The sequence below is a fragment of the Methylobacterium sp. Leaf469 genome, assembly GCF_001424745.1.
Taxonomy (GTDB): Bacteria; Pseudomonadota; Alphaproteobacteria; order Rhizobiales; family Beijerinckiaceae; genus Methylobacterium.
Map to the genome: position 1 here is coordinate 446,270 of NZ_LMRE01000023.1, position 53,954 is coordinate 500,223.

The following is a 53,954-nucleotide window of genomic DNA, read 5'->3' on the forward strand; positions in this document are numbered from 1 at the left end:
CCACGGTCTCGGACAGGACGGCGGCCCCGCCCCCGGCCTCGACGGCGGCGCGCACCGCCTCGTTAGAGGGCAGTTCGAGCGTGACCCGAAGCTGGGCGGCTGCGAGGCCGGCCGCACCCAGGGCCGCCTCGAAGGCCGAGCGGGTTCCCGATCCCGCCTCGCGCAGCACCCAGTCGGCCCCGGCGAGATTTTCGGGTTCGAGGTCGGTCGCCCCGGCGAAGGCATGGCCAGGGGCGACCACGAGGACCAGTTGGTCCTGCGCGATGGTGGTGCTCGCAAGCGTCGGGTCGTCGAGCGCCCCCTCGACGAAGCCGAGTTCGGCCTGCCCGGCGCGCACCGCGTCGGCGGCGTCGGTGGTGTTGCCCACCGCCAACCGGATAGCGATCTCAGGGTAGGCCCGGCGGAAGGCGACGAGGTGGCGAGGCAGCCAGTCGCTGGCGATGGTCTGGCTGGCGTAGAGCGCCAGCGTCCCGCGCCGCAGGCCGCTGAGGTCGGCGAGCACCAGTTCGGCGGCCTCGGCCCGGGCGAGCACGGCGCGGGCCTCGACGAGAAATATGCGCCCCGCCTCAGTCAGCTCGATCCCGCGGCCGACCCGGTGAAAGAGCTTGGTGGCGTGTCGCCCCTCGATGTTGGCGATCGCCGTGCTGACCGCCGACTGGACGAGGTTCAGCGCTTCGGCGGCCCGCGTCACGTGCTGTCGCTCGGCCACCGCCACAAAGATGCGGAGTTGGTCGAGGGTCATGGTTGCCGCTGCGGAACCGGCAGTCCACGGACTTGCGCGTCGACCGACTGCGCGACGATCAACAGCCGCGCCTCGTCGGTGCGACCCGTGACGACGTAGGACATGCCGCCATCGACCCAGGAGAAGGCGGCGATGTCGCCCTCGCGGGCGAAGCGGAACACCGTGCGGCCATCCGCATCGCCTACGCGGCTGTAGAGTGTCAGCCGGGTGCCGTGGTCGTCATCGTACATCAGCATCGCGGCGGATTCGGAACCCGCCGGCAGCAGCCGGCCGCCCATCAGGCGGAAGCCGTACGCCGTAAGGTCGGGGGTGGTCACCGCCCGGCCGAGGCGCTTCGAGAGCCACGTAACAAGGTGCGGCTTCTCGTCGGCGCGCACCTCCACCGGATGCACCGCCTCGACCACGTAGGTGCGGAAGGCCGCCACCGCGTCGTCGGTCGCTGGCTCGGTTCGCGCGAGCGTGACCGTGGGTACCTGCCGCGCGGCATGGCCGAACCAGCCGGCGGCGCCGCCGACCGCGAGGCAGAGCACGGCCGCAGCCGCGACCGGAAGCCAGCGGTAGGTTATCGGGCGATGTCGCGAGCGGATGTTGGCCACCCGGAGCCGCGCCGGAATCGCCTCCTCGGCGATCGGCGCGAGGCGGGCACGCAAGCGCTCGCGTAGGGCGCGATCCGCCGAGACCTCCGCCGCCCGCGCGGGGTTTCCCCTGAGCCATGCCTCGACCAGCGCCTGCCGCTCCGGTTCGAGACGACCGTCGATCAGGCCGTGGAGGTCGTCCTCGCCGACCGGGCGCGGATCCCCGCTCATTTCACCCTCCTCAAGAGTCCGGTCCGGCCAGTTTCCAGAAAACCGCGCATCCGCGTCCGGGCCCGGCTCAACCGCGACATCACCGTGCCGAGCGGTACCCCGAGCACCTGGGCCGCCTCGGCATAAGACAGATCCTCGACCGCGACGAGGAGCAGCACCGAGCGCTGCTCCTCGGGCAGGGTGTCGAGCCCGGTGAGCACGTCGCGTGCCCCCATAGCGGCCTCGGGGTCGGCACCCGGATCGGGCACCTGCTCCAAAGCCTCAGCGCCGACATCGATGCCGCGCCGGCCCCGGCGTCGAACAGTGCCAAGGAACAGGTTGCGCTCGATCGTGAACAGCCAGGCTCGCAGGTCGCCGTCGCGGCGACGTCCGGACCAGGCGGACAACGCCCGCTCCAAAGTGTCCTGGACGAGGTCGTCCGCCGCTTCGCGGTCCCGCAACAGTGCGACTGCGTAGCGCCGCAACGCTGGGATCTGCGGTTCGATGAGGGCGGCGATCTCGTCCACGAGGCTTTACCGATTAGGGCTTGGCGATGTGCCATGCACCGTTGAGGAATCCGTCGCCGGTGATGTCGCCGGGCTTCGTATCCTTGGCGAAGGTGTAGAGCGGCTTGCCCTTGTGGGCCCACTGCATCGTGCCGTCGTCCCGCGTCACCATCGTCCAGTCGCCACTAGCAGCCGAGCCGGAGGCGGCCATCAGTGCCGGCCAGTTGGCGGCGCAGGGGCCGTTGCACATCGACTTGCCGCCCATGTCCTTGTCGAAGGTGTAGAGGGTCATGCTCTTGGAATCGACGAGCGCCGGCCCCTTGGCAGTCTCGGCCGTTATCGCAGGCGCAGCGGCCTGGGCGGCGACGGCGGAGAAGGCGAAGGCCGCAAAGGCGGCGCGGATCAGCATGGTGCGCATGAGTGAGGTCTCCGGCGGTCTACCATGACCGCATCGGGAGAGATGCCGAACGGGCGCGTCTATTCCACTGACATTTGGAAAAGATCGATCACATCGGCAGGGCCACCAATTCGTCCCCGGCCAGGGAATAAAGCCGTTTCCCCGGCATCTCTCCCATCGACAACGAACGAGGAGGACGGCCCATGCGCGGAGCACTGGGATTTGCGCTCACGGCCGCCGTGATGGCCGGCGGCCTCGTCGGCGGCCGGATGATGATGCCCCCGACGCTGGCCGCCGCCGAGCCGCCGGCCATCGTCTCCGCGTCCTTCGACGCGATGATGGCGCAGTCGATGACGCGGATGCATGCCGACATGATGGTCCCGCCCTCGGGCGATCCGGACCGCGACTTCGCTGCGATGATGATCCCGCACCACGCGGGCGCGATCGCGATGGCCCAGGCAGAGCTGCTCTACGGCAAGGATCCGGTCCTGCGCCGCCTCGCGCAGGGGATCATCGTCGAACAGGGCCAGGAGATCGCGGTGATGCGCCGGGCGCTCGCCGATCTCCCTCCCGCGCCGGATTCGTCTGCCGCAGCTACCCACCTTCACCACCATGGCACGGCCCCTGCCGCCGAGATGCCTTCGGAGATCTGCCGATGAAGACCGCCCTCACCCTCCTCGCGCTCGCGATGCTCTCCGGCTCGGCTCTCGCCGGGCAGGCCCCGGGTGCAGCCTTTGCACCGGACGTGCCGGTCAGCGGCAGGGACCGGTTCTATACGTCGGACCAGTTCTCCAACACGGTCTCGGTGGTCGATCCCGCCGCCAACGTCCTGCTCGGCGTGATCCGGCTCGGCGACCCGACGCCGATGAACCTGAGCCCGCTCTATCGCGGCCAGCTCCTCGTCCACGGCATGGGCTTCTCGCCCGACCACAGGACGCTGCTCGCGGTCTCGATCGGCTCGAACTCCGTGAGCTTCATCGACACGGCGACCAACACGGTCCGCCACACCGCCTATGTCGGCCGCGCGCCGCACGAGGCCTTCTTCACGCCGGACGGCCGAGAGGTCTGGGTGAGCGTGCGCGGCGAGGACTACATCGCCGTGCTCGATGCCGCGACCGCCAAGGAGACGCGCCGGATCACCGTGCCGAACGGGCCCGGCATGACGATCTTCTCGCCGGACGGCGCCTACGGCTATGTCTGCTCCAGCTTCAGCCCCGAGACGGTGGTGATCGACACGAAGACCCACTCCATCGTCGGGCGCGTGAAGCAGGAGAGCCCGTTCTGCCCCGACATCGCCGCGACACCGGACGGCAAGCAGGTGTGGTTCACCCTCAAGGATGTCGGCCGGACCCAGGTGTTCTCTGCGACGCCGCCATTCGCGCCGCTGAAGACGATCGAGACCGGGCCGATCACCAACCACGTCAACATCGTCTCGACCAAGGCCGGCCAGTTCGCCTACGTGACGATCGGCGGCCTGAACCAGGTCAAGGTGTTTCGCACCGACGACTTCACCCAGGTCGCCACCATTCCGACCGGCGCCCTACCGCACGGGCTCTGGCCCTCGGGCGACGGCAGCCGCGTCTATGTCGGCCTGGAGAACGCCGACAAGGCGGCGGTGATCGACACCGCGTCGAACACGGTGATCGCCGAGGTGCCGATCGGGCAGGGTCCGCAGGGCGTCGCCTACGTCCCGAACGCCGTGCCGGAGGGCGACCGAATGCAAAACCTCCAAGCGCTGGGCGCAGCCGGCAAGACCAGCGCGCTGACGCTCGCGGGTACCGATGGCAAGCCGGCGACGCAGGTCACCCTGTTCGACCAGGGCGTGTTGCAGACGCTGCAGGCCGCGGTAACGGGACTGCCCTCGAAGATGCCGTTCGTGCTGGCGCTGGCCGCCGATCCGAAGGGGGCCGCAGGCCTGGAGCCGCTCGCCGCCTTCATGACCAACCCGGCCGGCGCGGCCATCGTCAACGCGATCGGCCCGATCCGCCAGATCACCCGCACGGATGCCGGCGCGAGCCGGCGCTACCTCGTGGTGGTCTCGGGCAAGCCCGGTGAACTCGGCGGCGTCGTCCAGATGCAGACTGTGGATTGAACGGGCGGCCTCACGAGCGCGGGAAGCGGGAATCCGAGAGCATGCGTTCGCAGCGCGCGTCCAGCTGCAACGTCTGCTTTCAAGGCCTCCATTGGCTTGCTTCTATGACCGAGTAGGGTCGGGGGCCGTCCGTCAGCTCTACGAAATGGAAAAGCGGACGCTGGCTCCAAGGGCGGCGTCAGGCAGTCTCGCGCCTTTAACGAACCTTTACTTTCGATCTCACGAAGGCCGCCTCGTTCGGGGACGTCAAACCAGCGAAGGCCCAGCGGTTACAGCACACTCAAGCTAGAAACACCGTGCGTACGTAGAGCTAGAATCGTGCCCGTCCGCCTCTCGATTCGCATCGGCACGGCTATGGGCTCGAACCAAAGCTCCGGCTTAGCCCGGGACGACCTCGATGATCGAATGAGCGTGAGCACTGTGCGCAGCACATCGTAGACTGTCTCTGACACAGCGGCTCCATCCCAGTCGCTCAGAACATTCCGTTCGCGTTGGCGGAGGTCTCTGGCAGGATCTGCAGCACGTCCCAGTGCTCGATGATCCTGCCATCGGTGTCGAGCCGGAAGATGTCGATGGCCGCGTAATCGTGGTTGCCTGGCCAGTGCTGGAGACAGTGAAGAACGACGAGATCGCCTTCGGCGACGACCCGCCTCACCTCGACCCGCTTGCCCGGCCACTCATGTGCCATCCGTTCGAAATAGTTGATGAAGCCATCCTTGCCGGATGCCACATGCGGGTTGTGCTGGATATAGTCGGCGCCGGCATACTGCTCGATCGCCTCACGCGGCCGGCAATCGTTGAACATCAGCTCGTAGAAGGCGATTACGTTCGCCTTGTTCTTTGCAAGATCGGTCATGCGCTCCCCCGTGAGCATGGGCTTGGACGCCGTAAAGACATCGTCGTAGGCCGAGCTGCAGCCGCTTGCACCAGCCAAGCCTGGTACTCAGTTCCGCCCGGCTTTCGCCAAGTTGGACCGGACGACGAGTACGTGTCCGGGCGTGACGGCCGCTGGGTAGGCGCGACCGCGCAGGTTGCGGCATAGCGCGACCGCGCAGGTTGCGGCATAGCGCGACCGTGGTGGTACCGAAGTTTCCCCTCGTACAGGTACCGCCTCAGGAGAGGGAGAGGCGGACTTGTCGTCTTTGGCTCCGACTACAAGGACCTTGCGACCTACTCAGGTCCGAGGCTCCGATAGGAATTTTGCCGCGTCATGATCTGACCCGAAGCACGATCTTGCCCTTGATCCGGCCCTTCTCCGAGCGCGCGTGAGCGAGTGCGACTTCGTCGAGGGGAAACTCCAAGCCGACCTGCGGCACCACCAAGCCTCGCTCGATGAGGCGCGTGAGGGCGTCGAGCTTGCTGCTGCTCTGGCGCGAGAAGACGAAGTGGTAGGTCGCGTTCCGGCCCCAGGCGTCGATGAGGTTCTGGGGCGTCGCGGTGTCAACCAAAGTGACGACGCGCCCATCCTCGCGTAGGATGCGTGGGGAACGCGAAAGCGTATCGCGCCCAAGGGTATCCAGGACGACGTCGACGCCCCTGCCGTCGGTCAGGCGATTGACGGCGTCCACGTAGTCCTCGCGCTCGAAATCGATGACCGCCGAGGCACCGAGCCGTTCGACGAGGGCCGCGTCGCTGCCGCGCGCTGTCGCGAGGACCCGCGCGCCGATGGCCTTGGCGACCTGAATGGCGATGGCTCCAACGCCACCGGCGCCGCCATGGATCAGGACGGTCTCGGTCACCTGCAATCGGGCGCGCTCGACCAGCCCTTCCCAGACGGTCACGCCGACGAGGCTGACGCTCGCGGCCTCGGCATGAGAAATGTTGACGGGCTTCCGCGCCACGATGTCGACGTCCGCCACGTGGTATTCCACGTACGATCCCGGCCCGCCGAAGATCCGTGCCGTGTAATAGACCTCGTCCCCGACACGGAACTCCGTCACCTCTGATCCAATCTGGTCGACGACCCCGGAGACGTCGTGCCCGATGATGGCCGGCAGTTCGACCTGGTCGGCATAGTCACCGCGGCGGATCTGGTAGTCGAGCGGGTTGATCGAGGTCGCATGCACCGCCACGCGGATCTGCCGCGATCCCGGACGGGGGTCGGGAAGGTCTCGGAGTTCGAAGCTGTCGGGCCCGCCAAACCGCGTCAACACCATCGCTTTCATGTCGGCCTCCTGCTGTGGCAGGTGCCCTTGTGTCAGCCGAGGTGCCGGATGACGAACGCGTTCTCCTCACGCGACAGATGAGCTACGTTCAGCCATGACGATGCGGAGATCGCTTCCCCCGCTCGCCGCGCTGCGGGCCTTCGAGGCCGCCGGGCGCCGCCTGAGCTTCCGCGGTGCCGCCGACGAGCTTGGCGTCACGGCGACCGCCATTAGCCATCAGATCCGGCTCCTCGAAGAGACCCTGGGGCTTCGCCTCTTCCACCGCGAGACGCGCAGGGTCCGGCTCACCGCAGAGGGGTCCGTGCTGCTGCCCGTGCTACGCGATGGCTTCGACGCCTTCGCCGAGGCCATCGACCAGATCCGCGGCCGACCACCGGCCGGCGTTCTTACGATCTCGGCGCCGACCGCCTTCGTCGCCAAGTGGCTCGTGCCTCGGCTGGCCGACTTTCGCGCCGCCCATCCGGGCTACGATCTGCGTCTGCACGCGTCCGACAGCCTGGTGGACTTCGCTTGCGACGGGGTCGACGTTGCTGTCCGATACGGGCCGGGGCCCTATCCGGGCCTCGACGTCCACAGACTGGTAGTCGACCGGGTCGCGCCCGCTTGCAATCCTCGCCTCGCTGTTCGATCCGAGCGCGATCTGCCAAGCCACCCGCTGCTGCATTTCGAGTGGGCTCACGTAACCGACGAGACGCCGACTTGGGCCGCTTGGCTGCGGCAGGCCGGGATCGGCGACGTCGACGGTGGCGCGGGTATTCGTTTCAGCGACGAAGGTCACGTCATCCAGGCCGCGATCGCGGGTCAGGGAATCGCGCTCCTGTCCCTCGTGCTTGCCGCTGACGACTTGGCAAGTGGCGCGCTGGTTCAACCCTTCGGGCCGGTGCTCGACGCCCATCCCTACTGGGTCGTCCACGCACGACATCCGGCCCGGGCAGAGGATGTCGGGAAGCTGGTCGACTGGCTACGATCCACCGCCGTTTGATCAGGCAATCCTACTACCCATGGTCTGTTTTGGGTGACACTCGCAGCAACCTGTACGACTAAGTTGGTCCGTTACCGGTCCATCCACCATAGCATCGGGTGAATTTGAAATGGTTCGCTTCTGATCAGAATGCGAAAGCGATCTCGGCCGTGAATTATAAGAGCTCACCTCGAACGCGAACGAACTCCTTCGAGCACCTCGATCGCCCCGTTACAGAGCCTGCGTTGCCGCCCCCTTCGCGCGGCCGATGAACAGGATCCGGCCCGTCGGGCGACCGATGGGCGAGCCCGCCTCGGGCTCCAGGGTGATCTCGAAAAGCTGCCCGTCGCCGATGGCTTCCAGCCTTTCCGGCGGCAGACGGATCGCTCCGCCCGGGGGCAGCACGCCGAGGGAGACCGGACCGCGCGCCTGATCCCACAGGGTCCAAAGCTGCAACGCGCGCCCGCTTCCCGGCTGCACGTCAGCCAGCGGCAGGGACCGCACGGTGCCGTTCTGGGCAACTTGGATGAGCCATCCCGGTCCGCTCTCCTGCCCGGAGGCGTCGCGGCTCTGCAGGATCGCGTAGAACCGCGTCGGGCTCTCGGCCGGCGCCGGGACGCGGCTCGGCAGGATCGCCAGAACGATCGCAGCGGCCGTGGCGAGCCCCGTGGTGGCCCGCCACAGCGCAGGGCTCCGCCACGCCGCCCGCAACATCCCGCCTCGCGGCGGTGTGAGGGCGAGCGCCGCGGTCGGGCCGAGCGCCTGCCGGCGCGTCGCGAGGGCCTGCTCGATCCGCGCCCATTGCGCCGGGTCGACATCGGCCTTCCCGACGGCCGCGGAGGCCGGCAGCAGCCGCTCTTCCCAGAAGGCGATGCGGCGGGCTAGATCTTCATCCGAACCGAGGGCCCGCTCGACCTCCGCCATGGCTGCGGAATCAAGCAGGCCGAGGACGTATTCGCCCGCCAGGACGTCGCGGTCTTCCGGCCGGCTCGGGATCATGACAGGCAATCCTTCAAGGCGATGAGGCTGCGGCGGACCCATGCCTTCACGGTCCCGAGCGGTGCCCCCAGTCGCTCGGCGATCTCGGACTGCGACAGTCCATCGACATAGGCGAGCAGGATCACCGCCCGCCTGTCTGCGCCAAGCTGCGCGAGGCAACCCTGGAGGCGTCTCCCGTCCTGCGATGTCGCCAGAATGGCGAACGGATCGGGCGCGTCGTCCGCGATCTCCGTCGCCGCGGCCGCGTCGAGGTCCGTCTCCCGGCTGACGGCCCGGATGTGCTTGAGCGCGCGGTGTCGCACGATGCTGGTGATCCAGGCACGGCCCGCGCCGCGGCTGCGGTCGAAGGTGCCGGCGCGCTCCCAGATGTCCATCATGGCATCGTGCAGGACGTCGGCCGCAGCATCACGCCGCCGCACGATCCTGAGCGCGACGGCGAGCAGGAACCCGGCCTCCCGGTCGTAGAGACGCCGCAGAGACGTCGGATCCCCACGGGCGCAGCCTTCCAACGCGGAGGCGTGATCGAACGGCTCCATGACCCTCCCGGCGATTGGAAGGACCGGCCGCCGGGCCGGTCCTGCAGTGGCGGAGCGATGCTACATCTTGGGCAGAATGGCGATGTCACGGACCTTGCCGGACACACCCGTGATCTTTGCGGCCATCTCGCCCTTACCGGTGGCGAGATCCACCTTGTAGAGCGTGTCGCCGGCCATCGCCCAGGCCTGGTTGCCGCCCTGGCCATCGGACAGGATGTCGAAGGCCACGGCCTCGCCCGACATGCCGAGCATGCCGACGGTGTTCAGGATGCCGTCATTCGGCGGAGCCTGCTTCAGCAGCGCGCCGGCAGCGTCGATGTCGAACAGGGCCGTCTCCTTCGTGCCCTTGAAGGCATTGGTGTAGGCGCCAGCCGTCACCTTCGGGGTCTTACCCTTCATGCTGTCGGCTTCGGCGAACTTGAGCTGGCCGTCCTTCGTCACCTTGCCGTCATCGACATTGGCGCGAAGGTTGGTGCCGTCCGAACCGATGATGCGCAGGCGGTCGGCGACGGGATTGAAGTCGACCGTTGCCGCGGTGCCGGCGGCCAGCATCGTGTCGAGCTTCGACTTGGCCGTGGCCTTGCCGGACATCGGATCGATCGTGACGACGCTGCCATCCGAGATCACCGCGTAGAGCATGCCGTCGGCCGGCCGCACGTCGATGCCGAGGACGCTGCCGCCGATCCCGGTGATCGTCACCGTCTTCGTGACCGTCTTCGCGGCCGTGTCGACATGCGCCAGCGTGGCATCGCCGACGAGGGCCGCGACGGTCTCGGCACGCGCGGCAGTTCCAAGGCAGGTGCCAGCCATCAGGGTAACGGCGATGAGGCTCAGTCGCATGGCGTTCTCCATCTGCCGCGAAGGCGGCATCAAGAGCGCTAGCCATGAGCCGGAGGATCGGATGCAGCCCAACTCAAGTATTTTCGCCCACCAGCAACCGTCCGCTTTCGAGAGCCACTCAGGCCGTCGGCTACGACGCGGTTGGGTCGACTGCCGCTGGTCCGCTCTATGACCGGGTCGGGTGGATTTTTGTCTGTCCGCTTTCGGGAGGCAATTCGCTGAAGCGGACGTTTGATTGAATCTCGAAGCGCGACGGTTCAAGGCGTGAAGACGCTCGACAGACGTGTCTTCGGATCAGTCGACCGCTTCGATGTCTTCCAGCTGAACGATACATGCCCTTCCCGCGAGCCTATTAGTTTCAAAACCATGGGTACCCAAGTAAAACAGAAAAGCGCCAGCAGATCCGGCGATGGCCCGGACGCTTTCGGCCCAGGTAGCGCACTGTCTAGGTCCGACGAGAGACACAGGCTTTCACCGCTCAGTTGCGCCTCTGTAGGGTGCTAAATCATCTGTATGGTGCCGGGATGCATATTAAACCTCATTGCAATCCCACCAAGGACAAAGACGAACCGTGAAGCGTCCCTAGCACGAACGCCACTTTTGCTTTCAAAACATAAGACTCAGATCACGCCACTCATATCTTCGTAGGAGGGGAAAGATGTGGCGCCACCTCTTTCATTGGGGAAGGCAGACCAAGCAGGGCGGCAATCTCGATCCCGTCATTTCCACCCAGCAGATCGGCCAGGGTATAGCGGTCAAGAACCGCGAGAAACGCCGCCAAGGCTTCACCGAGCGCACGCCGAAGGCGACATGGAGCCGTGATCACGCAGGCCCCGCCGGCGAAACACTCGACTAGCGCAAGATCTTCCTCTGTCTGTCGCACAACGGTGCCTACGACGATTTCCGCGGGAAGCTTGGCGAGCTGTAGCCCACCACCTCGACCCCGGGTGGTGCGTATGAACCCTAGGCGTCCGAGTTGGTGCACCACCTTCGTGAGGTGGCTCTCTGAGATGCCGTAGGCCCGCGCGATCTCGGCAATCGAGCTTTGCCGTGGCTCATGCAAGCCGACGTAGATCAGAGTTCGGAGGGCGTAATCGGTGTAGCGCGTCAGGCGCATGGCAGCTCCTATGAGAGCCTAAGGTACATATTCGTTGCACCTTTACAATCTGCAGGCCATAAGGTTCATCGACAATGAATCTTATGGGAGATGCAGATGCCGACCCCTCTCGCACCAGCCACCATCGCCCTGATCAAGGCCACCGTACCCGCCCTGGAGGGGCACGGGCTCACCATCACCCAGCGCATGTACGAGCGGCTGTTCGTCGATGCCGAGATGCGCGCTCTCTTCAATCAGTCCCACCATGGCGAGACCGGATCGCAGCCCAAGGCGCTTGCGCAGGCGGTGCTCGCCTACGCCCGCAACATCGACAACCTCGGTGTCCTCGCGGGCGCCGTCGAGCGGATCGCCCAGAAACACGTCGCCCTGAACATCCTGCCCGAGCACTACCCCCATGTGGCGGAGGCCCTGCTCGGCGCGATCCAGGACGTGCTCGGCGACGCCGCTACGCCCGAGATCCGCGCCGCATGGGGGGAGGCATACTGGTTCCTTGCCGAACTGCTGATCGGACGCGAGGCCACGATCTATCGCGACCTCGCCACGAAGCCCGGCGGCTGGAACGGCTGGCGCGGGTTCGTCGTCGAGAGCGTCACCCAGGAGAGCGAGACAATCCGCTCCTTCGTGCTGGTCCCGTCCGACGGGAAGCCGGTCCTGCGTCATGAACCGGGACAGTATCTTGGCTTTCAGTTCGACCTCCCCGACCGGGGGGCGCTCAAGCGCAACTACTCCATCTCCTGCGCCCCGAACGACCGCGCCTATCGCATCACCGTGAAGCGGGAGGCCTCGCCGGGCGTGCCGGCCGGCGTCGTCTCGAACTGGTTGCATGACCATGCCGGACCGGGCACCTTGGTCAGGGTTGCCCCGCCGGCCGGGGAATTCTTCCTCGATCGAAGCACGAACGAACCTGTGGTTTTGGTCAGCGGCGGCGTCGGGCTGACTCCCATGATCAGCATGCTGGAGACGATCTCCGCCACTTCGCCGGAGCGTCCGACCTGGTTTGTCCACGGTGCCCTGAACGGACGGGTTCACGCCATGGGCGCACATGCGCGGGCCCTGACGAACGGCCACGAGAATCTGCATTCCCGGTTCTTTTATGCGCATCTGGAAGAGCAGGGTGCTAGCGACCGGCAGATTGCTGAGACGGGCCTGGTCACTGCGGAGTGGCTGGCGGCGAACACCCCGCGGGAGCAGGCGACCTACTACCTGTGCGGCCCCAAACCCTTCCTGGCCGCGCTTGTGAACGGGCTTGGCCGTCTAGGTATCCCAATCGAGCGGATCCGCTTCGAGTTCTTCGGGCCGGCCGATGAACTGGTCGAGGCGCCGAGACAAGCGGCCTGAGCACCGCCGCGCCACCCAAAATACGGGCTGTCCGCGACATCTTAAGGGACCTCGCCGAAATCCGGAGAGGTCCATTGGTTGAGAAGTCCATGAGCACCCAATCGGCTTCATCCCCGGTGCTCGACCGGTCCGCTTGGCTGGTCATCGCCCTTGCCGTCGCAATGGGCATCGGTCGTTTGGCCTTTACGCCGTTGATGCCTTTGATGATACGCGACGGTAGTCTGGACGCATGGGCCGAGCAGAAAGGTCTCAGCCGCCGGACCCTGACGCGAGAGTTTCGCCGAGAGACAGGCCTTAGCTTCGGGCAACGGCGCGCTCGGGCCAGGGTCGTGCGTGCCCTGGCGCTCGCCGCCGACGGCAAGAAACCACATCAGATCGCGGCGTCGGTCAGCTACCGCAGCATTCAGGCACTGCGAGGCAAGACGGAAGCCTTAGAGGCTGTTTCTTACCTCGCCACGTGGGCAAAACACTGTCGGGTGAGTCTTCGCGGTCGTCGAGCTTTCGCGTCATGATCGGAAAAATTCTAAGGCCAGGTTGAGTCGGGCCCCGTCCGTCCACGCATGACCGAGAGGGGTGGATAAGGAGACCGTGCTCTTGAGGGCTTTTCGACATGTGGATCATCCACGGGCGTGGGCCTCGATCCCTGACCGCACATGTCACATTCACACACCTGCTCTCGTCTCTGTGTTTAGGCGCGCGTTTCTAATCCTGGTGAGCCGGATGTCCGCGCGTCCCGATCAAGGGGCAATCATGAGCACTTCAATGACCGGCCAAACCGATACGAGAGATTCTTGCCGAGCGCGTCCAAGTTCGGAGGAATTGGTGCCGTCACGATACGCGGTGCGCATCGGCGAGATCGACGTGCTGGTCGTCAGCGACGGGGTATTGCCTCTTCCGACTGCCATGCTCGCTCACAATGCCGACCCGGCGGTTCGGGCGGCATGGTTGGACGACATGTTCTTGGCGCCGGACGCATTCGACTGGCCGCTGAATGCCGTCCTGGTTCGGAGTGGCGAGCAGACAATCCTCATCGATGCCGGGCTCGGGCTGGACCCGAACCTGGCTCTGCCGCGAGCCGGCCAGCTGGTCAAACGACTGGAAGCGGGCGGCATCGATCTGGCGTCCGTGACCGACGTGGTGCTGACGCACATGCACATGGACCATATCGGCGGGCTGCTCATCGACGGGGTGAAGGAACGGTTGCGGCCCGACCTGCGGATCCACGTGGCGGCCGCCGAGGTCGCGTTCTGGGAAGCACCCGATTTCTCCCGCACCTCCATGCCGACGGGCTTCCCGGATGCGCTGCGATCCACGGCTAAACGGTTCTCGGAGGCGTATCGCAGCCATCTGCGAACCTTCGAAGATGCGCATGAGGTCGCGCCGGGGGTGGTCGTCCATCGCACCGGGGGCCACACCCCCGGGCACAGCGTGGTCCGGCTGGCATCCGGCGGCGAGCGCCTCACGTTCGCCGGCGACGCCATCTTTCCCGTGGGTTTCGACCAGCCCGACTGGCACAACGGTTTCGAGCACGACCCCGAGGAGGCAGCTCGCGTTCGGATCCGTCTTCTCCGGGAATTGGCCGGGACCAGGGAACAGTTGGTGGCCACGCACCTGCCGTTCCCGTCCGTCGGCAGGGTCGCGGTCGATGGCGACGCCTTCCGCTGGGTGCCGGTGTTCTGGGATTACTGACCACGCGTCGGGCAAGAGCCAAGGCGGCGGCGTCGCTGGAGAAGGTCCCCCAGAATCGCCGACGGGAAAGCCGTCATCCCCGATCTAAGTTCGGGGATGACGTTTCCGCGATCCGCACCGAAGGGACTTCCCACACGTGATGCGGGAGGCGCCGCAGCGAACCGTTCGATGATGATCGTCGTGCCTGGAGTGACGGGACTACGACGATGCCGGTCGACCCGGTCCGCCATCGATCACGCGTCGAGCGGTTCCGATGCATGATCGAGCACGCTGCGGACCTTGTTCGCCAGTTGCTGCAGGGTGAAGGGTTTCGGCAGGAAATGCGTGCCGGGATCGAGCACGCCATTATGCACCACGGCATTGCGCGTGAACCCCGTCGTGTAGAGCACCTTGAGTTCCGGACGCCGCCGGATCGCCTCCTCGGCCAGTCGACGCCCGTTCATGTCGGGCATGACGATGTCGGTGAACAACAACGCGATGTCGGGCTGGGCGTCCAGAATACGCAATGCGGCGACACCGCTCTTGGCATGGCGCACGCTGTAGCCGAGTTCGCGCAATGTCTCGACGCTGAGAAGGCGCAGGGCCTCCTCGTCCTCGACCACGAGGACGATCTCGCGTCGGCATCCGAGGGGCAGGACAGCCGTGAGCCGAACATCCCGAGGCGATCCGGCAACTTCGCCCTCGCCATAGAAGCGCGGCAGATAGAGCTTCACGCTCGTGCCCTGCCCGGGCTCCGAATAGATCCGTGCGTGTCCCTTCGATTGCCGCACGAAACCGTAGACCTGCGACAGGCCTAACCCTGTTCCCTTCCCCACCGGCTTGGTGGTGAAGAACGGATCGAACACCTTGGCCAGGACCTCCGGCGACATGCCGGTTCCGGAGTCGGTCACGGCAACCAGGACGTACTGACCGGGTGAAATCTCCACGGTCCTGGCATAGGCCTCGTCGAGGTGGGCGTTGGCCGTCTCGATGGTCAGGCGACCGCTGCAGTTATCGGTCTCCGGCATGGCGTCCCGCGCGTTGACGGCCAGGTTGAGGATGGCGTTCTCCAATTGGCTCACGTCGGCATGGGTGCGCCACAGGCCGCCAGCGAGCACGGTCTCCAATTTGATATCGCCGCCGAGCGTTCGGCGCAGGATCTCGGACATCCCGGATACGAGCTTGTTGGCATCGATGGGCTCCGGCGCGAGCGGCTGTTGGCGCGAGAAAGCCAGCAGCCGTTGGGTCAGCGAGGCCGCGCGGTTCGCACCATCCGTGGCGACATCGATGAAGCGCTCGATGTCGCTCTCGCCGCGCGCCAGGCGTTTTCGGATCAGATTGAGGCTGCCGATCACGATGGCGAGCATGTTGTTGAAGTCGTGCGCAATGCCGCCGGTGAGCTGGCCGACGGCCTCCATCTTCTGCAACTGCCGCAGATGAGCCTCGGCCGTCTCGCGGCTCTGCATCTCGCCGATGAGCGCGCGGTTCGCATCGTCGAGTTCTTGCGTGCGCGCGGCGACACGGTCTTCCAGCGCCACGTTGAGGTCGCGTAAAGCCATCTCCGCGACCTCGCGCTCGCGTGTCCGCGCCTGCAACTGAAGCGCCGCCGTCGCAAGCGCCGCACCGATCAGGTTCACCTCCCTGATAGGGGTGGCGATGGCGCCGACCGGCTCCCCTCGGCCGATCGCCGCGGCGCCTTCGCCGAGGCGACGCATCGCACGCTCAACCCGTCGACCGACCCCCAAGGCGATGCCCACGATGAGCGATCCAAGCACGAGACCTAACCCGACGAGGATCGTGATCGAACGCTGCAGCGGTGCCTCGGCGAGCTTCTTATCCACCACGACCGCCGCGGTCCAACCGGTCAGCTTGGACCGGCCATAGCCCACCAGGACATCCTCGCCGACCCTGTTGCGGCCATAATATCGTCCGGCATCATCGATCGCATGAGAGCGGAAGTCGGTTGAAGTCAGCTTGCCGACGAAGTCTTCTTGCCGCTCGGTCCGGACAGCGACGATCCCGTTTCGATCCACCAGGGACCCGATCCAACCGGACGGGAGATCCTCGCGGCGCGTCGTCGCCACGAGGTAACCGAGATCGAGGCTCGCGGCGAGGAGATAAGTCGGCGTTTCGCCGATACGGACAGGGGCGCTGACGATCTGAAAAACCGGCTTTTGGGTCACGGAGGTCACGAAGACGTTGCTGACCACTGCGACGCCGGTGCGCAGAACCTCCCTGTCGATCTCCGCAAGGGCCGGGGGCGCGGGTGCGGCGGTTCCGAACGGCGCCCGGGTCGTCAACGCAGCGGTCCCATCGATATGCCGAAGGTTGATGTTGATTCCCTGCAGGCGACTGATCTCCTGCATCTGGGCGTAGAAGGCCGGAAGGTCGTGGGTCGCCAGGCTCGGCGAGGTCGCGAGCGCCTGGAGCGTCGTGAGGACGCCATGGATCTCGCGGTCGAACGCCACGGACAAGCCGTGGGCTCTGGTCTGCACGTCCTGTTCGACCCGCGTGCGTTCGGACGCGGCGAAGCGCCAGAGCAGGACTCCGACGAACAGCAGGGTCGGGATCAGCAGGCCGACGAAGAGGGTCAGGAACTGCCATCTGAGCGGACGGGGCGGCGTCAACCGTTCGTTCCTCGCCCAGGGGGCACATGGGATATGTCTCTTGTCAGCCTCTCGATGTCGGGCGCCATGATCGTCGTTCCTCGCGATGCTCCCTGCATGACGAGGAAGCAGGTGCGCACGTGACATGACCGGAGGTTTTGTATGACCGCCGGAGCGGCTGGCTCGCGACCGGACAAATTTCGCAGAGCCAATGTCACAACGGGTGGGACCGCTTTCGTCTTGGTTTCGAACGTCCCCACCGGGACCGGACACAGGACGGAGCATCACATGAAAATCGTCGTCATCGGCGGTACGGGGCTGATCGGCTCGCAGGTCGTCACCACCCTGAAGGCCGCCGGCCACGAGGTCCTCGCGGCCTCGCCGAACACCGGCGTCAACGCCGTGACGGGCGAGGGGCTCGCGGAAGCATTGAAGGGCGCCAGCGTCGTGGTCGACGTCGCCAACTCGCCATCGTTCGCCGACGACGCGGCCATGGACTTCTTCGTCCGCGCCGGACGGAACCTCGCCGCGGCCGAGAAGGATGCCGGCGTCTCCCACCACGTCGCGCTCTCGGTGGTCGGCACCGAGCTCCTGCTCGACAGCGGCTATTTCCGCGCCAAGCTCGCTCAGGAGGAGTTGATCGCCTCGGCGGGCGTGCCGTGGACCCTAGTCCGCGCCACGCAGTTCTTCGAGTTCGTCGCCGCGATCGCGGGAGCCGCAATCGTCGACGGCGTCGCGCGCGTGACGTCCGCGTCGATCCAGCCGATCGCGTCGGCCGACGTTGCGGCGAAAGTCGCGGAGGCCGCGCTGGCGCCACCGCGAAACGGCATGGTCGAGATCGCCGGCCCGGAGCGCCTGCCGATGGTCGATCTGGTGAAGCGTCACTTCGACGGCCTTGGCGAAACGCGTGAGGTTGTCACCGACGACACCGCACCGTATTTCGGGGTGGTCCTCGAAGGCCCCTGGCTGACGCCCACCGGTGACGCGTGGCTCTCGCAGCGGCGCTACGACGACTGGCTGGCGGCACAGCCAAAGCGCGTGGCCTGAGGCCTCCCGCCGATGGATGCTACCTACATCCCGGCGCTGTCGGCGCTGGCCGGGTCGGCCATCGGCGCGATGGCCTCCTTCGCGACCACTTGGCTGACGCAACACAGCCAGGAGCGTGCGACGCTCCTGGTGCAGGACCGAGCGCGACGGGAAGCGCTCTACGGCGAGTTCATCCGGGAGGCGTCGACCTTGTTCGGCGACGCTTTCCGGCACGACCTCGACGACCCGGCCAAGCTGGTGAACCTCTATGCCATCGTGAACAAGATCCGGCTCTTCGGAGAGCCGGAGACGCTGGAGGAGGCCGAGCGCGTCATGCGGCTCATCGGTGAGACCTACTTCGCCCCGAACAAGGATCTCGCCTCCTTCGCGGACATTCGGCACGCCAGCCACCTCGACCCGCTCTGCGCGTTCTCGACGGTCTGTCGCAGGGAGCTGGCGATAGCCCGCCGGTGAGGCTCAGTGAGGCGTCGGCGTTTCCACCGCCCCTCCGAACGACCTTGCCATTCGCTGGAGCTTGTCCGGGTTACGGGTGAAGTAGATGCCGACGATCAATCCGCCCTGGATATCCAGGGCGACGGTCTGGAGCATCCCGCCCGGCTCCAGGCTGAAGTAGCCCGGCAGGCCATCGATCCAAAGGTCCTGCAGCTTCTGGGCATGCTGGATCCACGATTTGCGCGCGATCCCCTCGAACATGCGCGTGACCTTGTCGATGCCGATGATCGGCCTCGGGAAGGCGAGCACCTTTCCGCCTCCGTCGGAGTGCACAACGACGGAATCGGCGAGCATGCTGCGCAGCGCCGCGACGTCGCCGGTCGCCGACGCCTCGAAGAAGGCCTTGGCGATGCGCGCCCCCTCCTCCCGCTCGACGGGGAAGCGCGGGCGGGCGGACTGCACGTGTTTCCTAGCCCTCGCGGCGAGCTGACGGACTGCCGGTGGTTCACGCTGGAGCGTGGTCGCGATCTCGGCGAGTGGGACCGCGAAGACGTCGTGCAGGAGGAACGCGGCCCGCTCCAGCGGCGAAAGCCTCTCCAGGGCGAGCATCAGCGTGAGCGTGAGGTCATCGCCGGGGGCTTCGTCCGGGACCAGGGCGACGGGCTCGGGTAGCCATGTGCCAAAATAGGTCTCACGCCGTACCCGAGCGGACTTCATCACGTCCAGGCAGAGCCGCGTCACCGTCCGCGATAGGAAGGCACCGGCTGAGGCGACCTCGGCATGGTCGACGTGCCGCCAGCGCAGCCAAGCGTCCTGTACGACGTCCTCGGCTTCGCCCAGGGACCCGAGCATGCGGTAGGCGAGCCGGACGAGCCGCGCCCGCTCCTGCTCGAAGACGCGGGTCGGATCATCGATGGTCGGCATGGCGGAACGACCAGACGCTGAGGGCGACAGCAATAAGCGCAGGAAGTGTCACAGCGGGGAAGTCTCGGGGTAGAACCTCCGGCCCGCAGATGCCCACCGCAACCTCCCAGAAGTGGAAAAGCGCGTGGCCCGAGAGCCAGATCGCACCCATGCTCCAGAGCAGCGAACGCGGTCCCGGTCGGGCCGCGCCGTACGCGAACCCCGACCCGATCAGCACGAAGATCAGGCCGATATCGCGCAGGAAGTGCTGATTGAAGGGCCCGGTCGTCGTCACGCCCGGCACGGTGAAATACCATGCCTCGGGCGCGACGAGCATGAAGACGCCGTTCCCGGCCAGTCCTGCGCCGAGGATGCCGGCGAGTACCGGAATGGCTTTGGTCATCGAGCGATCTCCACGTGATTGGTTCACGCGAGTGACGATGCGCTGTCGTCCGATGTGACATGGGATGCGAGTTTCCGCAGGGCTCCCTTCGGAACGTCGGTCTTGCACGGCTCATCTCACTGAACACGAGCTGCCTGACCCGATGGCCGAGCGTCGCTACTAGCACTCGATCAAGCCATGACACGGAACCCTAGGACACTGTGACGATATCCATCGATGAACGACCGCTTTCGAGATGCCCACGTGTGGGCATCAACGGCATCGTCGGGTCGTTTTGCGATGGTCCATTATCGGTCGGGAAACCGGCAAAGCGGACGTCCTCCGGCACCGGCTCCGCTCAGGGTTTGACCACGGCGAGAACGGCTATGGCGATCACTGCGGGGACGATGAGAACGGCCCCTCGCAGCGGCTTGGCGCCATACCCTATCGCTAGCCGTCGGATCTGGCCTGATTGCAGTCCGTGGACTGCGGACAGCATGACGACGAGGACCAGCTTGGCCTGCAGCCAACCGTAGGGGAACCAACCGCCCGAGACCGCAAGTCCGCTGCCGAAGGCCCATGCGCCGAGCATGGCAGGCGTCGTGACCACCCGATCCCATCGTCTCAGGGCCTGCGTCAGCGGAACGATCCAATCCGTCGTCGCACGTCCCGCGAGGAGAATCAGGTTGTTCGCGACGACTCCGCCGACGAACAACAACGCGCAGGCAACATGCGCTGCCTTCAGCCATGGATAGGCATCCGCCAGCGTCATGCGCGTGCGTCTCGGCCAAGCGCATCCGAGCCGCGACGGGTGAGGAAACGAGCCATGAAGTAGCCAGCCGCCGGGAGGTGGGCTCCTAGGAACAACCTGACCGCTCCGCGGCTCGACAACACGCCTGCGCCAAGTGACTGGAGGATCAGCCAGAGGTAGGCGACGTAGGCGAAACCGTGGATCGGACCGAGGATGCGGACCGCCATGGGCAGGTCGCCCAGATGCTTCAATGGAACCGCAACGCCGATGAGGAGGAGCAGCGTCGTCGCCTCAGCCAACGCGGCGATCTTGAGCCATCGCAATGGCTCCTGGTCGATGGGTGCATTCCCGCCGGACGCATGGGATCGTCCCGCGTCCTTGGGTTCCTGAAGCCAATCGTTTCGCTGCCCAACCGTGCCCATGCATCACCTCCATGTCTGCTGCCCAGGCGGCGTAGCGGACAATGTCGGAACGGCGTGAGTGGCGGAAAAGACGTTCACCGATCAGTTTCCGCCAATCGCCAAACGATGTAGGAACGGCCTGCTTCAGGGGGCGAAGTTCGCATGGCTCATGTCGTTGGCGTATTGGCGTTGGACGGGGTCGTGCCTTTCGATCTTTCGATCCCCTGCGAGGTCTTCGGTCGTGCGCGAGGGGTTGATGGTGCGCCCTTCTATGAGGTTCGGGTCTGCGGCGAGGCGCCGGAGGTCAGCGCTCGCCCGTTCGGATTGCGTGTGCCCTATGGACTGGGCACCCTTCAGTCGGCCGACACCCTCGTTATTCCGGGCATCGATGATCCCGACGTGCCGGTCGCACCGACCGTCGTGGCCGCGATCCGACAGGCCTGGGCGGCCGGTGCGCGGATCGCATCGATCTGCTCGGGGGCCTTCGTGCTCGCGGCCACCGGCCTGTTGGATGGACGACGCGCCACCACCCACTGGCTCGGCGCCGGCCACCTGGCGGAACGCTACCCGGCCATTGAGGTCGATCCCAACACCCTCTTCGTCGACGAGGGGCGCATCATTACGTCCGCAGGAGCCTCGGCGGGGCTGGATATGTGCCTGCACCTCGTGCGGCGCGATCTCGGACAGGCGGCTGCCGCGCATTCCGCCCGGCTTGCGGTCGCCCCCCTCGACCGCGATGGCGGTCAGGCCCAATTCATTCGCCACGAACCGCCTCGGACGAATGCGAGCCTCGCACCTTTGCTCGAATGGATGATCGGGAATGTCGACCGGCCGCTCAGTATCGCGGCCATGGCGGCCCGTGCAGGCATGAGCGAGCGCACCTTCACGCGACGTTTCCAGGAACAGACCGGTACGTCGCCGATGCAATGGTTTCACTTGGCCCGGATCCGACGTGGCCAGGAACTGCTGGAGAGCGGTGACGCGTCGGTCGACCAAGTGGCGTTGGCCAGTGGCTTCGCGTCACCGGTCACGTTCAGGTCGAGCTTCCGAAAGGTGACGGGGGTCAGCCCGGCGGCCTATCGAGCAAGCTTCAACGCAGCGTCTCGACTAAGGCAATGAGCATCATGAGCCGAGCCGATTCATGCTGTCGTTCGCGCCGGTTCAATGGATGCTCGAAACGCCACGACGGCCAGATCCGACATTGTACGAACGACTGCTTGAGCGTCCGGCATGAACGCGTCCCTGGGATGGGGTCGGGTGGTTTCCTGCCCGCCCGCTTTCGGGTGACTAGGGCAAGAGGAGAACGGCCATCTGAGATAAGCAATTATCGGAGAACAAAATGCTCTCAGGCAGTCGACATGCTACCATCTAGTAGGTTAGCCTGGCTGTATTTATGCAGCGAAAGACTGCAGGCCGAGGCACCATTGGGAGGATTTGCGATATGCCTGAAGACAGCGATGTGTCCGTTTCGGCCCCACCCTCAGGCAAGGACAGCGAGCGTGAGGATTGCCCATGCCGTGAAGGCATGTACGTCACTCATAACAACCGACGTCGCTTCCTGTTTGCGGCCGGCTCGACGATCGGTGCCGCCGCCGCCTTCGCAGCTGGTACGGCGCAGGCCGAGGACAAGACTCCTGCCGGCGCCAAGCGGTTTGACGTACCTGAAGATCCAACGAAGGAACAAGGCCGACCGGTGGCTGCCGATGGCGGCTACGGCTCTCGCTCGCAATTCGAGACGGAGGTGCGCGTCCGTCATCCTACCCCGAATGAGAACACGTCCTGGTCGCTGACGCCTTTGGCCGCGCTTGTCGGCAACGTCACTCCCTCCGGGCTCCACTTCGAGCGGCATCACGGGGGTATCCCGACCATCGATCCGGCTCGCCACGGACTGGTCCTGCACGGCATGGTCGACGCGCCGAAGCGGTTCACCATGGACGACATCAAGCGCATGCCGTCGATAACCCGAAAACACTTCATCGAGTGCTCCGGCAACGGTTTGACGGAATGGAAGAAGCCGACCCTGAAGACGGTGCAGCAGACCCATGGGCTACTGAGTACCTCGGAGTGGACCGGGGTGCTGTTCTCGACATTCGCCCGTGAGGTTGGGCTCAAACCAGGCAGCGCCTGGGTGCTGGCCGAGGGCGCGGACGCCGCGGTGATGACGCGCTCGATCCCGATGGAGAAGATGCTCAAGGACGCGATGATCGCGTACGGGCAGAACGGTGAGGCGATCCGCCCGGAGCAAGGCTACCCCATCCGTCTGCTCCTGCCCGGCTACGAGGGCAATACGCACATCAAGTGGCTTCGCCGCATGGAAGTCAGCGACAAGCCGTTCATGACACGCGAGGAAACGTCAAAGTACAGCGACCTGATGGCGGATGGCCGGGCCCGCCTGTTCACGCTCGACATGGACGCGAAATCGGTCATCACGTTCCCCTCGGGAGACATGCGCCTGCCGGGACCAGGTTCCTACACCATTTCCGGCTTCGCCTGGTCCGGCCGGGGCCGGGTCCAATCCGTCGATGTCTCCTGCGACAGTGGAAGGACCTGGTACCCCGCCCGACTCGACTCGACGCCGGAACCGATGTGCACGGTACGGTTCTCGTTCCCGTGGCGCTGGGACGGCTCACCGGTCGTGCTGCAAAGCCGCTGCACCGACGAGACCGGCTACATTCAGCCGACGCTGGCCGAGTTGATCGCGATCCGCGGGGATCATGGTCCCTCGGCTTCCATCTATCATCTGAATGCCATCCAAAGCTGGGGCGTTTCGCAGAATGGAGGGGTCAGCAATGTCCATGCTTAAGCTGAGTTGCCTGCTCACGGGCGTGATGCTGACCGCCGTTCCCGGCGTCGCCATGGCACAGATGGCCTCCGAGACCCGGCTCGGCGTAGGACATCCCGTGACCGAATCCGATCTCGGCGCTTACTTCTCGATACCGCCGAGCGGGAAGGGATTACCCTTGGGTTCCGGAACGGCCAAGCAGGGCGAGGCGGTCTTCGCGGAGAACTGTGCCGCCTGCCACGGCGAACAACTCCAAGGCAACATGTCGCCCGGGATCGGTGGAGATAAACTGATTGGCGGCCGCGGTAGCCTTGCCACGAACAATCCGGTCAAGACGACGGAAAGCTACTGGCCGTATGCAACGACACTGTTCGATTATGTCAAACGCGCGATGCCGTTCAATGCACCCGGTTCGCTGACCGATGATCAGGTCTACAGCGTCGTTGCGTACATCCTCGCACAGGGCAAGGTCATCAAGCCAGATGACCCCATGACCGCATCCACGCTGCCAAAGGTGCAGATGCCCAATCGCGACGGCTTCATTGCCGATCCGAGGCCGGAATTGAGCCTCTACCGATGAAGGGTAGGCTGTGATGGTGACTGCCGGTTCGAGGGTTGCACCGAGGATGGCAGGTTAAGGGAGGACGGTGCTTCGCGCGATCTCGGCCTCGTCGCATCGGGGAAGGGACGAGGCCCGGCGGAGCCCGTACCCAAGGCCGATCAGCACCGCGATCCGCACCAGGGCGGGGAGGACCGCGCCGATCACGATGCCCCCCCGCACTCCGGGGCGCCGGAAAGCCATCCGGCGCCGAACGGTATCGCCACACCATCGGGCCCCGCCCGCCGTTGCCTATGCAATGCAACGCCGAGACGCAGCCCCTACTGCCAGGGGCATCGGCAAAGCGCACTTTTCAACCGCTCAGGTACGCCCAACCTGACGGCTTCGCCCGCTTTTCGAGGATCTGCATCCTGCATTAAGATCGCGGCGTCCCCGGAATTGAGTCCCGACGTCCGCGTCCGGCTTTCCGGAAAACGAGCTCGACTTCCCCCCGTCGTGCGCGATCATCGGCGCGTCGGCGACGCGACGTCCCATGTTGGTAAGCGGATCGTTTCTTGCGGGTGGGACGGCGGTGTTTCTCGTGACTGGAAGCGAAGCGGCGGCATCGATATTCAAGCCTATCCGGTTCCACGTTCCGATCAGGTCCGAAAGCGCTTGCGATACTCGGCCGGGGTCAAGCCGACGATCTTGGCGAACACCTTCCGGAATGCGCCGGGATCGGTGTAGCCGACCTCCCATGCCACCTGATCTCCGGTCAGCGTTCCCTCCTGGAGCAACGTCCTCGACCTGCCGACCCGCAGCCTCTGCACGTATTCCGTCGTGGCGAGGCCCGTCGCCTTCTGGAAGCGTCGGAGGAACGTGCGTTCCTCAAGCCCCGACCGCTCGACGAGGGCCTGCAGGGCGAGGCTCCGCGCACCCGTCTCCTGCAACCATAGCTGGACCCTGAGGATCGGCGCGTCGCCGTGGTTCAGGCGGGGGGAGAACGCGCTGTAGTAGCTCTGCTCGCGACCGGGAGGATCGATCAAGAACGCCCTGGCTGTGTCGAGCATGACCGCCGCCCCCAGGAAGCGGTCAACCAGACGCAGAGCCATGTCGGTCCAGGCCATCACGCCCCCAGCGGTGAGGATATCGCCATCGTCGATGAGCAGTCGGTCGACATCGACACGGGTTTCCGGAAACCGGGCCTGGAACTCTTCCTCGTAGGTCCAATGGGTCGTCACTGTCCTTCCCGATAGGAGTCCCGTCTCGCCAAGGAGAAACGCACCCTTGCAGACGGAACCGAGGGCGGTTCCGCACGCATGTCGCTCGCGAAGCCATCCGGCGAACGGTGCCGCATCCTCCCGGGTGACGGGGGCACCCAGCCCCGGCGGGAGCACGAGGACGTCGGGTGATCCCACCGTATCCGCGACAGTGTCGAAGACCCGCACGGGCGAAGCCTCCCCGGACTTCCACTCCCAATGGCTGATACGGAGAAGGGAGCCCGCTTGCCCCTTTTCCGTTCGTCCGGCGAGTTGCCCGGCGGTCGCGAGGAGGTCGGTCATTCCCAACACCGCCGCGAGCTGGGCTCCCGGGAAGTTCACGATCCCGATCTCAGCCAGGCCATCCGTCATGTCGGTATCGCCCCTAAGTCTGTCGATTGCGCCACTCCTTAAGTCGGCCCGCTCCGCGTATCTAGAGGCCTACCAATCACCGAATACCGGGATCCGTCACATGGCCAATCGCGCGATCATCGTCGTCGACCTGCAGAACGAGTACCTTCCCTCCGGCAAGCTGCCCCTCGTCGGGATCGAGGGCGCGGTCTCCAACGCCGCCCGCATCATCGACGCGGCGCGTTCGGGCAACGACATCCTCATCCACGTGCGCCACGAAAGCCCGACGGCGGACGCCCCCGTTTTTGCGATGGGTTCGGACAACGTGAAGACCATCGCGGCCGTCGCAGCCCGGGACGGCGAGACGGTCATCGTGAAGCAGTACCCGAACGCGTTCCGCGAGACGGCGCTCAAGGCGATGCTCGACGAGAAGGCCGTGGACGAGGTCGTCGTCATCGGTGCCATGAGCCATATGTGCATCGATGCGACGAGCCGGGCAGCCGCGGACTTCGGCTATTCCGTGACCGTCGTCCACGATGCCTGCGCGACCCGCGACGTCGAATTCGGCGATAGGATCGTCCAGGCCGCCGACGTCCACGCCGCCTACATGTCAGCGCTCCGCTGGGCCTATGGGAAGGTCGTGTCGTCCGACGAGTTCCTGGCGCGCTGAGGGACGGGCTCATGACGAAGACCATCGATACCGGTGCCCGGCTCGACCGGCGTCGGGCCCTCGCCCTCGCCCTCGGTGCGGGGGCGCTGGCCGCTTCCTTCGGAGCGTCCCTTGGCCTTTCCACCCGCCGCTCCCTTGCGGCCGGCGCCGAGAATACGCTGACCCAGGTGCGCAATGCGACGCTCCGGATCGACTATGGCGGCGTTCGCTTCCTCGTCGACCCGCTCCTCGCCGACACGGGAGCCTACCCAGGCTTCGAGGGCACGGCCAACAGCCATTTGCGCAATCCTCTGGTCCCACTCCCGATGCCCGTCGAGAAACTGATCGATGTCGACGCGGTGATCGTGACGCATCTGCACGCCGACCATTGGGACGAGGCGGCGAAGGCGACCCTGAGGAAGGACCTGCCGATCTTCGCGCAGGACGAGGAGGATGCGGCCCAGATCCGCGGCGCGGGATTCACCGACGTGCGGGTCCTGACGGGAACGGCGGAGTTCAAGGGCGTCCGGCTGGCGGGAACCCAAGGGCGGCATGGCACCGACGAGGCGCTGAAGGCGCTGCCGATCCTGGGACACGTCTGCGGCGTGGTCTTCAGCCATCCCTCGGCCAAGCCCCTCTACGTGGCCGGCGACACGATCTGGAACCGTCATGTCGAAAGCGCCATCGCCGAGCACAGGCCCGGGGTCATCGTGCTGAACGCAGGCAAGGCCGTCGTACCCGGCTTCGCACCCATCATCATGGGCGAGGCGGACGTCCTGGCCGTCCACAAGGCAGCTCCCGAGGCCGTCCTGGTCGCGAGCCACATGGAGGCGATCAACCACTGCATCCTCAGCCGGGCGGAACTGCGTGCCTTCTCCGAGCGCGAGGGGTTCGCGTCGAGCCTCGTCATCCCTGCGGATGGCGAGAGCCTGAGGATCTGAGCAGGACCTTTTTCGAGGGATCTATGTCCTTTGAGCCATCCCCCGGCAGCGGTAGGTGTTCCCCACCGATGCCAAAGGTCTTCCATGACGACGATATCCGAGACCAACGATATTCCTTCCTACGCACCCTTCCGCGCAAATATGGCACAGGCTGGAAAGCCCGTGTTCAGGGTCGGCATCCTTACCGGACCAGGCTTCGTCCCGATGGACATGGTGGGTGTCCAGACCGTCTTCAGTCTCGCACCCGGTGCGGAATTGCATTTTCTCTGGAAGAATCAGGAGCTCGTCGAGGGCTTCCCCGGCTGGTGGACCAAGCCTTCCACGACATTCTCGGACTGCCCGGAGAGCCTCGACGTGCTCGCCGTCGGCATGCATCCGCCGGAGGTGCAGAACGATCTGGAGGTGATCGACTTCATACGCGACCTGGCACGCCGGTCGCGATACGTCGTCGGCGTCTGCAACGGCGTCGCCCTGCTCGGTGCAGCAGGATTGATCCATGGCAAGACGGTCGCGAGCAATTTTGCGGCGGAAGCACTCCTGCACGATCTCGGTGCAAGCGCGGTGCTGCCGTCGGGCGGCGGCGTCGCGGTAGACGGCAACCTGTTTACTGCCGGGCCCGGCATCGGAAGCTTCGAGGTTTCGCTTCGGGTGATAGAGGCCGCGTTCGGCCGGGAGATGGCGGAGTTCGCTGAGTTCGCCATCGAGTACGATCCCCATCCTCCCTACGGAAAGGCCACTGTCGACAAGGCCGACCAAGCTGTCGTGGGGCAGTGCCGGGAACTGCTCTCGTCCATCGTCGAACTGTATCGAAGGACACCCGTCGACGGGGCCGTCCCGTCGAAGTGACATCGGACAGGCCCAACCCGGAGCCCGCCTTGGCCCACACCGTCGGTTTCTTTGTCTGCCCTGGCCACCAGATCCTGGATCTGGCAGGCCCGCTCGGTACCTTCGATGTCGCTCGGTTCTCGGCCGGGCAGGACATCTACGAGACATTGGTCCTGTCCCTGAACGGTGGGTCGGTCAGGGGTAGCGCAGGCGTATCCATCGAAACCCTTCCGGTCGACGCCGCCACCCTCGACACGCTCGTCGTCGTTGGCGGTGATATCGTCCCGATGTCAGCCCGTGCGGAAGTCGAAGCGGTCCGTCGAGCGGCTTCCCGTACGCCTCGCGTGGCGAGCGTCTGCACGGGGGCGTTTCTGTTGGCCGAAGCGGGGCTCCTCGATTCGAGGCGCGCCACCACCCACTGGCAGTTCGCCGGAGAGTTCCAGCGCCGCTATCCCCGCGTCAAGTTGGATGCCGACCGCATCTTCGTCGCCGACGGCCATATCTGGACATCCGCGGGCATCACGGCGGGGATCGACTTGGCACTCGCCCTCATCGAGGCCGACCATGGCGCGGACCTGCCGCGAGCGGTGGCAAGGCAGTTGGTGGTCTATCACAGGCGGCCGGGAGGCCAGTCGCAGTTCGGTGCCATGTCGAACATGGAGCCGGAGTCCGACCGTATCCGGATCGCATTGACCTACGCCCGTGACCATCTCGCGGAGCCCTTGCCAATCGCATGCCTGGCGGACGTCGCGAAGCTCAGCAGCCGTCAGTTCGCCAGGGCCTTCAAGCTCGAAACGGGCGAGACACCCGCGAAGGCGGTGGAACGGTTGCGGGTGGAGGCAGCCCATGTTCGCTTGCGGGAAGGCTCGGAGCCCATCGAATTGATCGCCCGGAAGGTCGGGTTCATCGATGCAGAGCGCATGAGGCGGGCCTTCATCAACGTGCACGGGCACCCGCCGCAAGCGGTCCGGCGGCTACATCGGTCGAGCACGAGGCCCGTCAGATCGATGGCACGGCATCCCTGAACGGCAAGGGCAACTGTGTTGCCATCGCTACGCCGCTAGACTACCTACTAGAAGGTAGGCGCCACGATCCGCGCTTACCGAGGAATGGCTCCCGAGAGAGCCGCAGTTGGAGGAGATCCGAGATGGAAAACTGGAATGGCTACCGTGGTGAGTTAATGTCTACCCTGGGCCAGATGGGTCAGATCAGCCCCGAGCTCCTGAGCGCACACGATAAGCTGGCCTCGGCCAAGCCGAAGGAGCCCCAACTCGACGCCAAGACGCGGGAATTGATCGCCCTTGCCGTGGCGGTGACGACCCGGTGCGATGGTTGCATCGCCTTCCATACCGACGCCGCGCGCAAGGCAGGCGCAAGCAAGGAGGAGATGGTCGAGGCATTGGGTGTCGCGGTGGCCTTGAATGCGGGCGCGGCGCTCGTCTACAGCGCGCGGGCCTTTGACGCCTTCACACGCGATGCAGGCTAAGTATCCAGGCTGATAAAAGGCAGAAACACGCCCGCCTCGGACGATGAGCAGAACGTCGGCCGGACACCATGGCAGGAGCCGACGGGTTCACTGCCGGCGGTCCGGCCGTAGCAGCCGTCGTATCACTCCATCCACCGCCACAGCGGGAACATCGATCATGAGCAAGCTCACCGTCTTCGTCTGTGCTTCGGCCCTCGCCGTCGCGTCCGCCAGCATCGCTCTCGCGCACGATTACAAGGCGGGAATGCTCAAGATCGGGCATCCCTGGGCCCGTGCGACGCCCAACGGCGCGCAGGTCGGCGGTGGATACCTTACAGTCGAGAACACCGGCACCGAGGCCGACAAGCTCGTCGGAGGAACCCTTACCGGGGCCGGACGCGTCGAGGTGCATCAGATGTCGATGGAAGGAAGCGTGATGAAGATGGCCCCGGTCGAGGGCGGCCTCGTCATCAAGCCGCGGGAGATCGTGACCCTCAAGCCCGGCGGGTATCACCTGATGTTCCTCGACCTGAAGGGGCAGATCAAGAAGGGCGAGATGCTGAAGGGCAGCCTGGAGTTCGAGAAGGCGGGCAAGGTCGAGGTCGAGTTCAAGGTCGAGGCGATTGCGGCGAAAAAGTCGGAAAGCGGACACGATCACCATTGAGACCGTCGCGTGCGTGTGACGGTCCGGGACCCGGGTGAGGGCGACTTTCCACATGGCCACGAACGACCCTGACACGCCCGCCAGTCGGTGGAGATCCATCGCCTCGGCGGTTGCGGGCGCCCTGATCGTCCTGGGCCTTGTCGGCGCAGCATGGACGATCCTGTCGGATACCGGGTCGAGGAACGCGGCGTCGTCCCGTATCGGCGGCCCATTCCGCCTGCAGTCATCCGCCGGTGGGATCCTCGATTCCGACATTCTCCTGGGCAAGCCGTTCCTCGTGACCTTCGGCTTCACGCGGTGTCCGAGCACCTGCCCGACGACGCTGGCCGAACTAACCAGCCTGATCGACACCCTGAAGGCAGAGGGCAAGTCCATCGATGCCTTCTTCGTCACCGTGGATCCGGAGCGGGATACCGCCGCGACCATGCGCGAATACCTGACGTCCTTCAGCGACCGGATCACGGGGTTGACCGGCACGGTCGATGAGATCGCCCAGGTCGGGCGTCTCTATCGAGCCTTCGTCCAGAAAGTGCCGACGGGGCCCGGCGATTACACCTTCGAGCATACGACGTCCGTCTACCTCATGGATGCGGACGGGCGATTGGTGGTGCCCCTCGACCTGGACAATGCCTACGAGCGGGGCGTGGCCGAAGTCCGCCGTGTCCTAAATCAGCGGTCTCCGACAAGCTCTACCGACGCCCGTTAATGCTTGTCACTCACGGCTTCATCATCGAATCGAGGAACAGTCGTAGCATCCCGGTCCATCGGGTCGCGCCTGATATTTTGGCTTTGGGACACCGGAGCTGGATGCGGGTGTGGGATCCCTGTTGTTGTCGGGTCCTGAGCCCACGAGCTTTTCGCCACACTCGCCTGAAACCCATGACATGCGGCATCGACTCGATTGACGGGTTCTCAAGCGCGACCGTACGAAAGGTCATGCGCTTGCGATTGCCAGGTTGGGCCGCCTGCCGCGTGGTCATCGTCGTGGCCGCGCTGTATGCGCTCGCGCTTCAGGCATTCCTCGGCGGAGCGAGCTTCGCGGCCTCCGGCGGTCCCACCCACATCATCTGCGCCCCAGGGTCGACGAGCGTGGAGGAGCCCACCAAGTCTCCCCCGCTTCACAAGCATCTCGATTGCTGCCTGGTGGCACATGCGCTGGGGGCGCCGGTCGTTCCGCCCGCCATCTCGGCGTCGATCACGTGGCCCGTCCGGAAGGCCACCACCGTCGTTTGGCGGTTCGAGGTCACCGCCTACCCCAGAGCACCGCCCGGAGTCAGCGCAAGCGCCCGTGCCCCTCCTATCGTCTGATCGATCGCCTTTTCCCGATCCTTCAGACCATAGGCCCATGCCATGTTTCGTATCCCTCGGGGCGAGCTTCTCGCCGCCCTGTTGCTGATCTTGCTCGCCACCACCTCCGTCTTCGCCCAAACCGCCGGCACCGGGGTCACCCTGCCGGAACTCACCGTGGAGGGAGGCGGCTCGTCCGCCGGACCGGGGGTACGCCAGACCACGGCCGGCCCCGTGCAGGGCTATCGCGCCCTGACCTCGGTCTCGGCCACGAAGACCGGCACCCCGATCCAGGAAACGCCCCAGTCGGTCCAGGTCATCACCCGCGACCTGATCCAGGACCAGCAGAGCCTCACCGTCTCGGAGACGCTCCAGAACGTTTCCGGCGTCACGGGACCGAACCCGCTGGCCTTCAACCAATTCTATACGCTCGTGCGGGGCTTCCCGGCCGAGACCTTCATCGACGGCCTCTCGACCTACTTCCAGCCCGGCGCACGCGACCTCCTCAACAACGTCGAGCGCATCGAGGTGCTGAAGGGCCCTACCGGCATCCTCTACGCCGGCGGCTCGGCCCCCATTGGCGGCATCATCAACCTCGTCTCCAAGCTGCCCGTCTTCGCGACCTTCACCGAGATCGGCATCACCGGCGGTAGCCGGGGCTTCGTCAGCCCGTACTTCGACATCAACCGGCCGCTGACCGGGGACGGCACGGTGCTGTTCCGTATGACGGGCCAGTTCCAGCGCGACGTGCCCTCCATCGATTTCGTCGAAACCCGCAGCCTCGCCCTCAACCCGACCGTGACCTTCACCAACAACGCCGGCACGTCGCTGACCCTGCAGGGCTTCTACTCGCGCCGGACCCAGCCCGACTATGCCGGCCTGCCTGCGGTCGGCACCGTCGACACCTCCGCCTTCAGCATCCGGCGCTCCCTGTTCCCGGCCTCGACCACGGTGCCGGACACGTCTACCGTCTTCTATGGCGTCACCGCACGCTTCGACCACGTCTTCAACGACGTATGGTCGACCTTCACGAGCGTCCGTTTCAGCCGTTCGCTGCTCAACCAGCAGGACCAGTTCGTCATCGGGAACAGGCCCGACGTGCCGCCGTCGAGCTTCTTCCTGTCCAATGCCATCGTGGGCGGGAACATCTCGGAGATCTCGATCAATCCGAATCTCAAGGCGAACTTCGACCTCGGGCCGACGCGCAACGTCCTCCTGCTGTCGGCCGACTACGACAGGGTCAAGGACAGGGAGTTCGTGAGCAACTTCGATCTGATCGGCCCCGTGGACTTCCGTGCTCCGGTTTTCCCGGACTACGTCGAGCCGACCTCGCGCGCGGGGACGCCGAGCAACGCCTACATCAACGCCGGGCTCGCGGTTCAGCTTCAGACGACCCTGTGGGAGCGCATCCACCTGCTTGCCGGGGTGCGCGGGGCCTATGTCGAGCTCGACGGGCTCGACAGGCTGACCGGAACCCGCTCAAGCGTTCAGGCAATCCGGCCGGTGCCGAAGGCGGGCGCCATCGTCGACGTGTACAAGGACGCTGGTGGCAACGTCGTCTCGCTGTTCGCCGACTACAGCGAGGGCATCCGCGCGGTGCCGTTCCTCTCGACCTCGACCCCCAAGCCCGAGACCTCACAGCAGGTCGAGGGCGGCCTCAAGGTCGCTCTCGCCTCCGGACTGTCGGGCACGCTCGCGGCCTTCGAGCTCACCCGCCAGAACGTGGCGACTGGCGATCCGAACAACCCGTTCCGGCAGGTGCAGGTCGGCGAGCAGCGCTCGCGCGGGGTCGAGCTCGACCTGCTCTGGCAGCCCACGCCGAACTGGCAGATCCTGGGCACCTACGCCCACATCGATGCGACCGTCACGAAGGACAACACCTTTGCCGTCGGTTCGCAGCTGATGGCGGTGCCGGCCGATTCCGGTCGGGTATGGGCCAACTACAAGTTCCCGGAGGGCGCGCTCCGCGGGGTCTCGCTCGGCGCCGGGCTCTACGCCGCCGCGCGGCAGGCGATCACGCTGGACAATTCCTTCTACACCCCGGCGTTCGTGACGCTCGACGCCAAGGCGTCCTACACCGTCGACGGGTGGACCTACTCCCTGGTCGGCAAGAACCTCGCCGACGCGCTCTACTTCGAACCCTACCTGTTCTTCGATGGCCGGGTGCGCCCGTCCAACCGCCGTTCCATCTACGCGACCGCCTCGGTCCGGTTCTGAGAGGGCTCCATGTTCGACCGTCGCGACTTCACCCGCCTCGCCGCCGCCGCCCTCGCCGGCATCCCGTTCCAGCGGTCCTCCGCCCATGCGGGGGATGCGCCAACCAAGGACCTCCCCGCGCCAAGCCATGGCGGGGACATGGCCGGCTACGATCCGAACGTGCATTGGATGGGCGACGAGCGGATCGCGATGCTAATGTACCCCGGCATGACCGTCTTGGACCTCATCGGTCCCCAGAGCATGTTCGCCGCGATGATGGGCGCCAGGATCCATCTCGTCGCCAAGACGCTCGACCCGGTCACTAGCGATGCCGGCGTGACCATCACGCCCGACGCCACCTTCGAGACCTGCCCGCGCGACCTCACCGTGCTGTTCGCGCCCGGCGGAACGGATGGAACGATCAAGGCCGCCACCGATCACGCGACCCTCGCCTTCATGGCGGATCGGGGAAGCCGGGCGACGTACGTCACCAGCGTGTGCTCGGGCTCGCTGATCCTCGGCGCGGCAGGCCTGCTGAAGGGCTTCCGGGCCACCTCGCACTGGTCGTGCCGGGACGCGCTGGCCGGGTTCGGCGCGATACCGACAGACGCCCGCGTCGTCCGAGACCGCAACCGGATCACCGGCGCGGGCGTGACCGCCGGCCTCGACTTCGGTCTCACCATGGTCGCGGAGATGCGCGACCGGACCTATGCCGAATGCTGCCAGCTCATGAGCGAGTACGACCCCGATCCGCCCTTCAAGGCAGGCTCAATGAAGACCGCCCCGCCGGAGGTGAGAGAGCCGATGGTGAAGATGGTCGCCGGCTTCAGACAGGCCGCCGAGGCACTGGCGGCGGGTAGCGGATTGCGTTGAGAAATACCGGCCGCCCCTATGGGGAGAAGCGCGACTGCCACATATGCCTTCACTCTCCGACAGGTACCCCCGCTGAAACGACAACTATCGCCATGTGGAGCACAAAATAACGATTATCGTTAAACGAAGCAAATAGATTGTTCTTTGCAGTTATTACAATTTTATAATGAAGAATGCCCACCGGCCGGGTAAGGACCAGTTATGTTATCAACTGCGGTGCGGTTCTATGTCCGCTTTCGGGCGGCGCTCGTGGCAACCTCTACGACCGGGTCGGGTCGGGACCTGTCTGTCCGCTTATCAAGAGAGTCGGGTGAAAACCTGTCGGTATGCTGGCGTGAAGCGAAGCCCGGAAACTGACATTTGCGCGGTTCGCCATGGCCGGGGCCCCCGGCGAGGCCATGGAGCGCGACGCCGAACGGTGTCCCTCGCTCCGCCGGTATCCCGTGGGGATAGCCAGCCCGAAGGTCCGGACAGCCCTGAGGGCGGGCGACATCTCCGGCTGGGACCTGGACCGGCAGCTCGCCGTCGCCGCCAGCTTGGACCTGCCGGCCCGCATCACCCTGGAGCCAGCCTGACGTCGGCCCGTTCCGGGCGCACGTGCGCCCGCTGTGCGCCCTCCAAATCGCGACGCGTCACGCGAACTCGTGACGCGTCGTTGTCCCTTGCGTGCCCGTCCGGCAATCTGCCTTTTCAGAAGGAGATCCCCCGTGCGCACGATGACCCGATCCTTGTCCGAATCCGCCCGCGCGAACCGGCATCGCCACCTGGCCAAGACCCGGAAGCAGTCCGAGCGCGAGCGGAGGCGCGCAGCCGGGCAACCGGATCTCAACACCATCGATCGGGCAATCGTAGAGGCGGTCCGGTCGCACATCCTGCGGGATCGCGAGGTGCCGCCCATGCAGCGCCTGATCCGTGTCGAAGCTCTCGTCACCACGATCGGCCTGCACCTTCGCCAGCGCGTCCACGCCGCCCACGACGCAGGTGCGGAGCCCGTGAGATACACGACGGAGGGCGTTGCGGCGGCGATCCAGTGCCGGCTGTTCCAGCCACCCGCGCGGCCTGGGAAGCCCGCCCCGAAACCCGTCGATGGGGCCTAGGCCAAAGCACGGGATCGGCGATTCATTACGCCGGACAGCCGTTACGAAGTCTAGGAGTAACGGTAGGACAGGTCCTCGGGCAAAAACCGCTCCGAGGACCCCGCTGTTTTCGCGCTTGGACAGGTCACGCGTTAACGTCCGGCCAGGGATAGCCTCCGAAACCCAGCGCCGCCCCGTTGACCGGGGAGTCCGGCCAGGCCCATCTTGGCTCCACACCCCGCCGAGGAGCCCGCCCGATGAGCCACATGTCCCACATCAGCATGGAAGCTTCTGGCTGCCTCGCTCAGGGCATGGCGCTCGGTGTGATGGCGGTCGACACGTTCGGCCGGGAGATCCGACGGGACCGGGAAGCCAACCTCTCCTCGGTTGAGAAGCTCGCCTTCCGCCTCCGTGAAGCCCGCCGGGACCAGCGTGCTGCCCTCGATCGGGCCGCCCAAGCCGAGCAGGCACTCGCCGCCGTCATGGCAGAGAACGCCGTCCTCAAGTCGACCCTCCGGCGCGAGCAAGCCCTCACCGCGGGCCTCCGGGAAGTCCTTGGCGTCTGACGGTAGGGGCAGCCGAAACGAAGAAGGCCCGCCGGGGTGATCCGGCGGGCCTTCTTCCGTTCAAGGATGGGTCGATCAGTGCTTCCAGCCGCGGGTTTGGTAGGCGTCCTCATCGGCGTCCATCGAAGGCCCCCCGGCTCCGCGGGCCCGCATCGCGGCGATCTCACCGAGCATGTCGCGCTCGTTCTTCTTGGCGGCGGCGACGAGGGCCTTGATGTCGAGTGGCCTGTGGACTTGGGCTTCCTCGGCCGGCGTCAGCTGCCGGACGGGCGGGAGGAGCTCGGACCGGCTCCGGCCGGAGACGTGGGCCTCGATTCCCCAGATCTCCATGTCAAGCAGGACGGCGAGCTGACGCCTGTCGAGCTCGTCGAGCCATGCGACGACAGAGCGAGGAAGGTCGTCCGTGTGGAGGTAAGGGTGCGCGCCGTTCTCGATCCTGTTGGACGCCGCCATCTGGACGCTCTGACCCAGTATCGCCGTCCGGATCAGGTTGGCGGGAGCGCGGGACGGCGCGGAAGGGGCGACGTCGTCGTGCGAGACGGCGGCGTCGGCGAAGGCACGGGCCGAGACCGGGGCGGTGGGAAGGAGGGCGCCGAGCGTCGAGCCAATCCCGCCGGCGACGAGATCGACCGCCCGGGCCGGCCCCTCAAGGCCCTTGCCGGCGGCGACGAGAGCGTGGTCGGCGACCGTGCGGGCGACACCGGCAGCCTTGCGGACGGCCGCGACGTCGCGCTTCAGGTCCGCCCACGTGCCCCCGAAGATGAAGCGGAACATCGCTGCGATCATGGCCGCCATCGCGGCCGCGAATGCGGCGAGGGCGGACCGGGCCTTGGCGGCCGCGGCGGGGTCGAGGCCCGTGGCGGACGTCCGGGCGGACAGGGCGGCGGCGGAGGCGCTGGAGGAGAGCTTGGTCTTGATGGCCATGACGGTGTTCCCTGTTTCCTGGTGAGGCGCTCCCGACACCCGCCGGTGCGCCTCCAGAACCATGCCTCCGCGACATGCATAGAACCACGCGTGACGCGTCACGCTTCGCCGAACAGCCGTTCCCGCAGGTCCTCGGGCAGCTGAGCCCGGTGCGGAAAGATGATGCGTCGGGCGTGCCTGGCCTGCAGCGGCGTCAACGAATCGGCGGCGCTGAGCCGGTGCCCGGGCGCCGACGCTACGGCACTCCATCCCATGCCGTTCCGCTCCTGGCACCGGTCCCCGTCCATCGCCGTCAGGTGCCGGCATGCGGCAAGGACGGCCGCCCTTAGCTCGTCGTCCTCCATGGCGGAGAGGTCCTCGGCGTTGGCAGGGCCGGCCAATCGGGCGTCGACAGCCCGAACGTTGGCGAGCGCCTCGGCAAGGAGGGCCCGGGCGAAGAGGGCTTGCCCCGGGGTGAGGGCGGCGACCTGCGCGAACCCGCGCGCGATGTGGCTCTTCGCCCGGAACGCCCAGGCCGATTCGGCGAGCGCGTTGGCCAAGTCGGCCTGCAGGGTGGCGAGGTCCTCCGCGCCGATGGGACGGCGTGCGACCTCGCGGGCCTCCTGCAGGGCGAGCTCGTCGCGGGCGAGCTTCTCGTACGTGGCCAGTCTCTGCGCCAGGACGGCCTCGCCGGGGCCCCGGGCGAGGTCCCAGAGGACGAGCGCCCCGACGGCTTCGAGGCCGACCTTCGCCAGGCCCGGGCGAGCCCAGAAGACGGCGCAATCGTAGAGGGCGGTGCGCCTGGCGGACCACCGGTCGCCACCGGCGGGGATCCACGACAGGTCGAGGAAGGAGGGCGGGGACGTGATCCCCGTGGGCACGGCAAGATCCGGCGAACTGATCCTTTGAAGCATGTATTCGTCTTTTCTTTAACAGTGATACTGAAACGCCTTTCGGTATCATAAGGCTATGACCCCCGAAGAAATCTTCGCCTACGCAGATATTCGCACTTGATTATCCGAAAACAAGGGGCAAAATAGGAGACAATTACTCATCGAAATTCAGGAGCGCCCCATGGGGGACGAGAGCGAGCCCCCGTTGCTGGGCGTGCCGGCGCGCGTGCTGACGGACGACGAGGTCGTGACGCTGCTGCGCCGGGGCGTCGTCGAGGCCGGATCCAAAGTCGCGTTCGCCAGGGCGAAGGGCGTCAACGAGACCGACCTCGGGCAGGCCCTCCGCGGCCGGAAGGCGCCGACGTCCGGCCTGTGCCGCTCCGTCGGGGTCGAGCGAGCCCTCGTGCTGAGGCACGCCCCGGTCGCGGCGGAGCCTCCCGACTGACCGGGGCGGCCTTCCGCGTCGACTCCTTCCCCCCTCCTTCAGTGTGGTGCTGCATCATGAAGACCTCGATCTCCCTCGACCTCCTCCGCCACGGCCACGACGCCTCCGCCCCGGAGGGTGTCGCCAACGTCCGCGTCGCCGGGCGCCTGGACGGCCTGGATGAGCTGGCCGCCTCCATCGCCAGCCTCGGCTTGCTGCAGCCCCTGATCGTCGTCATGGCGGCGGGTCTGGCTTTCGTGGCCGACGGCAACCGGCGCCTCGCCGCGCTGCTGCGCCTCGCCGCCGCCGGCACGATCCCGGCGGACGCGCTGGTTGACGTCATCGAGCGCGACGCCGCGACCGCCCGCGAGGCCGGGCTCGCCGCGAACCTGAACCAATCGCCCATGCACGAGGCCGACCAGATGCTGGCCTTCGCGCACCTCGCCTCCGGTGGGCTCAAGCCGAAGGAGATTGCGAGCCGATTCGGCGTCTCGGTTCCCCAGGTGAAGAAGCTGACTGCCCTCGGCTCCGTGGCGCCCCGGATCCTCGACGCCTGGCGCTCAGGGAAGCACGGCGTCGGCTTCGACAAGGTGAAGGCGTTCACGCTGGCGCCGTCCGTCGCCGAGCAGGAGCGGGTCTTCGACAAGCTCTCGACGCGTGGCGGCAGCTTCTGGTCCAGCCAGGTCCGGCAGGAGCTTGGGGCCGATCACTCGACGGGGACGATGCTGAAGCGCGTCGGGCTCGACGCCTACAAGGCGGCTGGAGGCCACGTCATCAAGGACCTGTTCGGCGACAGCACGGCCGTCAGCGACCGGACCCTGCTGCAGCGCCTGTCCGACGAGCGCCTAATCGCCCGGCGGGACGAGCTCCGGACGGAGGGTTGGGCGTGGGTCGAGATCGAGTCGGATCTGCCCAACGAAGCCCGCTACTCCTGGTCGACCCTGCACTCGCAGCGCCGCGAGCCGACGGCGGCGGAGGCGGCCCGGCTCCAAGAGATCGAGGCCCTGTTGGAGGCCGAGGACGACGGCTCCATGCCGGACGAGACGATCCAGGCCGCGGTGGCCGAGTCCCGCGCGATCGAGGCGTCCCTCGCAGCGAAGCCCGGGGACGAGGATCGCGCGCGCTCGGGCTGCATCGTGTCCTGGACGTGGGAGGGCGAGATCTCCCTCCGGGAATACGTCCTGCGGCCGGAGGATGTGAAGAAGCCGGCGGACAAGGCCGAGGCCGGGAAGCCGGCGGCGGTCGAGCCGGCGGGCATGTCCGCCGCCCTGCTGGAACGTGTGAGTGAGCAGCTCACCCAGGCTGTGCAAGACGTCATCCCGACGGACGGACGCGTCGCGCTGGCGGCCCTGCTCGCCGGGGCGACGTGCAAAGACAAGTGGTCGGCCCCGGCGAGGGTCAAGCTCGATGGGCTCGGGGGTGAGAAGGAGTCGGTTCGCGACAACGAGGCCTTCGACACCCTCCTGGATCGCTACCTCGCGATGTCCGTCGAGGACCTGCTGTCGGCCGCTGGCAAGGTCCTGGCGCGGAGCCTGGACCTCCGCTCCGCCAAGGCCATCGGCACGGCGGCCCCTGTGGATCGCCGCGGCGTGATGGCCCTCGCCGGTGCCCTCGACCCAGGCGTCCTCGCCGGTCGGCTCGGGGAGCGGTTCGACGCCGAGGCCTACTTCCGTGCCGTTCCCCGGACGGCGGTGTTGGCAGCGATCGAAGAGGCGTGCGGCGCCGAGGCAGCCAACAGGGCGTCGAAGCTGAAGAAGGGTGAGCTCGTGACGCTCGCCGTCGAGACCGTCCTGCCCACCGGCTGGCTCCCCCGCGAGATCCGCTGGCCCGGGTACGCGGGGCCGGGCTCGGACGAGCCGGCGGCTGCCCTTGCCGAGGCCGCCTGACACCTTCCGGGGCGACCATCCCGGCCGTCCCGCCCTCCCTTCCCAGCGAGGCATCCCCATGGACCAGACCACCACCACGCCAGAGACGGCCGTCCCCGCCCTGATCGCCGGCATGCTCGACCACGACAGCCCCCAGGCCCTCGTCGACGCCTACCGCTCGGCCGAGGCGGCCGGCCGCCCTGAGCTCGCCGCGCAGGTCGCCCGGTTCGCGGGGGTTCTCGGGCAGGAGCTGCGGGCCCGCCAGGCGCGAGGCGACGAGGACGTCCGGCACAGCCACGAGAGCTCGCACGACGAGATCTGGGCCGAGCAGGACGAGGCCGGCAACGGGCTCTCTCTTCTCAAGTCCGTCCCCGCGCTGGAAGCCGCGATCGAGGGCCTGGACGAGGAGGAGAAGGCGGCGATTTGGAGCGAGCACGGCCCCTACCGCGACGACCTCGACGACGAGGGGGAGGCCTGAGCCATGCCCCGGGTCTGGCACTGGGACGACGTCGAGGACGTTAGGGACCAAGGTGCGCCCGATCGGACCTTCATCTGCAGCGCATGCCAGGAGGAGCTTGACGAGCACGAGCTCGTCGTCCTGACGCGGCACCCCGAGACGCCCTGCGTCTGCCTCAACTGCGCGTGCGGCTGATGCGGGGCCCCCTCCGCAACGCCATCGAGGCCATCCCCCTGCGGCTCCAGAACTTGGAGCGGCATGGGGATCTCGTCCGGGACGTCATCGAGCCCGGCCGGGTGCCCCGCGTCTATCGGGTCCACATCCTCCGATCGGGCGTCGTGTACGTGCCAGTCGACGTGGTCAGAAAAAGTTGAGCGTGCTCATCAAAAGTTGAGCAAGCCCATTGACGGCTGCACGCCTTGTTCATAAATTGTTGAACAAGGCGTGCCGCCGCCTCATCCCCCAAAGAGCCAACCCGATGCGCCAGACTGACATCGCCGCCGCCAAAGCCCAGGCCGACAGAGACCTGCGCGCCGTGAAGGATGCCGCCGCGTCGCTCTCGGCGTTCCGGTGGTCCGTCGAGCAGGCCCTGCAGAAGCTCGTCAGCCGGGCCGCGACCGCGCGGGCATCGCTCGACGCGTACGCCGACCTCACCGGTTCCGTGGAAGCGCAGGACGCGATCGCGCTCCTGGGTGTGACGGCGGACACCGCCGGCGAGGAGGCCGTCCGGGCCATCCTTCGGGGCATCCCCGAGCAGCTGCCGCAGCGTCCGTGCCCCGTGGCTGCCTGACGTCCCCAACGCCGGGGCCTTCGAGCCCCGACCACCCCTGACCCCATGCGGGATGCCCGATCCACCTCCACCTGCCGGCCCCGGGCACCGGCATCAACTGAAAGGCATCCCAAATGTCAAAGTCTACCAGCCGCAAGACCTTGGAGAACCGGCTCGACCGCCTCGGCGCCACGCTGCACCGGCGCACTGCCGGGTGCAGCGCGCAGTTCGAGGACGGCTCCGTCGCCCCCTGGCACGTCCAGAACGGCACGACCCGGATCGCGTTCTCGAACCTCGCCGACGTCGCCGCCTACATCGACCGCCGCAACGGCGACGTCTGACGCAACCAAGCCGGGGCCTCGCGCCCCGGCCCTTCTCGGGCTCGCCTCCTCCCCGGGGCGGACGCGACAAGGGCCGGATCCCCCGACCCGAAGGAGACGACCATGACGTCCAAGCCCCCCAAGCCCGGCACGTTCGACAGCATCGCCCTCGGTGCCGGTTACGCCGAACCGACGCACCTGACCTCGCCGATCACGTCCCTGTCCACAATGTTCGCCATCCACGGAATGTGGGGTGCCGTCGACCTCGATCAGGGGTCGCTCCAGTCCCTGCGCCACATCCTCCGCCTCGTTTTCGATCCCGCTGTCCGGACGGCCATGGCCGTCGCTGCGGGCGGGGCCGACCACGACGCCGAGCGATCCATCGTCGACCTCTCCATCGCCGACGCCGAGGCGATGTACAGCCGCCTGGCCTCGCTGACGGGCGTGTCGCCGTACGTCCACCCGCACCACGAGCCCGACTTCGCCCGGTCCTGATTCCCGCCCCCTCCCATCCCACCGACACGAGGACGTCATGCTCGAATCCATCCGCCGCCGGGGCGTCATCGCCGAGTACGGCAGCCTCGCCAACTACCGCACCTACGTCGTCGAGGGCCGGTACCAGACCTCGCGCAGCCTGCACCTGTTCACGCCCATGTCGGAGGAGGAAACCCGAGCCCACCACGCCGACCTGCGGCTGCAGATCATGGACTGGGACGCCGACCTCGCATGGGTCGATGCCGCGCTCGCAAAGGAAGCCTGACATGGCCAAGTCGGCATCGATCCGCGGGACGGACAAGGCCCGGCGCGAGCCAAAGATCGACCTGAGCAGGCTCTCGGAGGAGCAGAAGGCCACGCGCATTGCGTTCCTCGATCTGGCCGAGATCGCCTTCGGGAAGGCGTGGCAGACGCCCGTCGCATCGGCGCTCGGCCGGGACAAGGCGCAGGTGGCGGGCTGGATCTCCGGCCGCCGCCCCGTGCCCGTCGACGTCCTCGCGGAGTTGCCGGCACTGGCTCTTCGGTGGGCCGCGAGCCTAGAGCATCGAGCGGAGATGCTCCGGCTCCGGTGGGATCCGGCCCTCGCCGAGCGGCGGATCCAGATCGAGACCGCCGCGGCCGAGGCGGGGTCCCCTCCCGAGCCGCCCCCGGCGCCGAGGACGCCCGAGGAGATCGTCAACTACATCGTGGCGGAGCTCCTCCTCGACGTGCCCATGGACTCCCCCTCGGACTAGACGCCTAGCCCCGTCAGGGCGGCCTCGTCCTCGTCGGGGATGGCGCCCTGCGGCTCGACCGACAGGGGCGCCAGGGTCTCCGGGTTTCGCCCCGCGAGCATGTCGACGATCCACGACAGGGCGTACTCGCACTGGCCGGCCCCATCGCAATGGTCGCGCGTCATGGCCACGACGTGCTCGCCTTCCCGGAGACGGCCCTCCGGATTCCGGGCGATGACCATGCCGTCGTAGGCGTAGTCGTCCGGCCCGAATTGATAGACGAGCGCGAACGGTATGCCGTTCCTTTCGTCGGCCATGTCGAGTGCCTGGAACCTGCGCCGCGGATCCTCGGCCCACAGCCGGAAGGCCTCGCTCGTGCGGGCGAGCTGCCACACGGGATGGACCGCCAGGCGCCTGTGGTCGTCCTCGAACCGTTCGATCCACACGCGGCGCCGAGGCCACCCTTCCGCAGGCATGAAGCGGCGCCGGCCGTGTGCGGTGTGCGAGCAGAATGGGAGGATGGTCCGCCAGGGCATTAGAGCGAGAGGTTCCCGAGGATCTCCTCGTCCTCATCGGGAATGGGGCCTTGAGGCGGCGTCGCCAGCGGCCGCTGAGTCTCGGGGTCTCGCCCTTCCAGGATGTCCACGACGCTGCTGAAAGCGTGGTTTTCCCGGCTGGTGACGAGCACACAGTCAGCCATGATCCCCACGGCGTACATCCCGTAGCCCATCTCTCGTCTCTCCGGGGTGATGGGCCCACGAAAGCCGTCGTTCAAGAACCTATAGATGAGCCCGAAGGCCGGCTCGCCCCGCACGTTCGACATCTCCCACGCCTGGAACCTAACGTCCGGATTCTCGTGGTCCTCCGCCCAGCTCCGGAACTCAGGGCTCAGTCTAGCGGCCTGCCACAGGGGACTGGTCCGGAGCCGGAGGTGGTCGCCATATCGGAACGGGTTGTCCGGACCGACGCGGGGGCCCTGCAGGTCGGTGACCCAGACGCGACGCTCGCTCCATCCCTCGGGCGGCGCGTCGCGTTGCCCGTAGGCGTAGTGGGAGACGTAGGGACGGATCTGGCGCCAGGGCATCCCCCCGCGTAGCAGGCCGCCCTTACCCGACCGTTCACGCCGCCGCTGACATCGCGCTCGCGACGGCGTCCCCGGCCTCGCGGGCGGCCGTCTCGTCGAGGACCTCCTGGATTTCGGAGAGCCTCACCGGGCGGTACCCCCACGAGTCGACGCCGACGTCGAGGCTGCGTGCAGTCCCGGGGAGGCTGCCATGGGAATGCCCGTAGAGGTGGATGTCCCCCCTCCAGACGTTCGGCCACGTCCGATGCCCGTAGTGGCTGAGCCAGACGCCCTGTGCCCTCGGCATGCCGGGGTCCTGCACGTGGATCTGGCAGGCCTGCACGGGCGGGGCGGCCCACGGGAGCCGGAGACCCTGGCCCTCGTGGTTGCCCACGACGAGGTGCTTGCGGCCCCGGAGGCGATCGAAGACGGACCGCGCGTAGCCGTGCCCGCCCCCGTAGGCGAAATCGCCCAGATGCCACACGATGTCCTCGTCCCTCACGCGGTCGTTCCAACGCGAGATCTGCACCTCGTCGTGCTCCTCGATGGAGGCGAACGGGCGCGGGCGATCCATTCTGGGACTGAGGATGCCCTTGTGGCCGAAGTGGGTGTCCGAGGTGAACCAGTGCACGGCCATGGCGGCCTCCGGAATTCATGGGTAAACGCGTGCCGTCGGGGGGCGTCCCGGCGGCTAGTGGCGGCATTCAGGCCGGGCGTTTGCGCAAGCGGAGGGGGTGCTGGTTCATGGTGTCAGCCTCGCCGATCGGCGGCCCCGGGGCAAGGACGGATTCCCGCGAGGGTTGACGATCCCCTGGGCTCATTGCCTGGGCCCAGGGACGGCGAGGGGAACGACGTTTACCCTGAAGGCGGAACCTGCGCCGGTAGCCGTTGACCTCCCCCCGCGGATGGCGAACGCTGCGCCATGCCCGAATACCAGCTCATAGCCGGCGTCCTCTTCGAGGGGCGCCGCGAGATCGCCGAGGCCGCCCACGACGACGCGCCCCTGGATCTGGAGACGGCCGTGTGGCTGCCCCAGCTCTGCGTCCCGGACGACGTGCTCGGGCGGGTGCCCGTGTTCACGGTCGCCGCCCTGCGCGGTGCCATCGAGCGCGGCGAGCTCCGACCGGAACGGCATGGTCGGCTCCTCTACGTCAGCCGCCGAATCGTCATGGAATGGAGAGAGAGATGCCGCGCCGCGCCCTCGGAGCCCGACTCTGGGAAAAGCCCGCCGAATACGCAGAAGACGGTAGCCTCCGGAAGAGGTCGGTCTGGGTCATCCGCGACGGCAAGCTCAACGTCGCCACCGGCTGCCCGGTCGTCCCTGAACTTCCTGACCGAGGCCGCGGCGCGGCTGAGCCGGCGCTCGCCGACTTCCTGACCCGGAAGCACAACCCGGCGAGGGAAGAGGACCGCGCCCTCGGCGAGATCCTCGTGACGGACGTCCTGACGGTCTACGCCGAGGACAAGGCGCCCAAGCACGCCCGGCCCGAAAAGACGGCCGCCCGCCTCTTGCAGCTTGGCACGTGGTGGGAGGGTAAGCGCGTCTCCGAGGTCAACGGCAAGAGCGTCCGGGCCTACGGCACGTGGAGGAAGAAGACGGCGTGGAAGTCGGCGCGCCCCGACAGCACCGGCAAGCGCCCGCGCACGGTCACGGACGCCGGGGTGCGCCGCGAGCTGGAGGACCTGCAGGCGGCGTTGAACCATTACCTTCGCGAGGGCCACATGCGCGCGGTGGTCAAGGTCCCGCTGCCCGAGAAGAGCCTGCCGAAGGAGCGGTACCTGGAGCGGGACGAGGCGGCGCGCCTGCTCCGGACGATGCTCCACATGCCCGAACGCCAGACCGTCCACCGCGGCCCCCGCAAGGGCCAGGTCATCGAGACCGCCAAGCGCCCGGCCCGCCACCTTGCGCGCTTCCTCCTCGTCGGGATCTACACGGGGACTCGGGCGGCGGCGATCTGCGGCGCGGGATTCGCGCCGGCGGAGGGCCGCGGGTGGGTCGACCTCAAGCGCGGGATCTACCACCGCCGGGGGGTCGGGGTCGCCGAGACGAAGAAGCGCCAGCCGCCGGTGCGCCTGCCGAAGCGGCTCCTGGCGCACATCCGCCGCTGGGCCCGGACGCCCCGAAAGGACGGGTCGATGCCGGAGCATGTCGTCGAGTTCCGCGGGCTGCCCGTTGGAGAGGTCAACAAGGGTTTCGCGGCGGTCGTCGCCGCAGCCGGGCTCGGGCCGGACGTCACGCCACACACGCTGCGCCACACCTGCGCGACCTGGATGATGCAGGCAGGCGTCGACCTATGGCAGGCGGCCGCCTTCCTCGGCATGACGGTCGCCATGCTGGAGAAGGTGTACGGACACCACAGGCCGGACTTCCAGGAAGAGGCGGCCGGGGCGCTCGACAAGGGCGGCCGCCGCGTGGTCGAGACGATCGACGTCGAGGACGCCTTCACCCGTCGGGCGGCTTGAACCCGGCGGCCCGGCATGGGACCATCCGGTACGGGCCTCGGTGGGCGCCAGGGCTACGGCCGTGACGTTGACCAGGCGGATGGGTGGATGGGCTCGGGGCAACCCGGGCCCTTCTGCTGTCCGGTCCCCTTTCGTTCTAGGGGGACAACATGGGGACAGAAACGGGGCTGATGGGGGACGATTTAGGGCGATCCGGGAGGGTGTCCCAAGAGCGCGCCCGATGGGGATTTGACGTAGCGCGGACCCGCTCATAACGGTCTGGTTGCAGGTTCGAGTCCTGCCGGGCCCACCACCTTCGTCAGGAGAACCGCAAGGGATCGTGTGCCTTCCGGTTCAACCAATGCCTCTGACTTTCGTCCTAGTCGCCGTACCGAAGGGCCTCCACGAGCACGGCGAGGGCCGGTGTGAGGAGGGGGCGGCTGGCGTGATAGAGGTGATAGCCGGAGAACGGCTCGCACCACGGTGCGAGCACCGGCACCAGGCGTCCCGTCGCGACATGCCCCTGCACCTGATCCTGGGGCAGGTATGCGATGCCAAAACCGTCCAACGCCGCTTCGAGGATAAGCGTGACCGAGTTGAAGACGAGTTGCCCCTCCACCCGCACATGCAGGGCGCGCCCCTCGTTCTCGAACTCCCAGGCGTAGAGCGCCCCCAGGGTCGGCAGCCGTAGGTTGATGCAGGCGTGTTCGGTGAGGTCCTCCGGCCGGCGCGGGGGCGGACGCGTGGCGAAGTAGGCCGGCGCGCCGACCGCGGCCATGCGCATGTCGGGCCCGATCCGGACCGCGGTCATGTCCCGGGCCACCATCCCGCCGAGCCGGATGCCGGCATCGAACCCCTCGGCGACGATGTCGGTCAGGCCGGAATCGATGCTCGTCTCGACCTTGATGTCGGGGTAGACCGGCAGGAGACGCCGGAGGGCCGGCCAGAGGACCGTCTTGGCCGCGTGCTCGTCGGCGGTGATGCGCAGCGTCCCCGCAGGCCGGCCGCGCATCTCGGCCAAGGCGACGAGTCCGGCTTCGATTTCGTCGAAGCGCGGCCCGACGGCCTTCAGGAGGCGCTCGCCGGCCTCCGTCGCCGACACGCTGCGAGTCGTCCGGGCCAGCAACCGGATGCCGAGGCGTGCCTCGAGGGCTCGCACGGTCTGACTGAGCGCCGGCTGCGAAACCCCCAGCTGCGCCGCCGCTTTCGTGAAGCTGCCCAGGCGGGCCACCGCGAGGAAGGCGGTGAGGTCATTCAGGCTTTCCCGCAGCATCCATAAGCCTCGCTCATGACCCCATGTCGGTACGAGCCCCTAATCCGATCCGATCCCGGGGGCTAGTTACGCACACGCCCCGGCTCGGCGTGCTCGCAGCGCATCGGGCCGTCATTCTCGCTGGAGCATGGTTCATGGAGATCAAGCGCGTCGGCTCGCAGCCGTCGGCCAAGGGGCCGGACGCCTGGTTCAGCGGCACCGTCCGCATCGACCCGCTGTTCGGCGCGACGGAGCCGGCCCGCGCGAGCGGTGCTCTGGTGACCTTCGAGCCCGGCGCCCGCACGGCGTGGCACACTCATCCACTCGGCCAGACGCTCATCGTCACGGCGGGTTGCGGGCGGGTCCAGCGCGACGGCGGTCCCATCGAAGACGTCCGCCCCGGCGACGTGGTCTGGTTCCCACCGGGTGAAAAGCACTGGCACGGTGCCGGGCCGACCACCGCCATGAGCCACATGGCCATCCAGGAGGCGCTGAACGGCGGCGCCGTCGATTGGATGGAGAAGGTCTCCGACCGACAATACGGAGCCTGACACCGACGACGCGGACCCTGCCGGAGCTCTCGCGGGCCCGACCCGGGGCGGGGCTGCGCGCGCATGAATCACAGGCGAGCACAAATCACAGGGAAGGGGCGGGATGCCCATGAATCCGAAGGAAGTCTGCATCGAACGTGGATCGCTCGCCCCAGAGACGGGGGTCGGGGCGTCGCGCGGATGGGGTGCGGTGCTCGCCATGACCCTCTGCTCCACGACGCTCGTGGCCTCGGAGTTCATGCCCGTCAGCCTGCTGACGCCCATCGCCGCCGACCTCAACATCACCGAGGGGCACGCGGGGCAGGCCATCGCCGTCTCGGGGCTCTTCGCGCTCCTGACGAGCCTCGTCATCGCGTCCGCCACGCGCGGCATCGACCGCCGTACCGTCCTGGTGGCCCTGACGATCCTGATGATGGGATCGGGGCTGATGGTGGCCCTCGCCCCGAACGCGGCGGTGTTCATGGCCGGACGCGCTCTGGTGGGGGTGGTCATCGGCGGGTTCTGGTCGATGTCCGCCGCCATCGTCATGCGCCTGGTCCCGGCGGAGCAGGTTCCCCGGGGCCTCGGGATGTTGAACGGCGGCAACGCGTTGGCCACCACGGTGGCCGCGCCCCTGGGCAGCTTCCTCGGACACTACATCGGCTGGCGCGGGGCGTTCTTCCTCGTCGTGCCGCTCGGGGCGTTGACGCTCGCCTGGTTCCTCGCGAGCCTTCCGGCGATGCCGTCCGCGCGCACGGCCGGTGGTGGCACGGTGTTCCGGGTCCTTCGGCGCCGCCAAGTCCCCCTCGGAATGCTCGCCATCTCGCTGTTCTTCCTCGGGCAGTTCGCCCTCTACACCTACCTGCGGCCGTTCCTCGAGACGGTGACCAAACTCGACGTCCCGACTTTGTCCCTGATCCTGATGCTCATCGGCGGAGCCGGCGTGCTCGGAACCTACCTCATCGGCTTCCTCCTCCGGTCGCGGCTCCACAGCCTCCTGGTCGCGATGCCCCTCGGGATGGCGGCCATTGCGGTCTCGCTCATGGCGTTGGGCGGCACACCCGTCGCGGTGGCGCTGCTGCTGGCCGCCTGGGGGCTGATCGGCACGGCGGCGCCCGTCGCCTGGTGGACGTGGCTGAGCCGGGTCTTGCCCGACGAAGCCGAGGCCGGTGGCGGGCTCATGGTCGCGGTCGTCCAGCTCGCCATCGCGCTCGGCGCCACCCTGGGCGGCCTTGCCTACGACGCGAGCGGCTACCGCAGCACCTTCGCGGTCAGCGCGGTCGCCCTCGTCGCGTGCGCGGTCGTCGCCATCATGGCTTCGCGGCAGACCTCGCGAGCGTGATCACGATCCCGCCAGCCACATTCCCCGTCCCGGTGACCGATCAAGGACACGATCCATGAAGCACGCACGACACGCCGCGACATCACTGGCGGCGGCAATGGTCCTCGTCCTCGGTGGCGTTGCCGGGCTCCACGGCGAACCGGCCCCGGAGCGGGGCTCCTCCGCATCCCCCGGCAGAAAGACGCCCGCGATGGAAAGTATCCGAATCCGGCTCGCCGGCGAAACCGTCACCGCGACCCTGGAATCCGGCGAGGCCGCCCGGGCCTTCCGGGCGCTCCTGCCCCTCACTCTCAACCTGACCGACTACAACGCCACCGAAAAGATCGGCGACCTGCCCGGGAAGCTCTCGATCCAGGGCGAGCCCGCCGGCATCGACCCGGAGCCGGGCGACATCACCTACTACGCACCCTGGGGCAATCTCGCGATCTTCTACAAGGATTTCGGGTACTCGCGCGGGCTCGTCCGCCTGGGTCGGCTGAGCCGCATCCCCGACGCGTTCCGCCAGCCCGGACCGATCACGGTGACCATCGAGCCGGCCCCATGACAACGCAGCGTCCGAGATTGCGAAGCCTCGCCCGGGCATTCCCGATCCTGGCCTGCCTGACGGCGGGGACGGCCGGCGGGACCTTGGCCCACGCGGCACCCGGCGCGCTCGCCGACGACCTGCGGACCCATGGGCCGGTCCCCATCCCACCGGGGGAACGAGACCTTCAGACCGTGGTCGCGCAGCCCTGGTTCAAGGTCTCGGGCGAAGGGGTTCCCCTGGAAGGACCGTCCTTCGACCGGGCGGGCGACCTGCTGTTCACCGATGCCGGCACCGGCCGCGTTCTCCGCCTCACGCCGGACAGGCGCCTCTCCACGATCGTGCCCGCGAATGCCCTGAACCTCGGCGGGCTCGCGATCCACAAGGACGGGCGCATCTTCGCCGCCGGCACCGGCGGCTTCCGGCATGGCTCCATCGTCTCGGTGCGGGCGGACGGTTCGGATCTGCGAACCATCGTCCCCGCCGAGGCGGGGTACGTGGTCAACGACCTCGTCTTCGACGCGCAGGGCGGCTTCTACTTCACCGACTTCCGGGGCACCTCCACCGACCCGAAGGGCGGTGCCTACTACGTCGCGCCCGACCTCACGACCGTCACGCCGGTCCTGCCGAACCTCGCGCTGGCCAACGGTGTCGCGCTCAGTCCGGACGGCAAGACCCTGTGGGTCACCGAGTTCGGTCGCAACCTCCTGCACAGGGTCGACCTCGCCGACGCGACCACGCCGACGCCGCTCGGCACGACGGTGGCCTACCACTTCACCGGTCCGGCGCCCGACTCGATGCGGGCCGATGCCGACGGAAACCTCTACGTCGCCCTGTACGGCCAGGGCCGCGTGCTCGTGTTCAACCGCAACGGCATCCCCATCGGGCAGGTCCTGCTGCCGGGTCGGGACGAGGGCCACAACCTCCGGTCCACCAGCATGGCGTTGCGGCCCGGCACCGGAGACCTGCTCATCGTCGCCAACGACGGCTCAGGCGGCCGGGGCTCCACGATCTTCGAAGCGCACGCCTTCGCGAAGGCACTGCGCCTCTTCTCGCACCAGTAACGCCCGGCCCAGCTCCGGACAGCGAAAGTCTCGTCATGACACGCATCGATTCGTTGCCCCGCTCCGCCGGGCAGGGCGGCCGCGGGGCGATCTGGACCCGGCGCGCCGTCGCAACACTCCTCTTCCTCGTCGGCCTCGGGCTCGCCACCGGCGGAACGGCGCTCGCCTGGTACGGCGGCTCGCCCTACTACCTCCTGACCGGCTTGGCCGTCGTGGCGAGCGGCACCCTGATCTGGCGGCGCGACGAACGTGGCCTTGCGCTCTACGTCGCGGTGCTGGCCGCGACGACGACGTGGGCGATCTGGGAAGTCGGCTTCGACGCCTGGCAGTTGCTTCCGCGCCTGCTGGCTCCCTTCGTCCTCGGCTTCGCTCTGCTGCTCCCGCCGGTCTTCCGGATCGGTCGGCACGCCTCTTCCGCACGTGCCGCGGCAGGGCCGGCCGTCACCGGCATCATGGCGGCGGCCCTCTTCGTCGGCGGCCTGCTGCATGCGGCCGGCCCCGGCGCGCCGGCCGAGCCCATCCTGCGCCGCGGTATGGCCGACGGCGTTCCGAGTCCCCTGGCGCAGCCGCTCGCGCGGGTGACGCACGAGGATTGGCCGGCCTTCGGCAACGACCAGGGCGGTACGCGCTTCAGCCCGCTCGCCGACCTCACTCCGGCGAATGTCGGCAAGCTCGCGGTGGCGTGGGAGGCCGAGACCGGCCCCGACACGCCCGGCCCGGCGACTGCCCTCGAGGCGACGCCCATCATGGTCGGCGACGCCCTCTACCTCTGCGACGGCCACAACCGCGTCTTCGCCCTGGAAGCCGAGACCGGGCGCGAGCGCTGGCGCCACGACCTCTCCTACGGCGTGCCGCCCTCCGGCAAGCCGTGCCGGGGCGTCGCCCATTATCGCGTGCCGGATGCGAGCGGCCTTTGTGCCGCCCGCATCATCGCAGCCAGCCAGACACCGGAGCTGATCGCCCTCGACGCCGGGACCGGCGCGCCCTGCACCGACTTCGGCAAAGCCGGCCGCGTCGACCTGCGCGAAGGCCTCAGCGCGTATCCGGAAGGCCAGTACTACGTCAGTTCGGCCCCGCAGATCATCCGCGGGAAGGCGGTCGTCGGAGGCGGCATTCCCGACGGCCAGTTCTGGGGCGGCCCCTCCGGCGTGATTCGCGCCTTCGATGCGCGCACCGGCGAACTCGCCTGGGCCTTCGATGCTGGTCAGCCCGACCGGGCCGGCCCACCGCCGCCGGGGGAGACCTACACCCCGTCCTCTCCCAACAGCTGGGCGCCCATCAGTGCCGACGAAGCGCTGGGGCTGGTCTACCTTCCGATGGGCAATGCCACGCCGGACAATTTCGGCGGCCAGCGACGTCCGTTCGACGAGGCGGTCTCCAGCGCCGTCATCGCCCTCGACGCCGAGACGGGCCGCCTGCGCTGGCGCTTCCAGGCGACGCACCACGACATCTGGGACTACGACACCCCCTCGCAGCCGACCCTGCTCGACATGCCGACGGCGAACGGGATTCGGCCGGCCCTGATCCAGCCGACGAAGCGCGGCGAGATCTTCGTGCTCGACCGCGAGACCGGCCAGCCGATCAAGCCCGTCACCGAAGTGTCGGCGCCGCAGGACGGCACCGCCGCCGGCGAACGCCTGGCGCCGACCCAGCCCGCCTCGCTCGATCTACCGGCCCTGCGCGGCGCGACCCTGCGCGAGTCCGACATGTGGGGCGCCACGCCCATCGACCAGATGGTCTGCCGCATCCTGTTCCGCCGGTCGCGCTACGAAGGGCACCTGACCCCGATCACCCTGGACAAGCCGGTCCTCATCGATCCGGGCTCGGTGGGCGGTGTGAACTGGGGCAGCGCCTCCGTCGATATCGACCGCGGGATCATGGTGGCGAACTGGATGCGGTTTCCCGACCGGGTCGAGCTCCTCACCTGCGCCGAGGCGGAGCGGCGCAAGCTCAAGCTCGCCGACGGGAAAGGCCCCGGCGGCGACGCCGACCGGCCGATGCTGAACACGCCCTACGGCGCCTTTGGCGGCCTGTTCATGTCCCCCCTCGGCATTCCCTGCACGGCGCCGCCCTGGGGGTTGATCGCGGCCGTCGACCTGTCGAGCGGCCGCCTGCTGTGGTCGAAGCCCCTCGGGACCGCGCGCGACACCGGCCCCTTCGGCATCCCGTCGATGCTGCCGCTGACCGTTGGGACCCCGGTCTCGGGTGGCTCGGTGGTCACGCGTGGCGGCTTGGTCTTCGTCGGCGCGAGCATGGACCGGACCTTCCGGGCGCTCGACGCGGCAACGGGCCGCGAACTCTGGCAGGCCCGGCTTCCCGGCGGCGGCAACGCCACGCCGATGACCTACCGCAGCCCGGTGAGCGGGCGCCAGTTCGTGGTGGTGGCGGCCGGTGGAAAGCCGCCGCTGGCGATCAGCCTCGGGACCAAGCTGGTCGCCTACGCGCTGCCGCGTTGAGCCTCGTCCTCCTGAAACCCGCCGACGATCCGACCTGGAGTGACCGATGACGCAGACGCATGATTTGACCGGCAAAATCGCCTTCGTCACGGGCGCGACGAGCGGCATCGGCCGCGCCACCGCCCTGGCGTTCGCCCGAGCCGGTGCCGGTGCCGCCGTCGCGGTCGCCGACATCTCCGAGGACGGAGTCCGGGAACCCGAGGAGATCGCGGCTGCCGTGCTCTCCCTTTGCTCGGATCTGGCGGCCTTCGTCGTCGGGCATGCCATGGTGGTCGATGGCGGTCAGACGGTGGGCTGACGTCC

Annotated in this window: 63 protein-coding genes (2 of these 63 running past the window's edge); 39 read left to right on the forward strand and 24 right to left on the reverse strand. The window is 67.3% G+C overall.

All coding sequences use genetic code 11. The features are described from left to right. The 4 genes in view from ASG60_RS13335 to ASG60_RS13350 are tightly spaced (at most 13 nt apart) and all read right to left on the reverse strand, a layout consistent with a single transcriptional unit that may run on beyond the window. Positions 1-742 carry the 5' portion of a LysR family transcriptional regulator gene (locus tag ASG60_RS13335; protein ID WP_056385969.1) on the reverse strand. The gene continues 149 nt to the left of window position 1, outside the view, so only the first 742 of its 891 coding nucleotides appear in the window; the start codon lies at positions 740-742; its stop codon lies beyond the left edge, outside the window. Next, positions 739-1,548, reverse strand: a complete 810-nt coding sequence (locus ASG60_RS13340) for an anti-sigma factor (protein WP_056160280.1) — start codon at positions 1,546-1,548, stop codon at positions 739-741. Before ASG60_RS13340 ends, ASG60_RS13335 begins: the two co-directional genes overlap by 4 nt. After that, the gene (locus ASG60_RS13345; RefSeq protein ID WP_056217681.1) at positions 1,545-2,054 is read right to left on the reverse strand and encodes an RNA polymerase sigma factor; all 510 of its coding nucleotides are present in this window, start codon (positions 2,052-2,054) and stop codon (positions 1,545-1,547) included. Before ASG60_RS13345 ends, ASG60_RS13340 begins: the two co-directional genes overlap by 4 nt. Before the next feature lie 13 nt (positions 2,055-2,067). Then, positions 2,068-2,451, reverse strand: coding sequence for a hypothetical protein (locus tag ASG60_RS13350; protein WP_056160287.1), 384 nt, complete (start codon positions 2,449-2,451; stop codon positions 2,068-2,070). 182 nt (positions 2,452-2,633) lie between these two features. Here ASG60_RS13350 and ASG60_RS13355 point away from each other — a divergent pair, with 182 nt between their 5' ends. Together ASG60_RS13355 and ASG60_RS13360 are read left to right on the forward strand one after the other, a co-directional pair. After that, on the forward strand, positions 2,634-3,089 hold the full coding sequence (locus ASG60_RS13355) for a DUF305 domain-containing protein (RefSeq protein ID WP_056160290.1): 456 nt from the start codon (positions 2,634-2,636) through the stop codon (positions 3,087-3,089). Continuing rightward, positions 3,086-4,522: a YncE family protein gene (locus ASG60_RS13360; protein ID WP_056385971.1), complete on the forward strand. Its 1,437-nt coding sequence runs from the start codon at positions 3,086-3,088 to the stop codon at positions 4,520-4,522. Before ASG60_RS13355 ends, ASG60_RS13360 begins: the two co-directional genes overlap by 4 nt. A 472-nt stretch (positions 4,523-4,994) precedes the next feature. Here ASG60_RS13360 and ASG60_RS13365 read toward each other — a convergent pair whose 3' ends face one another. Both ASG60_RS13365 and ASG60_RS13370 read right to left on the reverse strand, forming a co-directional pair. Then, positions 4,995-5,378 carry a nuclear transport factor 2 family protein gene (locus tag ASG60_RS13365; protein ID WP_056221266.1) on the reverse strand — a complete coding sequence of 128 codons (384 nt, stop codon included), beginning with the start codon at positions 5,376-5,378 and terminating at the stop codon, positions 4,995-4,997. Between the two features lie 352 nt (positions 5,379-5,730). After that, complete coding sequence (locus ASG60_RS13370; protein ID WP_056385973.1) at positions 5,731-6,687, reverse strand: zinc-dependent alcohol dehydrogenase family protein; 957 nt, start codon at positions 6,685-6,687, stop codon at positions 5,731-5,733. A gap of 94 nt (positions 6,688-6,781) precedes the next feature. Here ASG60_RS13370 and gcvA point away from each other — a divergent pair, with 94 nt between their 5' ends. Next, a complete protein-coding gene (gene gcvA, locus ASG60_RS13375; RefSeq protein WP_056220803.1) occupies positions 6,782-7,669 on the forward strand; it encodes a transcriptional regulator GcvA in 888 nt (295 codons plus the stop codon). Positions 7,670-7,879: 210 nt separating this feature from the next. Here the strand turns inward: gcvA and ASG60_RS13380 are convergent, their stop codons facing one another. The 4 genes from ASG60_RS13380 to ASG60_RS22085 form a co-directional block, all read right to left on the reverse strand. Next, positions 7,880-8,647 (reverse strand): anti-sigma factor, encoded by a 768-nt coding sequence (locus ASG60_RS13380; RefSeq protein WP_056220800.1) that lies wholly within the window; start codon positions 8,645-8,647, stop codon positions 7,880-7,882. Further along, positions 8,644-9,183 carry a sigma-70 family RNA polymerase sigma factor gene (locus tag ASG60_RS13385; protein WP_056385974.1) on the reverse strand — a complete coding sequence of 180 codons (540 nt, stop codon included), beginning with the start codon at positions 9,181-9,183 and terminating at the stop codon, positions 8,644-8,646. The genes ASG60_RS13380 and ASG60_RS13385 overlap by 4 nt, the downstream gene beginning before the upstream one ends. 60 nt (positions 9,184-9,243) lie before the next feature. Continuing rightward, positions 9,244-10,023 carry a DUF4394 domain-containing protein gene (locus ASG60_RS13390; protein WP_056221263.1) on the reverse strand — a complete coding sequence of 260 codons (780 nt, stop codon included), beginning with the start codon at positions 10,021-10,023 and terminating at the stop codon, positions 9,244-9,246. 634 nt (positions 10,024-10,657) lie between these two features. After that, complete coding sequence (locus ASG60_RS22085) at positions 10,658-11,140, reverse strand: Rrf2 family transcriptional regulator (protein WP_055957221.1); 483 nt, start codon at positions 11,138-11,140, stop codon at positions 10,658-10,660. A gap of 96 nt (positions 11,141-11,236) precedes the next feature. On the opposite strand from ASG60_RS22085, the gene hmpA reads away from it, so the two are divergent. The 3 genes from hmpA to ASG60_RS13405 all read left to right on the forward strand — a co-directional run bounded on the left by hmpA (position 11,237) and on the right by ASG60_RS13405 (position 14,167). Next, positions 11,237-12,478, forward strand: a complete 1,242-nt coding sequence (gene hmpA / locus ASG60_RS13400) for an NO-inducible flavohemoprotein (protein ID WP_055957654.1) — start codon at positions 11,237-11,239, stop codon at positions 12,476-12,478. An 89-nt stretch (positions 12,479-12,567) separates the two neighbouring features. Continuing rightward, positions 12,568-12,990 carry a YbfB/YjiJ family MFS transporter gene (locus ASG60_RS22785; protein ID WP_156375833.1) on the forward strand — a complete coding sequence of 141 codons (423 nt, stop codon included), beginning with the start codon at positions 12,568-12,570 and terminating at the stop codon, positions 12,988-12,990. Positions 12,991-13,240: 250 nt separating this feature from the next. Further along, on the forward strand, positions 13,241-14,167 hold the full coding sequence (locus tag ASG60_RS13405; protein WP_055957219.1) for an MBL fold metallo-hydrolase: 927 nt from the start codon (positions 13,241-13,243) through the stop codon (positions 14,165-14,167). 233 nt (positions 14,168-14,400) lie between these two features. On the opposite strand, the gene ASG60_RS13410 is transcribed toward ASG60_RS13405, so the two are convergent. Beyond that, the gene (locus tag ASG60_RS13410) at positions 14,401-16,899 is read right to left on the reverse strand and encodes an ATP-binding protein (RefSeq protein WP_244476658.1); all 2,499 of its coding nucleotides are present in this window, start codon (positions 16,897-16,899) and stop codon (positions 14,401-14,403) included. Between the two features lie 141 nt (positions 16,900-17,040). On the opposite strand from ASG60_RS13410, the gene ASG60_RS13415 reads away from it, so the two are divergent. After that, positions 17,041-17,799, forward strand: coding sequence for an SDR family oxidoreductase (locus ASG60_RS13415; protein WP_055957218.1), 759 nt, complete (start codon positions 17,041-17,043; stop codon positions 17,797-17,799). Between the two features lie 12 nt (positions 17,800-17,811). Continuing rightward, entirely contained in the window at positions 17,812-18,252 is a 441-nt protein-coding gene (locus ASG60_RS13420) for a hypothetical protein (RefSeq protein WP_055957216.1), read from the forward strand. A gap of 3 nt (positions 18,253-18,255) precedes the next feature. On the opposite strand, the gene ASG60_RS13425 is transcribed toward ASG60_RS13420, so the two are convergent. From ASG60_RS13425 to ASG60_RS13440, 4 genes are all read right to left on the reverse strand, one after another. Further along, the gene (locus tag ASG60_RS13425) at positions 18,256-19,155 is read right to left on the reverse strand and encodes a sigma-70 family RNA polymerase sigma factor (RefSeq protein WP_055957213.1); all 900 of its coding nucleotides are present in this window, start codon (positions 19,153-19,155) and stop codon (positions 18,256-18,258) included. Further along, entirely contained in the window at positions 19,139-19,537 is a 399-nt protein-coding gene (locus tag ASG60_RS13430) for a hypothetical protein (protein WP_055957211.1), read from the reverse strand. Before ASG60_RS13430 ends, ASG60_RS13425 begins: the two co-directional genes overlap by 17 nt. A 337-nt stretch (positions 19,538-19,874) precedes the next feature. Then, a complete protein-coding gene (locus ASG60_RS13435) occupies positions 19,875-20,288 on the reverse strand; it encodes a CopD family protein (protein ID WP_056385978.1) in 414 nt (137 codons plus the stop codon). Beyond that, entirely contained in the window at positions 20,285-20,689 is a 405-nt protein-coding gene (locus tag ASG60_RS13440) for a DUF3817 domain-containing protein (protein WP_056385980.1), read from the reverse strand. The genes ASG60_RS13435 and ASG60_RS13440 overlap by 4 nt, the downstream gene beginning before the upstream one ends. Positions 20,690-20,830: 141 nt before the next feature. On the opposite strand from ASG60_RS13440, the gene ASG60_RS13445 reads away from it, so the two are divergent. From ASG60_RS13445 to ASG60_RS13455, 3 genes are all read left to right on the forward strand, one after another. After that, complete coding sequence (locus tag ASG60_RS13445) at positions 20,831-21,787, forward strand: helix-turn-helix domain-containing protein (protein ID WP_056385982.1); 957 nt, start codon at positions 20,831-20,833, stop codon at positions 21,785-21,787. Positions 21,788-22,193: 406 nt separating this feature from the next. Then, positions 22,194-23,471 carry a sulfite dehydrogenase gene (soxC, locus tag ASG60_RS13450; RefSeq protein WP_056385984.1) on the forward strand — a complete coding sequence of 426 codons (1,278 nt, stop codon included), beginning with the start codon at positions 22,194-22,196 and terminating at the stop codon, positions 23,469-23,471. Further along, complete coding sequence (locus ASG60_RS13455; RefSeq protein WP_056385985.1) at positions 23,458-24,030, forward strand: cytochrome c; 573 nt, start codon at positions 23,458-23,460, stop codon at positions 24,028-24,030. The genes soxC and ASG60_RS13455 overlap by 14 nt, the downstream gene beginning before the upstream one ends. A 617-nt stretch (positions 24,031-24,647) precedes the next feature. Here ASG60_RS13455 and ASG60_RS13460 read toward each other — a convergent pair. Continuing rightward, positions 24,648-25,619 (reverse strand): GlxA family transcriptional regulator, encoded by a 972-nt coding sequence (locus ASG60_RS13460; protein WP_056385986.1) that lies wholly within the window; start codon positions 25,617-25,619, stop codon positions 24,648-24,650. 100 nt (positions 25,620-25,719) lie between these two features. Here ASG60_RS13460 and ASG60_RS13465 point away from each other — a divergent pair, with 100 nt between their 5' ends. The 12 genes from ASG60_RS13465 to ASG60_RS13525 all read left to right on the forward strand — a co-directional run bounded on the left by ASG60_RS13465 (position 25,720) and on the right by ASG60_RS13525 (position 36,140). After that, complete coding sequence (locus tag ASG60_RS13465; RefSeq protein ID WP_056385987.1) at positions 25,720-26,268, forward strand: cysteine hydrolase family protein; 549 nt, start codon at positions 25,720-25,722, stop codon at positions 26,266-26,268. An 11-nt stretch (positions 26,269-26,279) separates the two neighbouring features. Further along, positions 26,280-27,188, forward strand: a complete 909-nt coding sequence (locus ASG60_RS13470) for an MBL fold metallo-hydrolase (protein ID WP_082531747.1) — start codon at positions 26,280-26,282, stop codon at positions 27,186-27,188. Between the two features lie 84 nt (positions 27,189-27,272). Next, positions 27,273-28,034, forward strand: a complete 762-nt coding sequence (locus ASG60_RS13475) for a DJ-1/PfpI family protein (RefSeq protein WP_056385988.1) — start codon at positions 27,273-27,275, stop codon at positions 28,032-28,034. A 29-nt stretch (positions 28,035-28,063) separates the two neighbouring features. Continuing rightward, positions 28,064-29,038 carry a GlxA family transcriptional regulator gene (locus ASG60_RS13480; protein ID WP_056386119.1) on the forward strand — a complete coding sequence of 325 codons (975 nt, stop codon included), beginning with the start codon at positions 28,064-28,066 and terminating at the stop codon, positions 29,036-29,038. A gap of 122 nt (positions 29,039-29,160) precedes the next feature. Beyond that, positions 29,161-29,499, forward strand: a complete 339-nt coding sequence (locus ASG60_RS13485; protein WP_056385989.1) for a carboxymuconolactone decarboxylase family protein — start codon at positions 29,161-29,163, stop codon at positions 29,497-29,499. Positions 29,500-29,656: 157 nt separating this feature from the next. After that, positions 29,657-30,142 (forward strand): copper chaperone PCu(A)C, encoded by a 486-nt coding sequence (locus ASG60_RS13490; protein ID WP_056385990.1) that lies wholly within the window; start codon positions 29,657-29,659, stop codon positions 30,140-30,142. A 52-nt stretch (positions 30,143-30,194) separates the two neighbouring features. Continuing rightward, positions 30,195-30,848 (forward strand): SCO family protein, encoded by a 654-nt coding sequence (locus ASG60_RS13495; RefSeq protein WP_056385992.1) that lies wholly within the window; start codon positions 30,195-30,197, stop codon positions 30,846-30,848. 644 nt (positions 30,849-31,492) lie between these two features. After that, complete coding sequence (locus ASG60_RS13505; RefSeq protein ID WP_056385995.1) at positions 31,493-33,646, forward strand: TonB-dependent siderophore receptor; 2,154 nt, start codon at positions 31,493-31,495, stop codon at positions 33,644-33,646. Positions 33,647-33,655: 9 nt separating this feature from the next. Beyond that, positions 33,656-34,498 carry a DJ-1/PfpI family protein gene (locus ASG60_RS13510; RefSeq protein ID WP_056386000.1) on the forward strand — a complete coding sequence of 281 codons (843 nt, stop codon included), beginning with the start codon at positions 33,656-33,658 and terminating at the stop codon, positions 34,496-34,498. A 374-nt stretch (positions 34,499-34,872) separates the two neighbouring features. After that, entirely contained in the window at positions 34,873-35,073 is a 201-nt protein-coding gene (locus ASG60_RS13515) for a hypothetical protein (protein WP_056386003.1), read from the forward strand. A gap of 132 nt (positions 35,074-35,205) precedes the next feature. Continuing rightward, a complete protein-coding gene (locus tag ASG60_RS13520) occupies positions 35,206-35,595 on the forward strand; it encodes a hypothetical protein (RefSeq protein WP_056386005.1) in 390 nt (129 codons plus the stop codon). A 236-nt stretch (positions 35,596-35,831) separates the two neighbouring features. Then, entirely contained in the window at positions 35,832-36,140 is a 309-nt protein-coding gene (locus ASG60_RS13525; protein WP_056386008.1) for a hypothetical protein, read from the forward strand. Positions 36,141-36,215: 75 nt separating this feature from the next. Here ASG60_RS13525 and ASG60_RS13530 read toward each other — a convergent pair whose 3' ends face one another. Both ASG60_RS13530 and ASG60_RS13535 read right to left on the reverse strand, forming a co-directional pair. After that, on the reverse strand, positions 36,216-37,064 hold the full coding sequence (locus ASG60_RS13530) for a hypothetical protein (RefSeq protein ID WP_056386009.1): 849 nt from the start codon (positions 37,062-37,064) through the stop codon (positions 36,216-36,218). Positions 37,065-37,162: 98 nt separating this feature from the next. Further along, on the reverse strand, positions 37,163-37,924 hold the full coding sequence (locus tag ASG60_RS13535) for a hypothetical protein (protein WP_156398897.1): 762 nt from the start codon (positions 37,922-37,924) through the stop codon (positions 37,163-37,165). Between the two features lie 193 nt (positions 37,925-38,117). On the opposite strand from ASG60_RS13535, the gene ASG60_RS13540 reads away from it, so the two are divergent. From ASG60_RS13540 to ASG60_RS13580, 9 genes are all read left to right on the forward strand, one after another. Continuing rightward, entirely contained in the window at positions 38,118-38,381 is a 264-nt protein-coding gene (locus tag ASG60_RS13540) for a hypothetical protein (RefSeq protein WP_056386013.1), read from the forward strand. 56 nt (positions 38,382-38,437) lie between these two features. Then, positions 38,438-40,246, forward strand: coding sequence for a ParB N-terminal domain-containing protein (locus ASG60_RS13545; RefSeq protein ID WP_056386015.1), 1,809 nt, complete (start codon positions 38,438-38,440; stop codon positions 40,244-40,246). A gap of 58 nt (positions 40,247-40,304) precedes the next feature. Beyond that, complete coding sequence (locus ASG60_RS13550) at positions 40,305-40,703, forward strand: hypothetical protein (RefSeq protein ID WP_056386017.1); 399 nt, start codon at positions 40,305-40,307, stop codon at positions 40,701-40,703. A 173-nt stretch (positions 40,704-40,876) separates the two neighbouring features. After that, complete coding sequence (locus ASG60_RS13555) at positions 40,877-41,056, forward strand: hypothetical protein (RefSeq protein ID WP_156398898.1); 180 nt, start codon at positions 40,877-40,879, stop codon at positions 41,054-41,056. Between the two features lie 104 nt (positions 41,057-41,160). Then, positions 41,161-41,472, forward strand: a complete 312-nt coding sequence (locus ASG60_RS13560; protein WP_056386021.1) for a hypothetical protein — start codon at positions 41,161-41,163, stop codon at positions 41,470-41,472. Between the two features lie 113 nt (positions 41,473-41,585). Continuing rightward, positions 41,586-41,792: a hypothetical protein gene (locus ASG60_RS13565; RefSeq protein WP_056386023.1), complete on the forward strand. Its 207-nt coding sequence runs from the start codon at positions 41,586-41,588 to the stop codon at positions 41,790-41,792. Positions 41,793-41,894: 102 nt separating this feature from the next. Next, positions 41,895-42,266, forward strand: coding sequence for a hypothetical protein (locus ASG60_RS13570; RefSeq protein ID WP_056386025.1), 372 nt, complete (start codon positions 41,895-41,897; stop codon positions 42,264-42,266). A gap of 37 nt (positions 42,267-42,303) precedes the next feature. Continuing rightward, positions 42,304-42,531, forward strand: a complete 228-nt coding sequence (locus tag ASG60_RS13575) for a hypothetical protein (protein ID WP_056386026.1) — start codon at positions 42,304-42,306, stop codon at positions 42,529-42,531. Position 42,532: 1 nt separating this feature from the next. Continuing rightward, complete coding sequence (locus tag ASG60_RS13580) at positions 42,533-43,000, forward strand: hypothetical protein (protein WP_056386028.1); 468 nt, start codon at positions 42,533-42,535, stop codon at positions 42,998-43,000. On the opposite strand, the gene ASG60_RS13585 is transcribed toward ASG60_RS13580, so the two are convergent. From ASG60_RS13585 to ASG60_RS13600, 4 genes are all read right to left on the reverse strand, one after another. Next, a complete protein-coding gene (locus ASG60_RS13585; protein WP_056386030.1) occupies positions 42,997-43,425 on the reverse strand; it encodes a hypothetical protein in 429 nt (142 codons plus the stop codon). The genes ASG60_RS13580 and ASG60_RS13585 overlap by 4 nt on opposite strands. Positions 43,426-43,514: 89 nt before the next feature. Next, positions 43,515-44,063, reverse strand: a complete 549-nt coding sequence (locus ASG60_RS13590; protein ID WP_056386032.1) for a hypothetical protein — start codon at positions 44,061-44,063, stop codon at positions 43,515-43,517. A 34-nt stretch (positions 44,064-44,097) separates the two neighbouring features. Next, on the reverse strand, positions 44,098-44,679 hold the full coding sequence (locus tag ASG60_RS13595; RefSeq protein ID WP_056386034.1) for a metallophosphoesterase: 582 nt from the start codon (positions 44,677-44,679) through the stop codon (positions 44,098-44,100). 180 nt (positions 44,680-44,859) lie between these two features. Then, positions 44,860-45,177: a hypothetical protein gene (locus ASG60_RS13600; RefSeq protein WP_056386036.1), complete on the reverse strand. Its 318-nt coding sequence runs from the start codon at positions 45,175-45,177 to the stop codon at positions 44,860-44,862. 50 nt (positions 45,178-45,227) lie between these two features. Between ASG60_RS13600 and ASG60_RS13605 the strand changes: the two genes are divergently transcribed. After that, entirely contained in the window at positions 45,228-46,505 is a 1,278-nt protein-coding gene (locus ASG60_RS13605; RefSeq protein WP_244476659.1) for a site-specific integrase, read from the forward strand. A gap of 358 nt (positions 46,506-46,863) precedes the next feature. Here ASG60_RS13605 and ASG60_RS13615 read toward each other — a convergent pair whose 3' ends face one another. Beyond that, positions 46,864-47,757 carry a LysR family transcriptional regulator gene (locus tag ASG60_RS13615; RefSeq protein ID WP_056386040.1) on the reverse strand — a complete coding sequence of 298 codons (894 nt, stop codon included), beginning with the start codon at positions 47,755-47,757 and terminating at the stop codon, positions 46,864-46,866. Between the two features lie 134 nt (positions 47,758-47,891). Here ASG60_RS13615 and ASG60_RS13620 point away from each other — a divergent pair, with 134 nt between their 5' ends. The 6 genes from ASG60_RS13620 (at position 47,892) to ASG60_RS13645 (ending at position 53,949) form a co-directional block, all read left to right on the forward strand. Then, on the forward strand, positions 47,892-48,287 hold the full coding sequence (locus tag ASG60_RS13620; RefSeq protein WP_056266273.1) for a cupin domain-containing protein: 396 nt from the start codon (positions 47,892-47,894) through the stop codon (positions 48,285-48,287). A 109-nt stretch (positions 48,288-48,396) separates the two neighbouring features. Then, positions 48,397-49,608 carry an MFS transporter gene (locus ASG60_RS13625; protein WP_056362234.1) on the forward strand — a complete coding sequence of 404 codons (1,212 nt, stop codon included), beginning with the start codon at positions 48,397-48,399 and terminating at the stop codon, positions 49,606-49,608. Between the two features lie 190 nt (positions 49,609-49,798). Further along, positions 49,799-50,152 (forward strand): cyclophilin-like fold protein, encoded by a 354-nt coding sequence (locus ASG60_RS13630; protein WP_056266283.1) that lies wholly within the window; start codon positions 49,799-49,801, stop codon positions 50,150-50,152. After that, on the forward strand, positions 50,149-51,195 hold the full coding sequence (locus ASG60_RS13635; RefSeq protein ID WP_056266270.1) for an SMP-30/gluconolactonase/LRE family protein: 1,047 nt from the start codon (positions 50,149-50,151) through the stop codon (positions 51,193-51,195). The genes ASG60_RS13630 and ASG60_RS13635 overlap by 4 nt, the downstream gene beginning before the upstream one ends. 35 nt (positions 51,196-51,230) lie before the next feature. Continuing rightward, positions 51,231-53,651: a membrane-bound PQQ-dependent dehydrogenase, glucose/quinate/shikimate family gene (locus ASG60_RS13640; RefSeq protein WP_056386042.1), complete on the forward strand. Its 2,421-nt coding sequence runs from the start codon at positions 51,231-51,233 to the stop codon at positions 53,649-53,651. 46 nt (positions 53,652-53,697) lie between these two features. Further along, a complete protein-coding gene (locus tag ASG60_RS13645; RefSeq protein ID WP_056305396.1) occupies positions 53,698-53,949 on the forward strand; it encodes an SDR family oxidoreductase in 252 nt (83 codons plus the stop codon). On the opposite strand, the gene ASG60_RS13650 is transcribed toward ASG60_RS13645, so the two are convergent. Next, positions 53,934-53,954: the final stretch of a LysR family transcriptional regulator gene (locus tag ASG60_RS13650; protein WP_056386044.1), read on the reverse strand. Its footprint extends 900 nt past the window's final position; only the last 21 of its 921 coding nucleotides appear in the window; the start codon falls outside the window, past its right edge; it ends in the stop codon at positions 53,934-53,936. The two genes, ASG60_RS13645 and ASG60_RS13650, sit on opposite strands and share 16 nt — an antisense overlap.

Bases quoted from the DNA above. Each gene is read 5' to 3' on its own strand.
- ASG60_RS13515 (WP_056386003.1), top strand. From the start codon at position 34,873: ATGGCCGGGGCCCCCGGCGAGGCCATGGAGCGCGACGCCGAACGGTGT.
- ASG60_RS13565 (WP_056386023.1), top strand. From the start codon at position 41,586: ATGTCAAAGTCTACCAGCCGCAAGACCTTGGAGAACCGGCTCGACCGC.
- ASG60_RS13485 (WP_056385989.1), top strand. From the start codon at position 29,161: ATGGAAAACTGGAATGGCTACCGTGGTGAGTTAATGTCTACCCTGGGC.
- ASG60_RS13600 (WP_056386036.1), bottom strand. From the start codon at position 45,177: ATGCCGTTCCGGTCGGAGCTCGCCGCGCTCGATGGCACCGCGCAGGGC.
- ASG60_RS13350 (WP_056160287.1), bottom strand. From the start codon at position 2,451: ATGCGCACCATGCTGATCCGCGCCGCCTTTGCGGCCTTCGCCTTCTCC.
- ASG60_RS13420 (WP_055957216.1), top strand. From the start codon at position 17,812: ATGGATGCTACCTACATCCCGGCGCTGTCGGCGCTGGCCGGGTCGGCC.
- ASG60_RS13410 (WP_244476658.1), bottom strand. From the start codon at position 16,899: ATGTCACGTGCGCACCTGCTTCCTCGTCATGCAGGGAGCATCGCGAGG.
- ASG60_RS22085 (WP_055957221.1), bottom strand. From the start codon at position 11,140: ATGCGCCTGACGCGCTACACCGATTACGCCCTCCGAACTCTGATCTAC.
- ASG60_RS13390 (WP_056221263.1), bottom strand. From the start codon at position 10,023: ATGCGACTGAGCCTCATCGCCGTTACCCTGATGGCTGGCACCTGCCTT.
- ASG60_RS13560 (WP_056386021.1), top strand. From the start codon at position 41,161: ATGCGCCAGACTGACATCGCCGCCGCCAAAGCCCAGGCCGACAGAGAC.
- gcvA (WP_056220803.1), top strand. From the start codon at position 6,782: ATGACGATGCGGAGATCGCTTCCCCCGCTCGCCGCGCTGCGGGCCTTC.
- ASG60_RS13475 (WP_056385988.1), top strand. From the start codon at position 27,273: ATGACGACGATATCCGAGACCAACGATATTCCTTCCTACGCACCCTTC.
- ASG60_RS13435 (WP_056385978.1), bottom strand. From the start codon at position 20,288: ATGACGCTGGCGGATGCCTATCCATGGCTGAAGGCAGCGCATGTTGCC.
- ASG60_RS13530 (WP_056386009.1), bottom strand. From the start codon at position 37,064: ATGGCCATCAAGACCAAGCTCTCCTCCAGCGCCTCCGCCGCCGCCCTG.
- ASG60_RS13550 (WP_056386017.1), top strand. From the start codon at position 40,305: ATGGACCAGACCACCACCACGCCAGAGACGGCCGTCCCCGCCCTGATC.
- ASG60_RS13525 (WP_056386008.1), top strand. From the start codon at position 35,832: ATGAGCCACATGTCCCACATCAGCATGGAAGCTTCTGGCTGCCTCGCT.
- ASG60_RS13615 (WP_056386040.1), bottom strand. From the start codon at position 47,757: ATGCTGCGGGAAAGCCTGAATGACCTCACCGCCTTCCTCGCGGTGGCC.
- ASG60_RS13590 (WP_056386032.1), bottom strand. From the start codon at position 44,063: ATGCCCTGGCGCCAGATCCGTCCCTACGTCTCCCACTACGCCTACGGG.
- ASG60_RS13555 (WP_156398898.1), top strand. From the start codon at position 40,877: ATGCGGGGCCCCCTCCGCAACGCCATCGAGGCCATCCCCCTGCGGCTC.
- ASG60_RS13575 (WP_056386026.1), top strand. From the start codon at position 42,304: ATGCTCGAATCCATCCGCCGCCGGGGCGTCATCGCCGAGTACGGCAGC.
- ASG60_RS13465 (WP_056385987.1), top strand. From the start codon at position 25,720: ATGGCCAATCGCGCGATCATCGTCGTCGACCTGCAGAACGAGTACCTT.
- ASG60_RS13340 (WP_056160280.1), bottom strand. From the start codon at position 1,548: ATGAGCGGGGATCCGCGCCCGGTCGGCGAGGACGACCTCCACGGCCTG.
- ASG60_RS13505 (WP_056385995.1), top strand. From the start codon at position 31,493: ATGTTTCGTATCCCTCGGGGCGAGCTTCTCGCCGCCCTGTTGCTGATC.
- ASG60_RS13495 (WP_056385992.1), top strand. From the start codon at position 30,195: ATGGCCACGAACGACCCTGACACGCCCGCCAGTCGGTGGAGATCCATC.
- ASG60_RS13635 (WP_056266270.1), top strand. From the start codon at position 50,149: ATGACAACGCAGCGTCCGAGATTGCGAAGCCTCGCCCGGGCATTCCCG.
- ASG60_RS13415 (WP_055957218.1), top strand. From the start codon at position 17,041: ATGAAAATCGTCGTCATCGGCGGTACGGGGCTGATCGGCTCGCAGGTC.
- ASG60_RS13355 (WP_056160290.1), top strand. From the start codon at position 2,634: ATGCGCGGAGCACTGGGATTTGCGCTCACGGCCGCCGTGATGGCCGGC.
- ASG60_RS13620 (WP_056266273.1), top strand. From the start codon at position 47,892: ATGGAGATCAAGCGCGTCGGCTCGCAGCCGTCGGCCAAGGGGCCGGAC.
- ASG60_RS13510 (WP_056386000.1), top strand. From the start codon at position 33,656: ATGTTCGACCGTCGCGACTTCACCCGCCTCGCCGCCGCCGCCCTCGCC.
- ASG60_RS13490 (WP_056385990.1), top strand. From the start codon at position 29,657: ATGAGCAAGCTCACCGTCTTCGTCTGTGCTTCGGCCCTCGCCGTCGCG.
- ASG60_RS13385 (WP_056385974.1), bottom strand. From the start codon at position 9,183: ATGGAGCCGTTCGATCACGCCTCCGCGTTGGAAGGCTGCGCCCGTGGG.
- ASG60_RS13580 (WP_056386028.1), top strand. From the start codon at position 42,533: ATGGCCAAGTCGGCATCGATCCGCGGGACGGACAAGGCCCGGCGCGAG.
- ASG60_RS13570 (WP_056386025.1), top strand. From the start codon at position 41,895: ATGACGTCCAAGCCCCCCAAGCCCGGCACGTTCGACAGCATCGCCCTC.
- ASG60_RS13430 (WP_055957211.1), bottom strand. From the start codon at position 19,537: ATGACCAAAGCCATTCCGGTACTCGCCGGCATCCTCGGCGCAGGACTG.
- ASG60_RS13595 (WP_056386034.1), bottom strand. From the start codon at position 44,679: ATGGCCGTGCACTGGTTCACCTCGGACACCCACTTCGGCCACAAGGGC.
- ASG60_RS13380 (WP_056220800.1), bottom strand. From the start codon at position 8,647: ATGATCCCGAGCCGGCCGGAAGACCGCGACGTCCTGGCGGGCGAATAC.
- ASG60_RS13455 (WP_056385985.1), top strand. From the start codon at position 23,458: ATGTCCATGCTTAAGCTGAGTTGCCTGCTCACGGGCGTGATGCTGACC.
- ASG60_RS22785 (WP_156375833.1), top strand. From the start codon at position 12,568: ATGAGCACCCAATCGGCTTCATCCCCGGTGCTCGACCGGTCCGCTTGG.
- ASG60_RS13445 (WP_056385982.1), top strand. From the start codon at position 20,831: ATGGCTCATGTCGTTGGCGTATTGGCGTTGGACGGGGTCGTGCCTTTC.
- hmpA (WP_055957654.1), top strand. From the start codon at position 11,237: ATGCCGACCCCTCTCGCACCAGCCACCATCGCCCTGATCAAGGCCACC.
- ASG60_RS13360 (WP_056385971.1), top strand. From the start codon at position 3,086: ATGAAGACCGCCCTCACCCTCCTCGCGCTCGCGATGCTCTCCGGCTCG.
- ASG60_RS13470 (WP_082531747.1), top strand. From the start codon at position 26,280: ATGACGAAGACCATCGATACCGGTGCCCGGCTCGACCGGCGTCGGGCC.
- ASG60_RS13540 (WP_056386013.1), top strand. From the start codon at position 38,118: ATGGGGGACGAGAGCGAGCCCCCGTTGCTGGGCGTGCCGGCGCGCGTG.
- ASG60_RS13440 (WP_056385980.1), bottom strand. From the start codon at position 20,689: ATGGGCACGGTTGGGCAGCGAAACGATTGGCTTCAGGAACCCAAGGAC.
- ASG60_RS13640 (WP_056386042.1), top strand. From the start codon at position 51,231: ATGACACGCATCGATTCGTTGCCCCGCTCCGCCGGGCAGGGCGGCCGC.
- soxC (WP_056385984.1), top strand. From the start codon at position 22,194: ATGTACGTCACTCATAACAACCGACGTCGCTTCCTGTTTGCGGCCGGC.
- ASG60_RS13425 (WP_055957213.1), bottom strand. From the start codon at position 19,155: ATGCCGACCATCGATGATCCGACCCGCGTCTTCGAGCAGGAGCGGGCG.
- ASG60_RS13370 (WP_056385973.1), bottom strand. From the start codon at position 6,687: ATGAAAGCGATGGTGTTGACGCGGTTTGGCGGGCCCGACAGCTTCGAA.
- ASG60_RS13365 (WP_056221266.1), bottom strand. From the start codon at position 5,378: ATGACCGATCTTGCAAAGAACAAGGCGAACGTAATCGCCTTCTACGAG.
- ASG60_RS13605 (WP_244476659.1), top strand. From the start codon at position 45,228: ATGCCGCGCCGCGCCCTCGGAGCCCGACTCTGGGAAAAGCCCGCCGAA.
- ASG60_RS13645 (WP_056305396.1), top strand. From the start codon at position 53,698: ATGACGCAGACGCATGATTTGACCGGCAAAATCGCCTTCGTCACGGGC.
- ASG60_RS13630 (WP_056266283.1), top strand. From the start codon at position 49,799: ATGGAAAGTATCCGAATCCGGCTCGCCGGCGAAACCGTCACCGCGACC.
- ASG60_RS13545 (WP_056386015.1), top strand. From the start codon at position 38,438: ATGAAGACCTCGATCTCCCTCGACCTCCTCCGCCACGGCCACGACGCC.
- ASG60_RS13625 (WP_056362234.1), top strand. From the start codon at position 48,397: ATGAATCCGAAGGAAGTCTGCATCGAACGTGGATCGCTCGCCCCAGAG.
- ASG60_RS13460 (WP_056385986.1), bottom strand. From the start codon at position 25,619: ATGACGGATGGCCTGGCTGAGATCGGGATCGTGAACTTCCCGGGAGCC.
- ASG60_RS13405 (WP_055957219.1), top strand. From the start codon at position 13,241: ATGACCGGCCAAACCGATACGAGAGATTCTTGCCGAGCGCGTCCAAGT.